Below are 57671 nucleotides of genomic sequence, written 5' to 3' on the forward strand. Positions count from 1 at the left end.
TTTGGGTTTGGTTTATTGCATATGCTTGCTGGTTTTTCAATCTATGCATTACTATCTTATTCTTTAGCAGGTTTGATTTTTGGTATAATCTATATCAAAACAAAAAAAATCGAAGTTACGATATTTGCTCATTTTTTAAATAACTTAGTTTCAATTATTGCTTTTTATATTGTAAACTAACAAAAAACGCTCCTAGGGGCGTTTTTATAATGTACTTATTTTGAGGTGTATGATGAATTATTTATTTATTTTAATCGGAGGGTTTTTTGGAGCCATTCTTCGTTACATAATAGGTCTTTTGGTCCATCCACTTTCAAATGGATTTCCAATTCAAACATTTTTAATTAATATCATTGGATGCTTTTTTTTAGGTTTCTTTTTACCGATGGCTAAAGTGAATTTAAAACCTGAATATACTTTACTAATCGGAACAGGATTTACTGGAGCATTCACTACATTCTCAACATTTTCACTTGAAAATGTTGCTTTAATAAACGAAAAAAAATTACTGATCAGTTTAATCTATCTAATCTCAAGTTTAGTAATAGGAATCAGTTTCTCATATCTTGGCTTTAAAGCAGCTAATAAATTCAATAAACTAAAAGGAGAAACCTCATCATGATTGTTATTGTTGGACTAGGTGGGGGAATCGGAGCCGTTTTTCGTTATGCCCTTGGAAACTATGTAAATAAAAGAGCTAAAACAAATTTTCCTTTTGGCACATTCGTTATCAACATACTCGGTTCGTTTATTTTAGGTTTAATAAACCATTTATATCTCGATAAATCGATTTCTACTACATTGTGGCTCTTTATTGGAGTTGGAATATTAGGTGGGTTTACAACCTTTTCAACATTTGGTTACGAAGCGATTCTATTATTACTTGCAAAAAAGTATAAAGCTGCATTATCTTATATCATTTTATCTACTATTATTAGTATTTGTGGTGCATATATCGGTTTTCATATTTTTAGATAAACGTAAACCTCTATTTGTTTTATGTATAAGACGATGAAGTGATTCTAAATTGAACCTATACCAAATACGGATCTACTTAATATTCCATTTGTTTTAAAGCACTTATAGATTAAAATTAAATCATACGAAATTTATTTAAAGCTAAAAAAATCAATTTTTTTGAGAGGTGACAAGATGAATTTAACTTATGAAGTGATTGACGAGGATCAAATTGGATTATGTAGAGATTTATGTAATGAGTTAATGATTTTTCAGAAAGCAAAAGCAAAGATTAAACCTGAGTTATTTAATAGTATGAATTTCGAAACACGTATGGTTCCTTCAGTAAAAAAAGCTATACATAATTATATTGTTATCGTGAAAGATGAAGATCAAATCGTTGGTTACGTTTATTCAAATATTTCTCCAAAAGAAGTTTACTCAAGTGAATTTGCAACTTTTTTTGACCTCTCAACGGTCCATAAAAAGAATGTCGGATGTCTATCTCAATTTTACATTAAGGAAGACTATAGAAAATATGGAGTAGGCTCTGTACTATTCAAAATGTCGATGAACTGGCTAAAGCAATTTGATGATGTAGAAGATTATTTTATTTATGTTTCTAATGGAAATGAAGAAGCTTTAGAATTTTATGAACGTAAGGGATTCTCTGTTAGTCATACAATATTAGATGGTTTTATAACCGTTTTAAGAAGTAACGATCAATTTCAAACAATTTAAGAAATGTATAAAATAAAGGGTTGTCTCAAAAATCTTTCGAGACAACCCTTCTATTTTAATTACGATTAAAATGCCCAGTTACCATTTCTCATAATTGGTTCAACTGTACCATCTTCTTTAATTCCATCGATATTTAATTCTGCTGATCCGATCATGAAATCAACGTGAGTTAAGCTTTGGTTGATTCCTAATTTCGCTTGCTCTTCTGTAGGTAATTTTTCTCCATCCTTCATATTATTTGGATATGCTTTCCCTAATGCTAAGTGGCAAGAAGCATTTTCATCATATAATGTGTTGAAGAAAATTAAACCTGTATTTGAAATTGGTGAATCATGTGGTACTAATGCTACTTCACCTAAACGGCGAGCACCTTCATCAGTATCTAATAAATGTTGTAAAGTATCGTAACCTTTTTCAGCTGTGAAATCGACAACTTTACCATCTTTAAATGTTAAAGAGAAATTCTCAATTAAATTACCACCGTAATTTAATGGTAAAGTCGCTTTAACAGTACCATTTACACCATGGCTATGTGGCATTGAGAAAACTTCTTCAGTTGGAATATTTGGATTAAACCATTTTCCATCTTCACTGTTCGCTCCGCCACCTTTCCATACATGATTATCGACTAAATCTAGTTTCAAATCAGTACCAGGTGCTGTGTAATGTAATGTTTTGTAGCGTTTGTCATTTAATTGAACAACTTTTTCTTGTAAGAAATCGTTATGTTTAACCCAAGCTTCAACTGGATTTTCATTATCTACTCGGCAAATTTTAAATACTGAGTCCCAAAGTAATTCCATCGCTTTATCAATTGGTTCATTCGGATAAACTTTTTCAGCCCATTCAACACATGGAATTGCTACGATTGACCAACGAATTCGATCAGCCATCATGTATTCACGATAATTATGTAGTGCTTGGCTAGCTGTTTTATTAAAAGTTGCAATACGCTTTGGATCGATCCCTTTTAATAATTCTGGGTTTGGTGAAATGACTGATAAAACAGCTCCTCCATTTTCAGCTAATTCCTCCAATTGTGTTACTTTCCAGCCTGGGAATTCTCCAAAAACTTCTTCAGGAGCAAGTTCATATTTAGTACGAGTAATTACATCATCGTTCCAATCGATGTTTACATTTTTCGCTCCAGCTTCGTAAGCAAATTTTACAACTTTACGAACGAACTCTACAGCTCCGATTGGTGCATTTATTTGTAATGTTTGTCCTGGTACGATATTAACACCGCTTTTTACCGCAAGTTCGGCATATTTTTCTAATGATTTTTCAAACTGAGACATTGATATCCCTCCATGTTTAACGATTTATAAACCTAACCTACTAAATTATAATACAAAGTTCAGAAAATTGGTACATAAAAGAGACTGACTATTCATTTTTATTTGAAATGTCAGAGAGGCTTTGGCAACCTTGCGAAGTACTTGATCACTTTTATGCCTCATTAACCAAAAAAAAGCACCTTCACAAAGTGCTTTTAGTGTGTAAATTAATCTGAAATTTTTATGAAACGATATATGTCTCATAACCATTGACATTTAAGAATTTTTCAGCTTTCTCTCTGTCATTTTCTGTTTGAAGGCTTATTCTTAGTACACCAGGTAACCCTTCACGTGATTCAATGATCCTTAGATTTGTTATGCTTACTTGGTGAATCGATAAGATTGTCGTGATGTTTGCAAGCTCACCGACTCGATCTAAAACGTCTACATACAAATCAAAATATCTCGGGATGGCGCCATTTGCTTTTGCTGGCATGTTATCTCTAAAATCTTTTGAATCCTTGAAGTAGTGATAGATCTCTTCTTTATCCTGGTTTTGAACAAGCTGATACATTTGTTTCATATCGTCAATCCAATTCGAAATTAACGAAAGTAATGTATCCTTATTTTGAATTACGATATCAGTCCACATTTTCGGACTGCTTGATGCAATCCTAGTAATATCTCTAAACCCACCGGCAGCTAGGGCTGTTACTAAAGGCTCATCCTCCGAGTAAGATTTAACTTGCTTTACAAGATTGGAAGCAATTAAATGTGGAAAATGACTTACAACTCCAGTAATATGATCATGTGTTTCTTCATCAATTACTACAAAATGTGAACCTGTTCCTTTAAGCCATTCTTTTAATTCATCAATTTGTTCATTTTGAGTATTTTCGCTTGGTGTCAAAATAAAATAGGCATTTTCAAATAAATGGCCTTTCGCACTCTCGATGCCGGTTTTATGAGAACCTGCCATTGGATGACCTCCGATAAAGCAATAGCCTTTATCTGTCAGCATCTTTGAATGCCTCATAATTTCACTTTTCGTACTACCTACATCAGTTAATATGACATCATTCTTTAGTTCATATTCACTTAACATATGTATATATTTTATTGACTCTTCTACGGGACATGAAAAAATGATTAGATGAGCCTTCTCGGCACAGTCTTTAAGCTGTACCGAGATTTCATCTAAAACTTGAATTCTTTTACCAATTTCAAGTTGTTTTTCGTTTATATCATATCCAATTATATTAACATCATGAACTTTTTTTATTGCCAAGGCAATTGAGCCTCCAATTAATCCTGTACCAATTAAAAGGACGTTCTTTTTCAAGGCATTCACCGCCTATCCTTCATTAAGTCATATTATTTATTATTGAAGTTTTGCACGGAAGTCTTTTAACTCAAACATGAATTCTTCAAATTGTGGGATATTCATTTGTTGAGCTGAATCTGATAAAGCGACTGCTGGGTCTGGGTGTACTTCAGCCATTATTGCATCTGCTCCAATTGCTAATGCTGCTTTTGCTGTCGGTAATAGTAAGTCCTTACGACCTGTTGAGTGTGTAACATCTACAACTACTGGTAAATGTGTTTCTTTCTTCAGAATCGGAACTGCTGAGATATCTAATGTATTTCTTGTAGCTTTTTCGTAAGTTCGAATCCCTCTTTCACAAAGGATAATTTGGTCGTTTCCTTGTGAAATAATGTATTCTGCTGCATTAATAAATTCTTCAATTGTTGCAGAAAGCCCACGTTTTAATAATACTGGTTTATTTACTTGACCTACTGTTTTCAGTAAATCAAAGTTTTGCATATTACGTGCACCAATTTGAATAACATCCACGTATTCTAGCGATCTTTCAACATCATTTGGATTTAGTATTTCACTTATTACTGCTAAATCAAATTCATTGGCAACTTCTCTTAAAATCTGTAGTCCTTCGTATCCAAGCCCTTGGAAATCGTATGGAGAAGTTCTAGGTTTAAATGCACCGCCTCGCATCATTGTTAAACCTTGTTGTTTCATAGCTTGTGCTACTGCACGTACTTGTTCGTAGCTCTCAACTGCACATGGTCCCATAATAAATGATTGAGAACCATCGCCAAGGACAATATCATTTTTCACTTTAACAATTGTATTGTCAGGCTTTTTCTTTCTTGATACTAAAAGGGCTTTTCTATGATCATCCTCTTGTAACTCTAAGCTTGCTTGGAAGATCGTTTTGAAAATATGTTGTAAAGTTGAAGTTTCAAAAGGACCCTCATTCACATTTGCGATCATATCTAACACTTCACGCTCACGAACTGGATCAAAACGCTTAATTCCGTGTTTAATTTTTTGTTGACCAATTTCTTGAACAACTTTTCCACGTTCGTTTAATAATTCAACGATTTTTAAATTAATCTCATCAACCTTATCACGTAATTGCGCTAACTCATTGTTTGTACTCATTTCTTTTTCCTCCTCAAAATTTAAAATTAATATTCCAATACCACTTCTCTGTTCAAAAAGTAAGTATGTAAAAAATGAAAACAAAAAGTCCCTACTGAATAAACAGTAGGGACGAATTAATTAATCGCGGTACCACCCTAGTTGTGAACAAAAAATCTGTTCACCACCTTCATTTTGTTAACGATCAAAATGACCGTTTCTATTTTCATTAACGTAAAAATAGAAATTGCTCCAAGAATGTAATTCAGCATACCTTATGTACTGACTCGCAGCCTTCGTCAGCTCTCTTAAACAGGGAAGTTATGCCTACTGTGCCCTTATCAACGCAATATATTAAATTGTCAAAACATTCATTAAAAAAGTTATTAATGAGGATTATAAAGCACGTTTAAATAGGCTGTCAATGCATTTTTTTCTAGAATATGTAAGGATTTTAAAAAAAGTACATCGTTATCGGAATGGTAGCGCTTACTATTTTCAACATTTTTTTTACACTGCTTACATTTTTTTTATGGTACAGACACACAGAATTTGTACATTACATAAATATATAAATAACAACTAACCTAACCTTCCTTAGGAGTGATTATATGCCTGGTTTATTTACCGCTTTAAGTCTTTTCTTAAAAGAAGTGTTTGTGTTTGTTTCCTATGTTAAAAATAATGCCTTCCCTCAACCTCTTTCACAAGCCGAAGAAGCGCTCTATTTAAATCGTATGGCAAATGGAGATGGAGAAGCGCGGAATTTATTAATTGAACATAATTTAAGGCTTGTTGCTCACATCGTCAAGAAATTTGAAAATACCGGGGAAGATGCTGAAGATTTAATTTCGATTGGTACAATAGGTTTAATAAAGGCAATTGAGAGCTTTGTTCAAGGTAAAGGAACAAAATTAGCCACATATGCTGCTAGATGTATTGAAAATGAAATACTTATGCATTTACGTGCTTTAAAGAAAACAAAAAAAGACGTCTCACTTCATGATCCGATAGGCCAAGATAAAGAAGGCAATGAAATTTCATTATTAGACATATTAAAAACTGAGACAGAGGATGTAGTTGATCAAATTCAACTGAATATGGAATTAGAAAAGATAAAGCAATATATTAAGATTTTAGATGACCGTGAAAAGGATGTAATTATTCAACGATTTGGTATTGATATGGATAAAGAACTAACTCAACGTGAAATCGCAAAGAAATTAGGAATCTCAAGAAGCTATGTTTCGAGAATTGAAAAACGTGCATTAATGAAAATGTATCACGAGTTTTTAAGAGCTGAAAAAGAAAAGAAAAAGGATAAAAAATAAACCACTAAAGATGAATTTGACCTCCAATTGTTAGCCAGTTCTAACAATTGGAGTGAATTCATTTTAGTGGTTTTATGCTTGCTCTTCTTTTTGCATTTTACGTTTAAAATAATTTGATGTTAGAAAGAAACCTAAAGCAAAAATCAGCATAATAAAAACAATACTTTCGACTATTAAGATTTTCTGTTGGGTTAATCCGTCCTTTGGAAGGAGAGTCCCGATATAGAAAAAAGTAGCCAATGCTGTTGTTATTGCTCCGTATGTTTTAAAATCGTTAACCTTCGCCTGTAGCTTTTTTAAATTCACGAATACTACACCTTCCCTTCTTGTTGACTTATTAACTTTAACATATTTTATACAAAAAAAGTGAAGGTAATTAAAGGCAGTATATGTAGAGTTTAGGAAGTAAAAAGCATGATAATCTTTTAAGTTTTACTATATTAGAAAATTAATTTTTATAAATAGAGTCCCATTTAATATTTCAACACAAAGAAAAAAGGGATGATTTAAAATCCCTTCATGTTGTTGAAAATTAATTTTTGATAAGTAAGTTGTGTCTCAGTGATTTCCATTACAGGGTGCTCGCTTTCCATGGGGCGAGATTCTTTAGCCTCCTCGGCGCCGCCTGTGGGATCTAAGCCTTCCCGCATCTCCCATAGGAGCCCGGCACCCTTTCGTTCCAATCATTTTCTTTATGATATAGAATAATCTTAAAAACAATAGAATAATCAATTGAACAAATGAATTACACTTTATTCATCAATATCAAAATAAAACTAATGATGATACTTACACATCTTTAAAATATTGATTGTCAAAAAGAAGATATTTTTATTTTTAGAAGTTAGTTAAAATATTAATATTTCAACCAGTTCGTATTTTTCAATATTGACTATATTATATTTCAACACTCTGAAAAAAAGAGATTATTTAAACCCCTTGAATGTTTTAACTTGTCTCAGTTATTTTAGACCATCCTTAATATACTCAATCGTCCGTTTTGTTTCTTGTTCTTCGTTCCATAGCGGTGTATTTTCTAGTACGATCGAAGAAATAACTAAACCAATTACTGTTGAGATAATTAATCTTAGTACTGTCGGTATTGGTAGTTGTTTTATTTGCCCTTTATCGATAAACGATTGTAATACAGTAGCTACTTTAGGGTACATTTTGTCTTTGAAGAGTCTTTTAAACTCTTCTTGCATATCGTCTTGGAATGGCATTTCTTGTATGATTATTTTTATTACCTCTTTATTTTTCTTTGCAAATTCCATCCGATTTTTAATAAGCGCGTTAAGAAAATCTTCAAATGTTTCGTACTCTAAATGAAATACTGCTTTAGAAAAACGATCCATTTCAAAAGGAGCAATTGTTTTGACTAATGTCGGTTTGATAATACTTTTTAATAAATCCTTTTTTGTTTTAAAGTAACGAAAAATAGTGCCTTCAGCAACTTTTGCTTTTTTTGCAATTTCATTGGTAGATGTACTAACGAAACCTTTTTCTGCAAAAATTTCAATTGCAGCTTCAAGAATTTTTATTTCTTTCTCATTCATTTCTTGTAATTTTTCTTCTGGTAAAAACTCTTCTAATTTAATTGGTAACACTCCTTAAATTGAACGCTGTTTCTTTAAAGCAACTATATTTAAAGAAATAAATACGATTGAAAATCCAAGTAGGATTAATAATTGATAGACAACATCAGAAAGCGATTGCCCTTTGATCATAATCCCTCTTAGAGCTTCTGCACCATATGTCAGTGGTAAAATCCCCCCGATCAATTTAAACCAGTTAGGTAAAAATGCCGTTGAGAAAATACCTGAAAAAAGTATTTGTGGAACAGCAATCACTGGAATAAATTGTACAACTTGAAATTCATTATTTGCATAAGCAGATAACAGCATGCCAAGTGTAAGAGCAGTAAGCGATAAAAGAATATTAACTACGCAGACTTCCCATGCACTTCCTACATTATACATATCTAATACACTGATTGAAAAGATTGTTATAATGATCGATTGGATTAAAGCAAAAAATCCAAAGCCTAAAATATATCCAACTACTATTTCCCATCTTTTGACTGGCGTGACAAGTAATCTTTCTAGTGTTGTTGTTAATCTTTCTCTTACAAATGAAATTCCTGATAAGATAAATACAAATAAGAACGAGAAAAATCCAATAAATATTGGTCCAATCGAATCAAATGATTCCATATTTTTACTACCATAAATTGGGTCCATTACAATTTTAAGTTTTGTAGGTGTATTCTCCTTAACTGCAAATTGAATTGCATCCATTACTGCAGTTGTTCTTGCTTTGTCTGTTCCTTCAAACTGTACTACTATTTCACCTGATTTAAATAAGACAGCACCATCGAGATCCATATTCTTCAATTTCTCTTTAATGTCTGCAGGATTTACATTTTTTACTTTCGCATAATCTTTCACAATTTGCTCAAATGCTGGAGGGGCATCTACTAGAGCTAAAGTTGGTTTCGTATCATCCTGTTTTAAAATATAAGAAAATAAGAACAATAACACGATTGGGGCAACAAAAATCATTGCAAGAGATCTTCTATCTTTTAAAAATTGTTTTATTATTCGTTTAGAAATCGCAAAGACTCTCATGAGCTCACCTCAGTATTAAAATATAGGTCTTCGATTTTGCCAGTTTTTGATTGTGAGATTAAATTTTCCGTAGTATCTAGCGCGATTAATTCTCCTTCTCTAATTAACCCGATCCGTTCACATTTTTCAGCTTCTTCCATGATGTGGGTCGTAATGATGATTGTAGTACCCTCTTTTTTCATTTCAAAAAATTGATTCCAAATTTGCTTCCTTAGTACTGGATCAATTCCTACTGTTGGTTCATCAAGGATTAGTAATGTAGGTTTATGAAGGATTGAAATTGCCAGAGAAAGACGTTTTTTCATTCCCCCAGAGTATTGATTAACTTGCTTATTTAATGAATCCTCTAACCCAACAATTTGTGCAACTTCTTGAATTCTCGATTTAAGTTCTTTACCTTTTAAATTATATAAGGCACCAAAGAAACTTAAATTATCTGCTCCCGTTAGATCGCTATATAAAGCGTCTGATTGTCCCATATAGCCTATTGACGGAAGAACTGTAAAATTAGGCATTTCATTATTGTAAACTAATACTTCACCTTTTGAACTTTTATCGATCCCAGCAATTAATTTTATTAAAGTTGTTTTACCAGAACCTGATGGGCCTAAAATCCCAAATATCTCACCTTTTTGAATATTCATCGAAATATTTTTTAGTACAGCTCTTTTTCCAAATAAACGGTCAACATTTTGAATTTGAACAACATTGCTCATCTTATTCCTCCGTTCAAGTCGATTCCTTTATTAACTTTAAAATGAGTGAGTACTCACTCCATATCTTTATCTTAATTCACTTTTTATTCTCAGTCAATAAAAAGTGAGTACTCACTCAATTGTATTTGGATAAAAAAAGAAAGATGCCTATTAGACATCTTTCCTTAAAAGATTTATAACGCTTTAATCATTTCCTCAACCATTAATGTTGAATTAACAGCTGCAGTATGAAGGAATTGATCAAATGAAATATTTGATTCTTTACCTGCGATATCTGACAATGCTCGTGTCACAACAAATGGTACTTTAAAAGCATAACAAACTTGAGCGATTGCAGCTGCTTCCATCTCTACAGCATACAGATCACCAAATTTATCTTTTACAAAATCAACTCTTACTGGATCGTTCATAAAAGAATCACCAGTTACGATTAATCCTTCAACAACTTGGATACCATTAATTTTTTCAGCGCATTTTTTAGCGATACCCTTTAATTTGTCATCAGAAGGGAATGCAGCTGGCATACCTGGAACTTGTCCATATTCATAATTGAATGCAGTAACGTCTACATCATGGTGACGCACTTCAGTTGAGATAACAACGTCACCAACATTTAAGTCAGTATGAAGCCCGCCTGCAGATCCTGTGTTAATAACCACATCTGGCTGATACTTTTCTAAAAGAATTGCTGTTGCCATCGCTGCATTAACTTTACCAATTCCAGACTTTAATAAAATTACTTCTTTTCCTTCGTATGTACCAATGTTATATTCTGAGCCTGCAACTTCTTCTTTTTTCAGGTTGTCTAATTTATCACGTAATACATGTACTTCTTCTTCCATTGCCCCAATAATTGCTATTTTCATACTTCAAATTCCCTACTTTCTCATTCAAACTTTAATCATTTTACCATATAGAGCCATAGCATTCATCTTTAAGATTACGTACAGTAAAAAAACATTTTCAATCTTAAATAAATGAGCGTTGATTTCCGCTAAGGAGCTTACTTGTTTCCACATTTTAATACTTTAGATCCTTTACTTCTTGTACCAAAATTGGGAGCCAGCCTTCTTTTACAACCCAGTGTAAGTATACAACATATTTATAGCTTAGGTCGTTTGTAGCAACATATACTTTTATACTTTGTTGATCGTATCCTTTTGAAAGATGCCAAACAGAAAAATCTTCTTTTGTTAAAGAAATCGCATTTGATACAGCTTCTTCCATTTCATAAAAGTCCTGTGACTGATAACTAAAATGAATTGTATGAGGCTCGGCTTGGCTTGTTTTGTTAGGTACCCATTCTTTAACAGTCGATTCGATAATATTTTCATCATTTATTGAGTCTTTAATGATTTCATTTACTTTTTCACGATAATTCGCTTGATAAGGATTCGGTATATCTGTCATTTGCTTTGGTTCTTGAGCAATTGGAGTAAACATAGCTTTTGCAGTATTAGGCTCTATTTTTTGTTGGTTGAGTATCGGTAAAGTTATTTTAATTCCTAAATAGAAGATTCCATAAAGAAGTGGAATAAGTAGTATTCGGTAAAAATAATTTCCTCTTCGTACTCGTCTTAATTTTTGGACCCTTTTGTTTGGTTCAATTGAAGTCATTAACAAAATCCCCCAAAAACAACTAATTTTTACCTATTTTAACATAGAGTTAATTAATTAAAAATAGCTATTTTGTGTGGCTTTTATCAAAGTTATCGATCGATTTTATTAAATTTGTAACAGTGTCAGAAGTAGATGTAACTTCGTTTGGAACATTTAAACTAACAACTGCAAATGCATACCTTGGCTTATCATATGGAAAATAACCTGCAAACCATTTGTTCTGTTCGACTATTTTACCATCTACTACTTTTGTTTCCGCAGTTCCACTTTTCCCTGCTAAAGTGTAAGGCAAACTAGCATATCGATTTCCCGTTCCTTTCGCGTCCGTAACGACACCTCGAAGTAACTCTCTTAATTGTTGCATTGAATCTGGAGCTAAATAATCATCAACTAATGTCTGTTCTTTAAATTTAAACATTTCTGTACCATTTTTATATAATACAGAATCGACTACTTTTACTTGTTTCGGGCTTCCCCCACGTGCGATCGTCGCCATCATATTTGCGACGGCTAAAGGCGATACTTTTACATCCTGTTGCCCAATGGAAGTATTTAAGAGCTTATCACTTAAATAGTTTCCTACAAAATATGTTGGTTTCCCTTCATTTTGAAATTGTCTAAAACTAGACTCATGATATACAGCCCCCGTCCAGCCTACTGGACCATCTAAACCTAGCTTTTTTGCATATGTCTGAAACATATCTTTATTTTTTATCGTTAATTGCTTGCCTAATTGTCCAAATGTGTAATTACAACTTTGATAGAAACTTTGTTGAAATGTTAAATTACCTTTTCGCTTTTTCTCTTCATCCTCGTATTTACCTACTAAATTATTATTGCAATTATACAATTGATTTTCTTTAACAATTCCTTGATCTATTGCTGCCGCCGCTACAACTGTTTTAAAGACTGAACCAGGAGTACTAGCTAAGAGTGCGTAATTAGTCGCTGTATTATCATTTTCAGAAAATAAATTTTGGAAATTCATTTTAGGTCTGCTTACCATTGCTAATAAATTGCTAGTTTTTACATCAATTAGCACTGCTGCACCTTTTTGAAGTTTAGCTTGGTCAACAGCTTGTTCTAAAATTTGTTGTAAATCTTTATCTAATGTAGTAGAAAGGGAAACTGGATAAAATGGATTACTAGGTTTCGCATATTTCACTTCATTTCCAAACATCGGTTTACCTAAATTATCTACGTGTAGCATTAAATTAGACGTGCCATCAGATTTTAAGAAATCTTCAAATTGAGCTTCTAATCCAATTACTCCAAATTCTTTAGGCTTATAATCTCGATCACTTTCATACTGTTTTTCATATTGTTCTTTATTTTCCCTAGCTATTCCAATTAAGTGTTCTGCCAATTGTTTATCATCTTGATCTTGAGATAGCATGGAAATTAATCCAGAAACATGTAAATTATTTATTTCATCAATTTTCTCCGATGTTAATGTTTTTGTTATTCCTTTTAATGTAAAAGGCTCTTTTTTACCAATAAACTGATTTTTTATATTTGCAACCGGGACGCCTGTAATCGACGATAGCTTTTCAATCGGCCAATCGATTGTTTTTAAAAATGGAAATAAAATAACTTTTGGAGTGTAAGCTGCACTTAATAATTTTCCATTTCGGTCAAGTATTTTTCCGCGTCCATTATCAATCCGAAACTGAAACGTTCTTTGAGCAACACTTCGTTCAATTAAATTTACCTTTTGTGGCCCAAAATTCTTTTGGTGTAGGACACTAATATCTAAACATCTGTATACAATTAAAGTAAATAGTAACGAAAATATCATTAAAATGGCTTTGATCCGTCTATGCATATAAAAAACACCTCATCTACAGTGTAGACGGGGTGTTCTTTTTTCAAACTATTAAATTGTTAAACAAATCAAATTATTTAACAGCAATAATTCTTACTTGCATATCTCCACCTGGCGTATTAACTGTTACTTCTTCGCCAACAGTTTTGCCTAATAGGCTTTTTGCGATTGGAGAATCATTTGAAATTTTACCTTCAAACGGGTCAGCCTCAGCACTACCTACAATTGTATAAGTTTCTTCGTCGCCAGCAGGTAATTCTAAGAAAGTTACAGATTTACCTAAAGTTACTGTATCTGATGCATCGTTATTTTCTGTAATAATTTCAGCATTACGGATCATATTTTCTAAAGTTGTAATACGACCTTCAACAAATGCTTGTTCGTCTTTTGCAGCATCGTATTCAGAGTTCTCTGATAGGTCCCCAAAGCTACGAGCAATTTTAATACGCTCTACTACTTCAGCACGCTTTACTGTTTTTAAATTTTCTAATTCTTGTTCTAATTTTTCTTTCCCAGCTAAAGTCATAGGGAATTTTTTTTCGTTAGCCATTTTGTACACTCCTTTTAGTATCCACCGTTTCTTTTTATGTAGAACTTCTAAATAATGTTTATACAATATAGTTGCACAAACAGTGTATGAGAATAAATAAAGAAACATTCAACTTATGAAAACGCATTCTTTTATATAGAAAGATGAAGAAGTGAATTCTTCTCCATCTTTCCAAAATTATTTTTAGGAATTATTCTCTTATATGAACGTATTATAATACACTTACTCTTTCAAGTATAGTCTGAATTTTTGTTGCCATTAAATCAATGGCCACAAAGTTCTGACCGCCTTCTGGTATGATAATATCTGCAAATTTCTTAGATGGTTCGCAGAATTGATTATGCATAGGGCGTACAACATTTACATATTGATCTACTACAGAATCGACTGTTCTTCCACGTTCTTTAATATCTCGTTGAATTCGGCGAAGAATTCGTAAGTCAGCATCCGTATCTACAAATATCTTTATATCCATTAAATCACGTAAACGCTCGTCTTCTAATACTAAAATACCTTCTAAAATAATAACTTCTTTTGGTTCTACAGGGATTGTTTCTGAAGATCTTGTATGAATTGTATAGTCATATACAGGTTTTTCAATTGCTTTGTATTGCAATAAATCTTTTATATGCTCAATAAACAAATCATTATCAAACGCTAATGGATGGTCATAATTTGTTTTCAATCTTTCTTCCATTGGTAAATGCGTTTGATCTCTATAATAAGAATCTTGCTGAATCATTAAAATTGAATGACCTTTAAATTGATCATAGATTGCTTTTGTTACAGAAGTTTTACCAGAGCCAGTCCCTCCAGCAATTCCAATTACAATGGGCTTTTTCCCCATACTTCAATCCCTCTTTCTTATCAAACTAACTTTTTTCTCATCATGTTGTAAGGATAAACTTTTTGATCCACTTTAATTTTTACAATTTCTAATGGATGTCTTGCAGCGTCTACTTCTGTTCCATCTTCATTAACAATTACACCAACTGTTTGTTTGAAGTTTTCAATTTCAGGTCCAAAGAATTCGATTTCGTCACCTGGTTTAAAGTAGTTACGTTGTTGGATCGTTGCAATACCAGTTTCATCATCATAGTCTAATACAAGACCTGCGAAATCATACGTTGTTTTTTTGCTATGATTTCCATACATTTGCTCTTTCATTCCTGGGAATCCTTCAAAAAACGAAGAAGCAGTGTCACGATTAGCACATTTATCAAGTTCTTCAACCCATTCTTCTTTAAATTCAAAGTTATCAGGGTCAGCACAATATGCATCAATTACTTTACGGTAAACAGATACAACTGTTGCAACGTAATGAATTGATTTCATACGTCCTTCAATTTTTAAACTATCAACACCCATTTCAATAAATTTAGGAATTGAACGTAATAAATTTAAATCTTTAGGGCTCATTGCAAATGGTGCATCTTCTTTTGCAAATAAAGCATTTTCTGCAGCATCTGGATTTTGTGATTCAGTTTGAACTAAATCATAATCCCAACGACATGATTGGCAGCAACCTCCACGGTTTGAATCACGTGCAGTCATGTGATTACTTAAAGTACAACGGCCAGAATAGGCAATACACATTGCGCCATGAATAAATGTTTCAATTTCAACGTCTACTTTTTCTTTGATTTCTTTTATTTCTTCATAGCTTGTCTCACGTGCTAATACTAATCGATGTAGTCCTTCTTCTTTCCAGTATTGAGCAGCACGATAATTTGATAAAGATTGTTGTGTACTTAAATGTACTTCTAATTTTGGTGCAGCTTCTTTACATGTTTCAATAATATATGGGTCAGCTACAATAATTCCTGTAACTCCTGCAGCTTCAATCCCTTGTAAATACTCAACTAATCCGTCCATGTTTTCGTTATGAGCAAATATATTTGTTGTTACATAAATCTTTGCATTAAATTTGTTTGCAAATTCTACTCCTTCAGCCATTTCTTCAATTGAGAAGTTATCTGCATTCGAACGTAGGCCAAACTCTCTACCACCAATAAATACAGCATCTGCGCCATATCTTACTGCAATTTTTAATTTTTCTAAATTACCAGCAGGTGCTAATAGCTCAGGTTTTTTTACGATTATACGTTTGCCATCAACTATTTTATCTAATTGTCCAATTGCCATTATGAATCCTCCTCTTTAATACAGGACTACAGTCCAAAGCTCTAAAATACCGTTTTTGGCAATAGAATCTATTGGCTATCCTGTTGTTATTCCATGTTCTAATCTTACTTCTATTAATACACCGTTTCTTTAAAGAAGAATCCTGTGTCCAGTGGTCTGTTTACTGGTTGGATTGCTTCGATTTTGTCGAAAAGTTCGTCTTTGATTTCTTCGTAAGCTTCACGGTCTTCTACACATAGGTCTATAGCTTGTCTATATAGTTTTGTAACTTCAATGATATACTCTGAAGATTTTAAGACACCATCAATTTTGAATGAATCAATACCTGCATCAACTAATTCTTCTAACTCGTTAACAATACAGATATCATTTGGACTCATAATATGCGTTCCGTTTTGATCTTCAAAAATTGGATATTTATTGTTACGCTCGTGGTCAACTAAGAACATATTTCTTTCATATTTCTTTTGTTGAACGATTTCTAAATTCTTTCCTTGGTATTCAAAATAGTTACCAACAAGAGAACGTTTTGATTGGAACATAGCAGTCATTCCATGTACTTGTACTTCGATTTCTACTTTAGCATTTTCTTTTATTTCAGCGACAGCTTCAAAGCTTAATTCTCTAGCTAATACCGCACGTTTAGATCCACGTTTACCCCAGTAATTACAAGTAAACCAGTTTGTAGCTGTTGTTTCAGTATTCCAATGTAATTGCATATTAGGTGCAATCTCACGCACTGACATAAGCACTGCAGGATCTCCAAATACAATTGCATCCACATTTGCATCTCTTAAAAAAGTAATATAATCTTCAATTTCATCAAGAATCTCATTATGGTAAACGCCATTCATCGCTACATATACTTTTACATTTTTTTTATGTGCAATTTCTACTGCTTCTTTTACAGCTTCACGATTAAATTCGCCCGCTAAACGTAATCCAAAACGTTGTTCACCTATAATAACTGCGTCTGCACCAGCATCAGCTAATTTATCTATATCATTTAGGTTAGTTGGCGTAACTAATAATTCAGGCTTATTCATTATTAACTCCCCTTTTTTTGCTAATAGCAACTCCATCACCAATTGGTATAATTGTTGAATCATACTTAGGGTGATTCATTAGCCATTCATTGTAATTTTGAATCTTTTTAATTAATGCTTTCTTTCGTCGATCATCAACTAGATCCGCACTTTCAGCAACTTGGCCTTTAAATAAAACATTATCAGAAATAATAACACCTCTGTCTGATAACAAAGGCTCATATAATTCAAAAAATCGTTTATACTGAGCTTTAGCTGCGTCGATAAAAATAACATCAAATTGTCTGTTTTCAGGCAACTTTTCTTTTAAAAGTAAAGCGTCACCTTCTAAAAGTAGAATTCGATCACTGTAATCACTTCGCCCAATAAACTCTTTTGCTTTGCGAATTCTCTCCGCATTTCGCTCCATTGTAACAATCTTCACATTTGGAAATTCTTTTGCCATCCGAATACTTGAATAGCCTATTGCACTACCAATTTCAAGAATGGAAGTCGGTTGGATTAAATAAAGTAAACCAAGCATAAATTCCATGCCTGCTTTATCCATTATCGGTACATGATGCTCAAGTGCATAAGTTTCCATTTCTTCTATAAAAGGTTCTCTATGTTTATAAAAATTCGACAAGTATTGACGAACTAAAACGTCATTCATTGCTAATAAAGCCTCCAATAGAAATACAACCTTGTCTAAAAACAAGGTGTAAGTAAAATTTCTTTGTATCTGAATTTATTTAGACCCGTAATATTCTAACATAAAAAAAAGACCCTTGGCTAGTACCAAGAATTGTTGCAACGCTTTCACTATTCTTTAATTTACAAAATTCCTCAGTAGACTATTTATACTACTGAGGAATTTAATATTTCGTATACAAGTATTTCCAACTTTTTATTTTATATGCTTTTCTTTTTCAGTATTGTGCTCTTTTAACGATTTTGTAAAGATTACTTTTCCTGTTTTATCAGCAAGGAAATATAAATAATCTGATTTGGCAGGCTCAAGAGCAGCTACTATACTATCAATGCCAGCACTTGCGATTGGACCGATTGGTAACCCTTTAATGTAATAAGTATTATAAGGAGATTTAACTTCTAAATCTTTATATAATACGCGTTTTTTATGTTTACCTAGTGCATACAAAACCGTTGGATCCGTTTGTAACGGCATTCCTATATCTAGACGATTGTAAAATACACTTGAAATTAACTTTCGATCTGTTGTACCTGTGGCTTCCTCCTCGATTAACGATGCCATTGTTAATGTCTGATGGGGAGTAAGCTTTTTGGTATCCATTTCTGTTTTAAATTGGTCTAATATTTTCGCTGTTTCAGTTAACATCGGTGTTATAATTTGTTCTAAGCTTGGGGTAAAATCCCCATACATATAAGTTGAAGGATATAAGTAGCCTTCTAATGGGTAGCGGATTCCAGGTTTAAAAATATCATTCGTTAGTAACTCAGGAAACTTTTTTTGTAGCCCCTGGATAAATACTTTATCATTCAACTGTTTTAGTACAGCTGCTTGATCTAATTTAAATTCTTTTGCAATAATCACTGCGATTTCTTTTAATTGTGAGCCTTCAGGAATCATTACATCCTTCACTGAAACCTGATATTTACCACCTACTTGTAAGTGGTTTACGATCGTTGCAACTCCTTGGTTTTCGTTAAATTGATAATTACCTGATTTCATACTTGTGTTATTATGCAGTTTCACATACATTTTAAAAATTGATGTATTTTTTATTAAGTTTTTCTCTTTTAAAATTGCTGCAATATTATCAACAGAGCTTCCTACAGGAATTGTTACTAATTTAATTTGTTTATTTGCTGAGTTAACAGGTTTTAACATATATTTATAAGTTGCAAACCCCGCTCCAATTACGACAATACAAGCAATAATTAAATATGTAAAAATAAGCATAACTTTGCTTTTTTTATTTGTATTCTTGTATCCATTTTTATCAAAATTGTTTATTGACAAACTTATCTGCCTCCTTTTCCACGTTATAGTATACTACAAAAATGTGCTAAATCGGCAATTTTCTACATAAAAAAATGCTAAACACTTTTATTAGTGCTTAGCATTTTTTTATACAGAGATCTTATTCTCCTTCTTCTTCGTCAAAGAACGTATTTAATACTTCTTCAACCATTTCCCACTCTTCGTCAGATTCGATTGGATATAACTCTCCATCTTCACCATCTTCTGCAGGAATGAAGCTAGATGCATGGTAGATTGGGTCTCCATCTTCATCAAACTCTTGTCCAACTGGACTATAAATTACGTATGATTTACCATAATCATCTGATTCAAAAGTCATGATAATATTGCAAAGAATCTCATTACCTTCCTCATCGATGATTGTAATTTGTCTGTCTTCACCGTGTTCCATTTATATCACCTCTATTATTTTAATCCTTTTATGTATTAGTATAAAAGAAAGTAGATGGAGAAGCCGCCAAAAAAAGTTAAACTGCAAATACTCTTGTTGTCGGCCATATCTCCATTCTTCTTTATCACTTTATACTATCTAAGTAGTTTTGTAAAATAACTACTGCTGCCATTTTATCGATTACTTGTTTTCTTTTCTTACGACTTACGTCAGCAGAGATTAGAAATCGTTCGGCAGCCATTGTTGAAAGTCTTTCATCCCATAGTATAACCGGAAGATTGAATTCTTCTTCAATCATTTTTCCAAAACGCTTGCAAGCTTCACCGCGTTCTCCAATACTTCCGTTCATATTTTTAGGAAGACCTACAACTATTCTTTCGATTTCGTAGCGATCGATGATTTCTTTTAGTCGGTCTAGTCCAAATTTCTGACGTTCTTCATCAATTTTGACTGTCTCAATACCTTGAGCTGTCCAACCAAGCGCATCACTTACAGCTACACCAATTGTTTTAGTACCTACATCTAGCCCAAGTGCTCTCATTAATTATTCTCCACGATGTTGTTGTAAGTAAGATTTAACTAATTCCTCAATGATTTCATCACGCTCTAATTTTTTCATCATACTTCTTGCGTCATTGTGACGAGGAATGTATGCAGGATCACCTGATAATAAGTATCCTACTATTTGATTGATTGGATTGTAGCCTTTTTCTTGTAACGCGTCATGAACCTTTAACAAAACTTCATTAACTCGTATATCTTGACCTTCATCTTGCAAACTAAACTTCATCGTTTTATCAAATGAATCCATACAAAGCACCCCACTTATCCGTATATTTTTAACTAATTACATTGTACCATTTTTATTACGCAGTTACGAATCAGCTAAAAATTTTTATATCTGTTATTGTACACGATTTTTGTATTATTTTGAAATCGTGTTCATCCATTTTTCAACAAAAGCAACAGCTTCGTCTAATTTCGAAGGATCCTTACCGCCAGCTTGAGCCATATCAGGACGGCCTCCGCCTCCTCCGCCACAAATTGAAGCAGCTTCTTTTATTAGATTTCCTGCATGATATCCTTGAGCTACTAAATCTTTTGTAACACCAGCAATTAAGTTTACTTTACCTTCATTAGCAGAACCAAGTAATACAACAACAGAACCAATTTTATTTTTAAGGTCATCAACCATTGTGCGAAGACTATTCATATCTGCTCCATTTACTCTAGCAGCAACGAACTTTACTCCATTTACTTCTTTCACGTTATTACTAATATTTCCTGCTTCAATATTGCTTAATTTTGAAGAAAGTGATTCATTCTCTTTTTGTACTTGTTTTAATTCTGATTGTAAAGTTTCAATACGAGCAACTACGTCTTTCGTATTTGATTTTAATAGGCTAGCTGCGTCTTTTAGTTGACCAATTTGTTCTTGCATATATTCATAAGCTGATTTGCCAGTTACTGCTTCAATACGACGTGTACCAGCTCCAATTCCTGACTCAGAAATTATTTTAAATGTACCGATCGATGCTGTGTTATCAACATGGCATCCACCACATAGTTCAAGACTATAATCTCCAACTTGTACTACTCGTACTACATCACCATATTTTTCACCGAATAATGCCATTGCTCCCATTGCTTTTGCTTCAGCAATTGCTTTTTCAGAAATTTGAACTGGAATGCTTTCCCAAACTTTTTCATTCACTATCTTTTCAATTGTTTCAAGTTCTTCAGACGTTACTTGACCGAAATGTGAGAAGTCAAAACGTAAGCGTTCTTGGTTTACTAATGAACCAGCTTGATTTACATGAGTTCCAAGTACATCTTTTAATGCTTGGTGTAATAAATGAGTAGCTGTATGGTTCTTTACAATACTTGAACGGTTAGCTTTATTAATTGTTGATGTAACTTTAGCACCAACTGATAAAGCACCTTCAACAACTTTCACTCGATGTAAATTTTGACCATTTGGTGCTTTTTGAACATCAAGCACTTCTACCTTTAAACCAGGAGCCGTTAACGTTCCACGGTCTGCAATTTGACCTCCACTTTCAGCATAGAAAGGAGTTACATCAAGAATTAAATGAGCTACTTCGCCATTTGCTACATCTTCAACTTTTTCTCCGTCTTGTACTAAAACAAGAACTGTAGATTCAACCGAACCTTCGCTATAACCTACAAAAACTGAAGTTTCCTTGATTTCACGAAGTGCTTCACTTTGTACTTGCATTGAATCAACATCTTGTCTTGCAGAACGAGCACGTTCACGTTGTTTTTCCATTTCTACTTCGAAACCTTCATGATCAACTGTTAATCCTTCTTCTTCTGCATATTCTTCCGTTAATTCAATTGGGAAACCATATGTGTCATAAAGACGGAAAACATCTTCACCTTTAATTACTGTACTTCCTTTAGCTTTTGCATCCTTCATTACATTTGTAAGAAGTGATAATCCTTCATGTAATGTTTCATGGAAACGCTCTTCTTCATTTTTAATTACTTTTTGAAGGAAAGGTACTTTTTCTTTCACATTTGGATAGTAGCTTTCCATGATTTCTGCAACCACTGGAACAAGTTCAAACATAAATGGACGTTCAATACCTAATTTTTTTGCAAATCGAACAGCACGACGGATTAAGCGACGTAATACATATCCACGACCTTCATTTGAAGGAAGAGCGCCATCTGCAACAGCAAAAGATACTGTACGGATATGGTCAGCAATTACTTTAAAAGCAGTATCTTGATCTAAATTTCCATTTCGATATTTTTGACCAGAAATTGTTTCAACAACATTGATAATTGGCATGAATAAATCAGTGTCAAAGTTTGTGTCTACTTCTTGTAGTACACTTGCCATACGCTCTAAGCCCATTCCAGTATCAATATTTTTGCTTGGTAACTCAGGGTATTCTTTACGGTCTAAACCTTCTTTTGAATTAAATTGAGAGAATACAATATTCCAAATTTCTAAATATCGATCATTTTCTAAATCCTCTTTTAATAATTTAATTCCAATGTTTTCTGGATCATATTTTGTTCCACGATCATAGAAAATCTCTGTACATGGTCCACATGGTCCTTCACCAATTTCCCAGAAGTTACCTTCTAATAAGATAATATGCTCAGGATCTAATCCTAATTTAATCCATAAATCATACGTTTCTTTATCCTCTGGATAGACTGTAACGTATAATTTGTCTTTATCAAATCCAAACCATTCAGATGAAGTTAAAAGTTCCCAACCCCATGTTACAGCTTCTTCACGGAAATAATCTCCGATTGAGAAATTACCTAACATTTCAAAAAATGTATGGTGACGAGCTGTTTTCCCAACATTCTCAATATCATTTGTTCGAATTGATTTTTGTGAATTTGTTATTCTTGGATTCTCTGGAATAACTCGACCATCAAAATATTTTTTTAATGTCGCTACACCACTATTAATCCATAATAAAGTTGGATCATCTACTGGTACTAAAGATGCACTTGGCTCAATAGAGTGACCTTTTTCTTTAAAGAAGTCTAAGTACATTTGACGAATTTGAGCAGCAGTTAACTTTTTCATTATATTAACCTCCATTTAGTAAATTTATAATGTTATAAAAACAAAAAAATCCCGTCCCTAAAACAGGGACGAGATGTACTCGCGATACCACCCTGATTATGAATAGAAAGCTAGTTGCTTAGGCAAAATGCCTCGAAGTCTATTCATCACCTCAAAGAGACCGTAACGTGATCTGACGCGTCAGTGATTAGCTGCATTCAGGAGTAGCTTTTCTGTCACCCTTCATTAAAGTTTCTTTCAGCCTAGGAAACTTCTCTCTTTCGCATAAGCTTTAAATGGTTTAGTGACATACTTGTTCCTTCAAAATTTTGCAAATATAAATTGTATGAAAAAATAGTATCATTGTCAAAAATGAAAGTCAAGTTGAGAGACGTTCTTTTCTATTACTGTAATAACGAATAACTGAAATGATGACAACCAATAATGGAACTGCAATTAACAAACCAAAAAAACCAGCTATTTCACCTGCAACTAATAGAAAAAACATAATTATAACTGGATGAGTATGAATTGATTTACCAATAATGAGCGGAGAAAGGACGTTACCTTCAATCAATTGTAATACAATTAATGTAATACCTACTCTAATTAATAAACTTGTCCCTTCCGAAGCGGCAAGAAATAAAGTTGGTACTGCTCCAATAATCGGTCCGAAGTATGGAATGATATCTGTTATACCTATGATTACTCCTAATACTAGTGCGTACTTCATTCGAATAATCCATAAAAATATTGTTGCTAAAACAAACAGTAAAAAACAAACTAATATTTGACCACGAATATATTTTCCAAAAGTATTATTAAGCTCTTTTGCTAAACCTTTCGCTTCATATCGCCACTTGTAAGGGATAATTTTCCAAAACATATTCGATAAAACCTTATAGTCTTTTAAAAAGTAAAAAACGATAAATGGAATGATAAAGAGTGAAATGATATTATTTACTAATTCTTTCATCCATACACCAGATTTATTCAATAATGATAATCCCGATTTTTCAGCACCATTTATCATTAAATCAACACGATTATGAAGAAAAATTGGCATCCTCGAAGTCTTTCGTTCGATTTTTGATAAAAGATTATCATATAATGCCATTACTTTAGGAAAAGCTTTTAAAATATCTTGCCACTGTTGTTTAAAAATAGGGAGTAATAAATAAAGCCCTAGTACACACCCTCCAAAAAATATTAAATAAATCAATAATATCGCAATTGCTCGTTTTACCCCTTTATTATGAATATATTCAATTGCTGGATGTAACAAATAAGCAATTATTAACCCGATCAAAAAGGGAACCATCGATTTTAAAACACCAATTACAATATGTAAATAAACCGGTTTTAAATAATAAAAAACGATTCCAACCAATCCAATTAACAAAATTAAACATAATCGATAGATCCACTTTAACTTTAACCCGTCCATAAAAAAACCTCCATACTGTTAATTAGTATGGAGAATTTCCATTAACTTATGTGACTCGTTAAAAAATTTACGAAATCTTTTCTCTTCACAACATTCAATACACATTTAGTTTTAGCCTCTTTTTCAACAATCGATAATTCTTTTGGAAAATCCTTTTCTACACCAATTGTCATATAAGCTAATTTCTCCTGTGCACGCCTTGATCTTGTATTTGACTCTTTGGCACCAGCAAAAACATAGTCCATTTTCAACTCGTTAAAAGCAATTTTTAAGATTTCAATTTTTGAAGCTTCATTATACCCTTGCCCCCAAAATGGAACTCCGATCCAAGTGCCGATATGACAAATTCCATCGCCTCGGTCAATATGCTTTAAACTAGTTATACCGACAACTTCATCTTGTTCATTCAAAATGATCCGATTTATTACTTTACCTTCTAATTCCTGCTGGACAATATAACGAATAAAACCAATTGTATCATCAATATGATCTACCTTTATTCCTAAAACATCTTTCACACCTGGATCTGATGATAGCTTAAAAACTGCTTTTGCATACTTTACATCATTCTTAACAAGCTTAACTCCTACTCCCATATTTACCATCTCTTTTCCATCTTTTTTTAAATGATATAAGAAGGTGTTCATTTTCTCAATGAAAATTTTTTCAGCAAATGTTTCTACATTCCTGTGGGTTTGATTACATAAGAAAAGCACATGCCCAAAAGACATGTGCTTAAAAAAATTAAAGCATTTTTTTCAATGACTTTCTCATACGTTTCATGTTCTTTTGAGTAAGCCATTTGTTATCGTACATTAATTTCATCGCAAGTGCACCTGCACCTAAACCTAAACCTAATAAAGAGCTTTTTCTAGCCATCAATTACCCACTCCTACATACTAAGTTTTCGATCCTGTTCATCAAATAAATCATCTAACGAACTTAACGTACCATCTTCTTCAACTTGGTGGGTATAAATCATCCCTTTATTAATTGTTAGTTCAATATAACATCCCCAACAATAATATTGATTTACACCTATTTTCCCTAAGTCTTTACTATGACAATTTGGACAAATCACAACGCTCGCTCCCTTAGCCTAAAAAGGCAATGTTTCTAAGCATTGTGACCAAATTTTCATAAAAATATACGTTAGTACAGGAATCGTCTTGCACTATATATTCTTAGTCAATTACATGAAATCATAAGGTGAAAGATTTGGTAATTCATCTGAAAGCTGAAATGGTAAATCCTCATTTAGCTGTACTTCACCATTTTCAATTCCTTTTAGTTTCATGCATAATGTAGTTTGTCTTTGCCCATCATCTGTTCTTCCAATGCCTTGAATAAATGCATCTTGTTCACCGCACATGATTAAGAATTTTTTACTTCTTGTCACTGCAGTGTAAATTAAATTTCTTCGAAGCATTCGATAATAACTTTTGACAATTGGAAGCACAATAATATCAAATTCACTTCCTTGCGACTTATGAATTGAACAACAGTAAGCAAGTGTTAATTGAGAAAAATCTGGTCTAGTATAGGTCACTTCATTTCCATCAAATGAAACGATTATTAGATCTTGTTGTTCAACATTTTCTTTGGCGAAAAAAATGTTTACAATTTCGCCCATATCTCCATTAAAGACATTATTTTCAGGTACGTTTACGAGTTGGAGAACTTTATCACCTGTACGGAATGTTGTATCACCGAAACTCATTTCTCGTTGCTTCTCTTTTTTAGGGTTAAACACCTCTTGTAGCCCTTCATTTAAAGCATCAATTCCAGCTGGACCACGATACATCGGCGCTAATACTTGGATATCTCTTACAGGAAAACCTTTTTTGTGGGCGTTTTCACACACTTTTTTGACGACTTCGACAACTTGTTGACTTGAACAACCAATAAATGAACGATCTTTTCTTTGTTCAAATAAATCCTCGGAAATTGTTCCATCTTTTATATAATGTGCAAGCGTAATAATCGACGAATCTTCTGATTGACGATAAATGTCTTTTAATCTTACTGTTGGAACAGTACCAGAGTTTAATAAGTCTTTTAAGACTTGACCTGGACCAACAGAAGGTAATTGATCCTCATCCCCAACAAAAATGACTTGGCAGCCTTCTGGAATGCTTTTGAGTAATTGATTCCCTAACCAAACATCGACCATTGAAAACTCATCAATGATCAGTAACTTTCCATTTAAGGGATTTTCCTCATGATGGCTAAACTCACCTTCCCTTGTCCAACCGAGTAATCGATGGATTGTTACTGCCGGTAATCCAGTTGCTTCACTCATTCGTTTTGCCGCTCTACCTGTAGGTGCAGCAAGCAAATATGGAAATGGATCATCTTTTGGGTAAGAATGTTGATCTAAAGATAAATCATGGATGGTTGAAAATAGATTAACGATCCCTTTAATAACTGTTGTTTTACCTGTCCCTGGTCCACCCGTTAGAACCATCATTGCTGACTCCATAGCCTTTTTGATCGCCTGAGCTTGTGAAGGTGCATATTTTACATTCATTTTTGATTCAAGATCTTCTAGCTCTTTTGCAAATCTAGTTTCAGTCATTTCTCCTAAATCTGGAGCACTGTTTAATAATTTTTGGATCGCATTTACAATGCCTTTCTCAGCGTAATAAAGAGCAGCTAAATAGATTCTCTCATCTTCCATTACTAGCTTCCCGTCTGCTACTAATCGGTTCATTTCCCGAGAAATGTCGACTGCTTCGACAAGTTCTTTATCTTGTTTCATTAATAATTGTCTAGTTTCATCAATAAACTGATCCTGTGTAATATAAACATGTCCTTCTTGCATCGATAAATGCTCTAAAATATAAATACAACCGGCACGTATTCGATCTGGATGATTTCCTGTAATTCCGATTGCACGACCAATTTCATCAGCTCTTCCAAACCCAATCCCATCCACATCTTCAATTAACTTAAATGGATTTGTTCTGATCACATCTAGAGTTGATTCATTATACGTTTTATAAATCTTAATCGATAAACCCGTTCCAATACCGTAGCTACTTAAAAAGCTGATTACTTTTTCAAGACCTTGATGTGAAAGAATTGTTTCATAAATTTCTTTAGCCTTGGATTTTGCTAACCCGGGGACACCTTCTAAGCTATCTGCATTATCTAAAATTTTATTAATTGCCCCTTCACCTAAATGATCAACTATTTTTTCGGCTGTTTTCTTTCCAATTCCTTTAAACAAATCTGAGGATAAATATTGAATAACACCTTTTTTAGTAGATGGAAGTTCTTTTTCAAATGATGAAATTTGAAATTGTTTCCCATACCTCGGATGGTCTTTTACAATCCCCTTAAATGTATAGGTTTCATCTTCATTCATTCTCGGAATATTCCCAGTAATGGTCATTTCCTGTTCACAATTTGATAAATTGGTATCAACTACTTTTACCTTTGCAACAGTATAAAAATTTTCTACATTATAAAAGATGATTGTTGTGATATGCCCTTTAATATATGGTGTCTCATCAACAAACAATTCCATTTCACTTTGGGTTTGCATTACTCCACCTCCCCGAACTTACTTAAAAACTAGTTTCATTCCTCTTCTTTATTTTCAATCACTTTTAGAGCATGCATCGCAAGCATATGATCATCTTGACTTTCAATCGCTTTATTAAAATGATCTTTTGCAGTCGTAACTTGATCATTAAACATCGCAATAATGCCTAAATTATAGTGGGCATCAGCATGATATTCATCTAATTGTAAAACCTTTTCTAAATTCATTTTCGCTTCATCTAACATTTCTAATTTAGCTAAAGTAAGGCCATATTGGAATAATGCGTCTACATCTTGATCATCTAGCTCAATCGCTCGTTGAAAAAATGGAAGTGCAAATCGATCTTCTCCATTATTAACACAGCATAAACCTATCATAAAATGGACATCACTATCATTCATCCCAAGTTTCACACAATGTTGAAAATGTTTTTTAGCTAATTCAAACTTTCCATCTTCAAAATACACTGTCCCTACTGCATAATGTGCTGCTGCCAATTCCGGATCAATTTCTAAAGCCTTTTCAAAAAAACGACAAGCCCTTTCTACATCTCCCATCGAAAGTAAAAGTTGACCAAAATTAACATATGCTAATGAATTAGTAGGATTTTCTTCAATTTCTTTCGTTAAATAATTAGCTGCATCCTCTAAGTTTCCCTCTTGCAGTGCTGCTACTCCACGTTCAAAATTATTCATACATGACACCTCTATGTAGTTTCTTTCAATTATTTTTGGATAGACTTCAACAGTTTAGTATATCTATTTTACACTAACACACCATAGTTTACATTTCAAAGGAACGTTTCTTCAAAATTCAACGTTAAATCAGTATTTTCATTCAAAAAAAATAACCCCAACCATTTCGATTGGGGTAAATAGATTTATCTTAAATAGGTTAATTCCTTACCATCGATAAATGCACGATCAATTGTACCTCCACCTAGGCAGTCTGTTCCGTCATAAAATACAACGGCTTGTCCTGGAGTGATTGCACGAATTTTTTCGTGGCAAAGTATTCTTACTGAGTTATCATCTAAAATATGAACTGTTACCTCGTTATCTTCAGAACGATAACGGAATTTAGCAGTACATGTAAATGAGCCTTCTTTCGGTTTATCTGATGTCCAACTAATATCAGAAGCAAGTACTTCATTACTATAAAGTAAGTCATTGTGGAATCCTTGTTCAACTAATAAAACATTATTTTTTAAGTCTTTACCTACAACAAACCAAGGATCTCCATTTCCACCGATTCCAAGTCCATGACGTTGTCCAATTGTATAATACATTAGTCCATCATGTTTACCTTTCACTTCCCCGTTCATTGTTCTCATTTCACCAGGTTGTGCAGGTAAATAATTACTTAGAAATTCTTTAAAGTTACGTTCACCTATGAAGCAAATTCCAGTACTGTCCTTTTTCTTTGCTGTTGCTAAATCTGCCTCTTCAGCAATTTTACGGATTTCAGGCTTTAAATAGCCTCCAAGTGGGAACATAACTTTCGATAGTTGTTCTTGGCCAAGTTGATTTAAGAAATAAGTTTGGTCCTTGTTGCTATCGATTCCTCGTAACATTTTATATTCTCCGTCACGAAACTCAACACCGGCATAATGACCTGTTGCTACATAATCTGCTCCAAGTTCCATTGCATGTTCAAGAAATGCTTTAAACTTAATTTCTTTGTTACACATTACGTCTGGATTTGGCGTTCTACCTTTTTTATATTCATCTAAGAAATAAGTAAACACTTTATCCCAATATTGCTTTTCAAAATTCACTGCATAATACGGAATTCCTATTTGATTACAAACTGCAATTACATCTTCATAATCTTCAGTTGCTGTACATACACCAAATTCATCTGTGTCATCCCAGTTTTTCATAAAAATACCGATGACATCATATCCTTGTTGTTTCAATAAATATGCTGTTACAGATGAATCTACACCACCTGACATTCCTACTACTACGCGAGTGTCTTTTGGATCTTTTTTATTCATAAATAATATCCCCTCGCATTTTTAAATTTATATTTTAACTAATCGTTTTACAATTGAAGAAACACGCTCTCCAAGTATCCGGATTTGTTCGTCTGTATTTCCATAACCAAAACTGAATCGAATCGAAGAACGTATTTTAGGTGAATCGATTCCAAACATCTCAACTAAAACATGTGATGGATCTATGCTACCAGCTGTACAAGCAGACCCGCTTGATGCTGCTATGCCTGATAAATCAAGGTTTACCAAAAATGATTCAATTGAAATATCTTCAAATGATAAGTTTAACACATGTGGTGCAAAAAACGACTCATTTCCATTTTTTTCAAAACGAATTCCGTTTTCCTTTAGTACACTAAGTAAGATGTCACGGAAGCGCAAATAGTTTTTTACACGATCATCTCTTTCGATGTGAATGACTTCTACTGCTTTAGCTAATCCAACAATACCAGGAACATTTTCTGTCCCTGCACGACGTTTACGCTCTTGTTGTCCACCATATTGTAATTGTTTAAAAATCGCATTTTCACTTACATAAAGAAAACCTACACCTTTAGGTCCATTAATTTTATGTGAGGAAATGGATAAAAAGTCTACACCAAGTTCTTCAACATTAATTGGAATTAAACCGTAAGCTTGTACAGCATCTGTATGGAAATGAGCTTTATGGTTACTAAGAAGTTCACCTATTTCTTTAATTGGTTGAACTGTTCCGATTTCATTATTAACCATCATAATGGATACTAAAATCGTATCATCACGTAGTGCAGCTTTTACATCATCTACATTCACACGACCTGTATGATCAACAGGTAAATACGTAACCTCAAAGCCTTCCTTTTCAAGAGCCTGACATGTATGTAATATAGCATGATGCTCGATGCTAGAGGTAATAATGTGCTTACCATATTTTTGATTTGCATAAGCAGCGCCTAAAACAGCAAGATTATCACTTTCTGTTCCACCGCTTGTAAAAATAATTTCATTAACTTTTGATCCTATACTATTAGCACAAATCATGCGTGCAGTATCAATCTTTTGACGAGCTTGTCGACCAAATGAATGAATACTAGATGGATTTCCAAAAGTCTCTTGCATTTCGACAACCATCTTTTCAATTACTTCTGGATGCATTGGAGAAGTTGCAGCATGATCTACATAAATACGTTCCATTTTTATTAAATCCTTTCCTTATGAAGCGTTCAACTATCTTTGAACGCGCTAAAATTAAATATAAAACATATATCCATTTAAATCATCAGATTCTAATTTTGCTAAATCCTCAAGACTCGTATGGTCTAACACTTCATTAATCGCTTTTTGAACACGAGTCCATAACTCTCTTTGTGCAGGATTTTCATCTTCAAGATTTTCGATTGGAGATAATGATCCTTCAAGTGCAGTTATCACTTCCCCTGCAGAAATTTCATTTGGTTCCTTTGTTAAAATATACCCACCATATGCTCCGCGAATACTCTTAACTAATCCCGCATTACGTAATAATGAAATAATTTGTTCTAAATAATGCTCAGAAAGATTTTGTGCTTTCGCAATGCTCTTTAGAGAAATTGGTTTATCACAATATCTTTTTGCTAATTCAATCATAACTGTCAGTCCGTATCTTCCCTTTGTTGAAATCTTCATTAATTCACTCCGTTCAATAAACTGTATCTCTTATTTTAATCAGATTTATCCTATTTTTAAACTGTAGTAATACAATTATTGTACACTATTTAGCGTATAAATTCACATGTCAGGAAAAAAATGCACTAAACCAATTGGAAAAGTGCAATATCTATCTATAGTCGCTCCGTTTCTCAATTTCTCTATTTATCTAGTAGTTTAATAATCCCCACAAAAAAAAACACCCCTAATGTATTATAGTTAAACTATACAACATGATTGGTGTTTTCAATTTTAGTCTGTTTCATTTTTTGGGGTTTGCCTAACTTTTTAATTTACCAGCTCGCACGAATTGAGCAGCTGCTGCCTTTTCATCGAAATCTTCAACATTTTTTCTAGATTCTCTTATGTTATTTAAAAAGCTTACAATTTGGAATTCGATACTTTTTATTTCGTATTCAGTATCGGCATTTAACAAATCCTCTAATAAATCTAAATAAATGGCTTTCTCTTCAGGTGTTAGCGCTAGCCTCATTACATGCCTCCTTCAACTTTTGCTAAGTAAATTATTAAAAATACTACACAATTTGCTTAGAAATATTATGCAGTGAACTTACCCTTTCTCGTTCAGTGTTAAGTGCCCTACTTAAAAGAAAGCTTTGAGATGAGAGACCAGCTAATATACAGTATCCGATTACCATACGCATATCTTTTAACATGTTTTCTGGTATAAATAAAGAAACAAATAATGTTGCAGCTGTTGATCCAAATAAAATATCTGCAAGAAAACCTAAATAAAAGCCTTTCTTTCGTCTCACGGGGAGCATAATCGTACCTTTGTTAAACAGGATGTGAAAAATAAATCCGGTCACTCCACCAATGACAACTGCCAGGACATAGAGTTTAACCATGTTCATCCTCCATTCTTATTTTTAGGTACAAAAAAAATTCCTACTTTCTTTTCGAGAATAACTTAATCGAAATGATCGCAAGGATTGGACAAGTTCTATATAAAAATATGAACAGCTTGTTCTTATTATTATAATAAATTTTCAAAACATTTTGTAAAATTTATCCAATTATGACAAAAAATAAGTTAAAAGACCTGAATTTCTAAGTCATCGGATACACTACAAGACTATTTAACTATTTCCCATTACCCTTAATATGATATATTGGAATTAAAAAGAAGCTAGAGGAGGTTTTAAGTTGGCTGTACAAAGAAAATTCAAGAAAATAGTAAATCAATTACGCCATCAAGATCTTTATCAGCGTGCAAAAGGCATTGACCAACTTAGAAAGTCTCTTCGATCAGGTGCTTCTATTGAATCATTAATATATTTATTAGAAGAAGCGGGAACCAATTTCCCGAAATCAATAGAAGATTGGGATGATGGAAGCTATCACTTAGTTGGATTTTGTTCAGAGTTCGAATGCGAAGAATTAATAGCTCCAATCGAAAAGAATTTTGAAGCATATAGTGAACGAGCAAAACTTCAAGCGCTCTATTTATTAATAAGTCTGAAATCAGAGTTAGCAAGAGATGCTTATATACGAATCATTGAAAAAAATAGTAATCAATACTCGCTTGATATCGATGTTCAATTCATTTTCGAAGAGACAAATTGGGCTCCGGTACTCGTAAAAAAACTATTACATTTAATCGAAAATGAAGAAACTGCAATGTCTATTTTCCATCTGATTCTACTCTGTAAGAGGAATTCAATTCCGCTACCTTTTTCACCCGCTGAGAACGATTATATTACCGAACAAATAAAAGTTTTATATAAACTTAAACTGGATTCATATTTACATTATGATCAAGACTACAACTTAAAATATGTATACCAAGCTTGGAAGGAATCTTACCTCACCGTTCGAACAGAGATGGGTATTTTTCTTCAGTTGATGCAATATTATTATGATGATTGTATTCATGAAAATTTAAAAGAAGCACTTGAGTATAATGATCCTTACTTAAAAGTGGATGCTGTTATATCATTGATGGAACATGGCGTACAAATCGAAAAAGATATCCTTGATTATTGTGCTCATAATATTGAATCTGCTGTATGGTTTTATACGAAATTAAATGAATTTTCAAAGAAAGATATCTATACATTTACAGAAGAGCATCAACATAGTTTCGTGAAAAACAGACTATTTCTTTATTTAATTACTCATGAGGACTTTGGTGTGATTCCCGACGAGATCGAAATTATAAAGCGATATGATACTTCAAACTATTATGAACAAGAAGTAACTTATTATTTAACTAAATTTCGTAGTCAACAAGAAAATTGGGAAGAAAATGACTGGATGGCTGCTTATGTAGGAGCCTATATTACAGAACAAATTCCTAGTCCGCTTTTTTTTGATGAAACAATTACAGCATTTACAAAATGGGATCAATACACTGAGGATGAACATAAAACGCAGCTTGAATTATTGAATAAAGAAGAAAATGATAAATTAGGTCAAGAAGTCATTTTAGAATCAAAACCTAGCTGGCAGTTCGGGACTTATTTTCTAGGTTTTCTATCAGCTGTTCGAACTGGTACTGCTTTTGGCAATCACGATCCTATTTATTTTATCTTACTAGCATTACTATGGACTATTTTCTTATATAAAGTATATGCAACAATTCAATTACGAAAGAAGTCTAAAGTAATATTAACAAGTAGACAGTTAACCTTAAAGAAAGGTAATGAATTGAAGTCAATTGAGCTTCATAAGATTAATCGGATGACGATTGAACTTCGAAAATGGGGTAAAAACGACGGTAAGAAAGCAGCATATCAACGAAAAGTGAATTATATTGTTTTTTATGATAAAGATGACAAAGAGATTTTATCTATCCCTTCAACTTTTATTAAACCTGATTTACTTTTCCTCGAGATAAAATTATTAACTAGTCATTTAGTTGATTCTCCAACTATTGGCGTATTTGAAAATGATGTTAGTGCGTAAAAGCAAAGTCGAGACTCGAATCTCGACTTTTTTTATTCATGTTCCGTTCATATTAGGGTGTTATCCTATTACTAAAGATTATTATATTCTATATATTTTTACAGAGGACAGGATTCTTTATGTTTTCTAAGGAAGGTAGATTAAGCTACCTCCTCATTTATAAATTTACCTAATTACGATTTTTCTTAAACTGCTGTAGTTTTTCAAAAATGGCTCCGTAACGTTTTTCATTACCTGCTTCTTTTGGTTTGTAGTAAACTTGATTTACTAGTCGATCAGGAAGATATTGTTGATTTACCCAGCCGCCAAAATTCCCTAAAGGATGATCGTGGGGATAAATATAACCAATCCCATGCCCCATATCCTTTGCACCTGTATAATGACTATCTTTCAAATGCGCTGGAATATCGTCATGTAGCCCACTTCTGACATCATTTAAAGCTCGATCAATTGATGTAACACTAGAATTTGATTTGGATGACAAACATAGTTCAATTACCACGTTTGAAAGAATAATTCTTGCTTCAGGAAATCCAACTTGCTTTGCGGCTTCACAAGCCAGGACAACCTTCCAAGGTTCGCCAGCTAATCCGATATCCTCGTAAGCAATCACTAATAATCTTCGAATAATGCTCGTTAAATCGCCCGCTTCAATGAGCCTCGCCAAATAGTAAAGTGCTGCATTTACATCACTGCCTCGAATACTCTTTTGGAAACCAGACAATGTGTCGTAATGAAAATCTCCATTTTTATCATGATTAAAACCTTTCGAACGAAGAAATTCATCAATCACTTCATCTTGTACGATAATTGTTCCATCAGATTCCTTCGGTGACCCGTAGACAATTGACTCTAATATATTTAATGATGATCTTGCGTCACCATTTACGCCGTGAGCAATCTTTAATATTTGTTCCTCTGATATTTGCACTTGTAAATTTCCTAGTCCTCTTTCTTCGTCTCTTAAAGCTTTATCTAATAATTTATAAATATGTTTTGGTAAAAGCGGTTCTAATTTTAAAATATGGTTACAGCGTGAGCGTATTGCGCTGTTAACATCGTGATATGGATTCTCAGTAGTTGCTCCAATTAATGTGATAAATCCGCTTTCTACATATGATAATAAATAATCCTGTTGTAGCTTAGACCAACGATGTATTTCATCTGCAAAAAGAATGATCTCACCGAACATTTTCGCTTCATGAACAATATCATCAAGTTCTTTTTTACCAGAAGTAGTCGCATTTACAGTTACAAAACGTTTATCGACAGTACCTGCAATTGCATGGGCAAACGAAGTCTTACCAATTCCAGGTTCTCCGTGTATTAACATTGAAGGAACTCGTCCGCTATGTATTAATCGATATAACGCTGATTCTTTTCCGATAATTTTTTCCTGACCAATTAACTCATCAATCGTCCTTGGTCTCATACGATATGCTAGAGGTTCATGACTCATTTTTCTCCCTCCTTTATAACTCTTTTTACTATTGTAATTGAATTGGAAACATTTTTCATCTGCACCATGCAAATAATTAATTTTACTAACAATTTATTTGGTGAAGATAATAATAGATGAAATAAAGAAGGTGAAAAAATGAATGCTCAGAAAACAAAATGGTCACTTGAAGATGAAAACATATTAATTGAGCTAGTTGAAAAATATGAAAGTAAAGGTAAATCGAAACAAGAAGCATTCGAAATGGTTGCTAATATTATTAATCGGACAAAGGCAGCATGTGCTTCTAGATACCGAAAACTATCAAAAGATCAAGTTAGAGAAATAAATAATCCTAAAGAAGGTACTAAATTAAATAAACCTGTAAATCCTCCTTTATTAAATTTAGAAATGATTATCGAATTCTTATTGAATTTTGAACAAAATCAACAAGTTTCAAAGGAGAATATACTGTTAAAAGAAAGAGTAGAAAAATTAAAAAATGAAAATGAACATTTAACTAAAAAAATGGTTAATCTAAAAACATTAATCCAAAAGAAACAAAATATATTAATCAATCTAGCAGAATAAATTTGGACAAAATAATGTAAAACATTCACAGTATATTATGAATTGCTATATTGTATAATGTAGTAACAAATGGCATGTATTAGTAAGGAGTATATTTTGATGAATTGGAAAAAAGGCGGTTTATGGATTATCATATTTTTTATTATTAAAGGTACACTATCTACGCTTTTAATTATTACTGGTGCAAAATACTTTAACTTATCATATCTTCAAATTTTACTTCTTGTAGTCGGACTATTAATTATTTCTCTAATTGGACGTCAATTTGTGAGAAGACGTAAAAATAGCGCGAAAAATGAGAAGGATTTAACTATGTAACCCTCTAGGGTAATGTGTCCGAACTAAAAACCCCCAATAAATTTTGGGGGTCATTTTTACTTACTAGGCTTACGTTTATTCATTTCAATCGATTCCTCATCATTCACAACACCATCATTGCCAACCCTACCATTTTTCTCAACAACATTATTTTTCTTTTGATACTTGACATTAATCCGATTAGATAAATTGTCTACATGTTGCTGTTGTGGATCTTTTTCCACGTCACTTGTACTATTACAAGCAGTTAATAATGTTAAAGATAACGCGAAAGTGCAAAATACTTTCAAGGCTCTATTCAACATCAAACACCTCCTATTGAAGGTAGTTTTTGCATTAATAAATAAAAAACTGTAGGAAATTACTTCCTACAGTCAGTGTGTGGTTATTCTTTACCTACACGCTTAATTTCAATATCCTTTATTAATTCACGTACTGCATGACTAGCTGCGATTAAGCCAGCAACTGATGGTACAAAGGCATTTGAAGATGGTGGCATTTTTGCTTTACGTATTTTTGTATTTTCATCTGGTACGATTTCTTTACGTACATCTTCACGAATAACAATAGGACTTTCGTCTGAATAGACAACTGTTACTCCTTTTTGAATGCCTTCTTTACGAAGTTTAGTTCGAATAACCTTTGCAATTGGATCATGAGTTGTTTTTGATATATCAGCAATTTTAAATCGAGTTGGATCCATTTTATTCGCAGCACCCATACTTGAAATCAGTGGAATTCCACGACGACGACATTCTTTAATTAAGTGAATTTTATATGTAATTGTATCAGACGCATCAATTACAAAATCTAATGGAACTTCGAAAAACTTTTCAAATGTTTCTTCTGTATAAAACATTCTATGTGTAATTACTTCGCACTCAGGATTAATCTCAAGAATACGTTGTTTCATCATTTCTACTTTAGGCTCTCCAACTGTTGATAATAAAGCATGAATTTGTCTATTCACATTTGTAATATCAATAACATCTTTATCAACTAGAATTAAACGGCCGACTCCTGAACGTGCTAAAGCTTCTGCAGCAAATGAGCCAACGCCTCCAATACCTAAAATAGCTACCGTACTGTTTTGTAATCGCTCTAAACCTGCTTTACCAAAAGCAAGCTCATTACGAGAAAATTGGTGTAACATTTATTCAACTCCCACTATCTTAATCAGATTACAATGATTTAAATATACATGATACAAGCTATTGACATCAAGCTTGATTTAAAGAATATCAAAATTTTTCTTAATCTCCCAACAAGAAAAAGGAAAGGAGTAAGAAAATGAATTCCTTCACCCTTCCTTTTTATTTTACTCTTCTACAGTTGTTTTTAACGCTAATTCTTCTAATTGTCCAGAAGAAACTGGGCTTGGTGCATTTGTTAATAAACAACTTGCTGAAGCTGTTTTAGGGAATGCTATTGTGTCTCGTAAATTTGAGCGACCTGCAAGTAACATAACAATACGGTCTAAACCTAACGCAATTCCTCCGTGTGGTGGAGTTCCGTATTCAAATGCTTCCATTAAGAAACCAAATTGTTCTTGTGCTTCTTCTTCAGAAAATCCTAAGCATTTGAACATTTTTTCTTGTACGTCTCTTTCGTAAATTCGAACTGATCCTCCACCAAGTTCGTAACCATTTAATACTAGGTCATACGCTTGAGCTTTTACGCTACCTGGATCTGTGTCCAATTTATCAATATCTTCACGAACAGGTGAAGTGAATGGATGATGAGCAGCAAAATAACGATTTAACTCTGCATCATATTCAAGTAATGGCCAGTCAGTAACCCATAAGAAATTGAATTTAGATTGATCAATTAAATCTAAGTCTTTACCTAGTTTTAATCGAAGTGCACCTAAGCTATTTGCAACTACAGAAGCATCCGAAGCTACGAATAAAATTAAGTCTCCTGCTTCAGCTTCTACAGCTAATTTTAATGTAGCAAACTCTTCTTCACTAAAGAATTTAGCGATTGGACCTTTGAAACCATCTTCTTCAAGTTTTAACCAAGCAAGACCTTTTGCTCCATAACGACCGGCATATTCTTGAAGACCATCGATGTCTTTTCGAGAATAATTTGCTGCTTGACCTTTTACATTTAAACATTTTACTTGCCCACCGTTTTCAACAGCTGAAGTAAATACTTTAAATCCACTTTCTTTAGCGAACGATGAAACATCAATTAACTCTAATCCAAAACGAGTATCAGGCTTATCAGAACCGTAACGATTCATCGCTTCCTCATAGCTCATACGTGGAAGTGGCGTTACTAGTTCAACACCTTTTGTTTCTTTCATCATTTTAACCATCATTCTTTCAGACATTTCCATTATTTCCTCTTGAGAAAGGAAGCTAGTTTCAATGTCTATTTGAGTAAATTCTGGTTGACGATCAGCACGTAAATCTTCATCACGGAAGCATCGCGCAATTTGGAAATAGCGTTCAAATCCTGAAACCATTAATAATTGTTTAAAAATTTGCGGTGATTGTGGTAATGCATAAAACTCACCAGGATGTACACGACTAGGTACTAAATAGTCACGAGCTCCTTCTGGTGTACTCTTCGTTAAAATTGGCGTTTCAACTTCTAAGAAGTCTTCACCATCTAAGAAATCACGAATTGATTTTGTAATTTTTGAACGTAATTTAAATGTGTCATACATAACAGGACGACGTAAATCTAAATAACGATATTTTAAACGAAGGTCTTCTGCTACTTCCGTTTTATTTTCGATTGCAAATGGAGGATTCTTAGCTTTATTAATAATCTCAAGCTTTTCAACAGAAACTTCGATTGCTCCCGTTTCAAGATTTGTATTCGCTGTACCTTCACCACGAGATACGACTTTCCCGTGAACGTGAAGAATGAATTCATTACGTACAGTTTCAGCTAGCGCTAAAGCTTCACCTGAAGTTTCAGGATTAAAAACGATTTGTACAAGTCCAGAACGGTCACGTAAATCAATAAAGATTAATCCACCTAAATCACGTCTTTTTTGTACCCATCCTTTAAGAGTTACACTTTGACCAATATGTGATTCTCTTAATTCACCACATAAATGCGTTCGTTGTTCCATTTTCAATTCCCCCATTTGATTATTTAGAGCTTACGTATTTTACAAAGATGTCTAATGCAACTTCTTCTTGTGCACCAGTCTCCTGGTCTTTTAAATTAATGACTCCTCGAGATAATTCTTCCTCACCTAGAATCGCTACATATTTTGCTTTATAACGTTCCGCTGCTTTGAATTGAGCTTTTATTTTACGATCTTGGTAATCTTTTTCACAAACAAGACCAGCTTTACGCAATTGATATAAAATTGCAGTTGCTTCTTTTTTCACTTCTTCTCCAATTCCGATAATGAATACATCCATTTCTTGTTGAATTGGTAGTTCAATTCCTTCTGTTTCAAGCGCTAAAATTAAACGCTCTATACTTAACGCGAAACCAATACCAGGCGTATTCGGACCTCCGATTTCTTCAACTAATCCGTTATAGCGACCGCCACCACTTAAAGTTGAAATTGTACCGAATCCTTTTCCTTCTAACATAATTTCAAATACAGTGTGATTATAATAATCTAAACCACGTACTAAATTTGCATCAATTTCAAACGGAATTTTCATAGTTGTTAAGTAAGATTGAACAGCCTCGAAATAGTTCTTAGATTCTTCGTTTAAATATTCTAAAATCGAAGGTGCTGTCTTCATCGAAGGGTGATCATGATCTTTTTTACAATCTAATACACGTAATGGATTCGTTTCTAAACGATTTTTACAATCATTACACAACTCATGTGCTACCGGTTTAAAATGATTAACAAGTGCTTCACGGTGCGCTTTACGGCTATCTAAGTCACCCAAACTATTAAGAACTAACTTAACATTTTTCAAACCAAGACCACGATATAAATCCATAGATAGCGCTAATACTTCTGCATCGATAGAAGGATCATTACTACCTAAAGCTTCGATACCAAACTGTACGAACTGACGATAGCGACCCGCCTGTGGACGTTCATAACGGAACATAGGACCGATATAGTACAACTTAGTAGGTTGATTACTATTTCCAAACATTTTATTTTCAACATAAGATCGAGCGATTGACGCTGTACCTTCTGGACGTAATGTTAATTGACGATCTCCGCGATCTGTAAATGTGTACATTTCTTTTTGAACAATATCTGTTGTATCTCCAACACCACGTTGGAATAACTCGGTATGTTCAAAGATTGGTGTACGAATTTCGTTATAGTTATATCGTTTACATAAGTCTCTAGCAAACTTTTCAATATACTGCCATTTTTCAATTGTACCTGGTAAAAGATCCTGAGTACCTCTTGGGATATTAATCGACATTGTAAATCCTCCTAAATAAACCTTTATAAATACAAAAAACCCTCGTTCCTACTGAAATAAAAACAGTAGGGACGAGAGTTATAAGCCCGTGGTGCCACCCTAATTGAAGAACAAAAAACTGTTCTCCCACTTTCATCGTTAACGCCGATTACGTTTATCCTTACTAGAAATCGTTCAGAATAAAGCCTCGGGAGTGTCTTTCAAATAGTCTACTTGTGGAAATGCTCTCAGCCACGGCACTTCCTCTCTCTCCAAGAGATCCTATCCTACTTTTCTCCGTCTATGGAATGTTCGTATGTATCAATATGTTATTTAATATCTTACGTTCGGATCCAACAAATGTCAAGAACAGTTAAAAATTTTTTACGAACGCTCCAACTGTCTTTTCAAATCACGCACTTCTCTTAATGTTAAACCAAACTCACTTGCCATCTCTAAAGAATTGGATTCTTGTCCTCTATTTTGAAATTCATGAAAATCCATATTCAAGACACCTTTTCTACCTGACCCTAGACTATTACGATTATTTATTCTCATGCTGCAGTCTCCTTCCAAGTATGTTGTTATATAGGATGTCCAATTAATTAGTCGATTAAACAATTAATATTTGTGGTGAAGGATTTATTTGATTTGATATTTTTTGTTCTGTAATTATCTAAATCAAAGTTCTTCTCAATAAAAAAACCATGGTGCACCCCATGGCTAAAAAAATACTCTTAGTGTAGATTGTATGCTTTCAACTGATCCGTCAATGAAATACATAAGTCCGTAATAAACTAGGATAATTAAAATAACAAATAAAAGTGCTTTAAAGAAGCTTTTGAGGATCGTAAACAAAATTACTCCAGCGATAAGGATTAACACGATTGTAATTATGTCCATATAGTACCTCCTCTAAAATTCTTTTAAGAACTGGTGTACTTCAGTATATTCGCTTTAATAAGTTATTATTTTAATAATTAATTTGTCCAAAAAAAATGCCTCCTTTTTGGCAAAGGAGGTAGGCTATCTTATTTACTTTCAATCATAATGGTAATTGGTCCCCAGTTTGTAAATGTTACATCCATATCTGCACCAAAAATACCCGTTTGTACTTCATATCCTTGTTCGCGTAAATATGAATTAAAATATTCGTATAATTCATTTGCGATTTCTGGCTTGGCTGCATCTGTGAAACTAGGACGTCTACCTTTTCTCGTATCACCATATAAAGTGAATTGAGAAACGGATAGAATCTGGCCACCAACATCATTTAATGATAAATTCATTTTTCCTAGTTCGTCTTCAAAAATTCTTAGGTTAACTGCTTTGTCAGCACAATATTTTACATCTTCAATTGTATCTTCATGCGTTATTCCGACTAGCAATAATAACCCTTTAGGTATTTGACCAACTATTTGTCCGTCGACTACCACTTTTGCTTCTTTTGTGCGTTGTAATAATACTTTCATAAGTGGCACCTCCTATTTAGTGGAAAATACGTCTCACAGAGTAAATGTCTGGAATTTGTTTAACTTTATCCACTACTTTTTGCAGGTGGTTTATATTACGAATAGACAAACTCATTGTAATAGTTGCCATTTTATTTCGATCATTTTTTCCTGTTACTGAAGAGATATTCGTTTTAGTTTCATTTACTACTGAAAGAACTTCATTTAAAAGACCACGACGATCGTATCCGAAAATTTCTATATCAACATTATAATCGCGTTCGAACGTAGGACTTTCCTCCCAGTCAACTTCAATAAAGCGATCTTCTTCACTATCATTTAGCATGTTTACGCAATCGCTTCTATGAACTGAGATTCCTCTGCCTTTTGTGATATAGCCAACAATATCATCACCAGGTACAGGATTACAGCATTTTGATAAACGGATCAGTAAATTATCTACGCCTTTTACAGAAATACCAGCATCTTTTCGACGTGATGGCGCCTTTTTAAGGTCCGAAGAAAGTTCTTTTAATCGGTCTTCTAGCTCAATTTCCGTACGTTTACGGAATTTATCTGTTAAACGATGAGCAATCTGTGTTGCTGTAATTCCATTGTATCCAACGGCTGCATACATATCTTCTGCATTAGAGAAATTAAATTTCTCTGCGACGCGTTTTAAATTTTCAGACGTTAACACTTCTTTTAAATCACATTCTAGCGCTTTAATTTCTTTTTCAACTAATTCTTTGCCCTTTTCAACATTCTCTTCTCTTCTTTGCTTTTTAAAATATTGACGGATTTTATTTTTAGCATGTGAAGACTGAGCGACCTTTAACCAGTCTTGGCTAGGTCCATAAGAATGTTTTGATGTCATAATCTCAACGATATCACCAGTTTTAAGTTTATAATCAAGTGGCACCATTTTCCCATTTACTTTTGAACCAATTGTTTTATTACCGATTTCAGAGTGAATTCGGTAAGCAAAATCAATCGGTACAGATCCTAGTGGTAATTCAAACACATCACCTTTTGGAGTAAATACAAACACCATATCAGAGAATAAGTCCATTTTTACTGATTCCATAAACTCTTCTGCATTTGTAGAATTATCTTGCCATTCAATAATTTCACGGAACCAACTTAATTTATTTTCTAACGTTTTTTGTGAAGTAGGATTTACATTATCTTCTTTGTATGCCCAGTGTGCTGCAACACCATACTCAGCAATTTGGTGCATTTCGTGTGTTCGAATTTGCACTTCTAGCGGTTCACCTTTTGGACCGATTACAGTTGTATGAAGAGATTGATATAGATTTGCCTTAGGCATGGCAATATAATCTTTAAAACGACCTGGCATTGGTTTCCAGCATGTATGAATAACGCCTAAAACAGCGTAGCAATCTTTAATACTATTAACAATTACACGTACAGCTAATAAGTCATAGATCTCGTTAAATTGCTTATTTTGCTTAGCCATTTTATGATAAATGCTATAAATATGCTTAGGACGTCCAGAAATTTCTGTTTTAATTTCTACATCTTCAAGTTGAGTCGAGATTTCGTTTATAACCTCTTCTAAATATTGCTCGCGCTCTGCTCTTTTTCGCTTCATTAAGTTAACTATTCGATAGTATTGCTGTGGATTTAAATAGCGTAACGCTGTGTCTTCTAGCTCCCACTTAACTTTACTAATCCCTAGTCGATGAGCAAGAGGTGCAAATATTTCTAATGTTTCATTCGCAATTCGCATACGTTTTTCTTGAGGTAAATGTTTTAACGTTCTCATATTGTGAAGGCGATCGGCTAATTTAATTAATATTACTCTCAAGTCCTGTGCCATCGCTACAAACATTTTGCGATGATTTTCAGCTTGCTGTTCTTCCTTCGATTTAAACTTAATTTTACCTAATTTTGTTACACCATCTACAAGCATAGATACTTCTTTGCCAAAATGGTTTTCTAAGTCCTCTTTAGATACTTCAGTATCCTCTACTACATCATGAAGAAACCCAGCACTAATGGTTGTAGCATCCATCTCTAAGCCAACAAGGATACCTGCTACTTGAACCGGGTGTATAATATATGGTTCACCTGACTTACGAAATTGCTCACTATGTGCATCACGAGCATATTCATAAGCACGTTTAATAAACGCCACATCATCTTCTTTTAAATAATGGGTCGCTTGCTCTAAAACCTGTTCTGCTGTCAAAACTTGCTCAGTAGCCATCTAATCACCTTAAATCATTATTTCTTCTATTATCATGAAAATTTCGTTTTTTGTAAAGCAGGAGTCGTCAAATTTCATTTTTTTTTGCAGATCTTTGATAGAAAAAGAGCACTCTGATTAATCAGAGTACCCTGTTTGGATAACATTATAATATGTTAAAAATTAATATGTCATTAGTGTAAATATATCATAACCTTCTAATTTTTTACGACCTTCTAAGTAAGAAAGCTCAATTAAGAAAGCAATCCCTACTACAATTCCACCTAATTCTTCAACTAGTTTGATTGTAGCTTCAATCGTACCACCAGTAGCTAATAAATCATCAGTGATCAGTACACGTTGACCTGGTTTAATAGCATCTTTATGCATTGTTAACGTATTTGTACCATATTCTAAATCGTAGTTGTAGCTAATAACTTCACGAGGTAATTTACCTGGTTTACGAACAGGTGCAAAACCTATTTCTAAAGCGTAAGAAATTGGACAACCAACGATAAATCCACGTGCTTCTGGTCCAACTACTAAATCAACATTTTTTTCTTTCGCATAAGCTACGATTTGATCAGTTGCTTCTTTATAAGCTTTTCCATCATTCATTAATGATGAAATATCTTTAAACTGAACGCCTTCTTTAGGCCAGTCCGGTACAATCGTTATATAATCTTTTAAATTCATTAAATAAGTGCCTCCCCATTTTCGGAAAAATGACTTTTCATATTTTGAAAAAATGTAGTTAATTCATCACATTTTGAGTACAGAAATAAACGTTCTAGTTCAATACTAGCTAATTTTCTTGCATACGTATTAGATAAAGAGAGATCTTTCTTCTCAGTTTGTGGCAACAAACGAATTTTTCCATCCTCTATTGTAACAAATTCTAAATCAAAAAACACCTTTGTCATAAAATCGACTTGTTCTTTTTTCCATCCCATCTTACGACATAATGCCACTTCATACATGTTCATGTCAAATGGATTAGTATTCGCTAGGATTGAATAGAATTTTTTAAAACTTTCTCTACTTGGAATTGGTGAGAAGAAATGTAATTCTTCTTGATTGAAAATTAAGTAGATGCGTTCAGATAAACCATGACGAAAAACTTCTTTCAAATCATTTTTAGAATTAGGTAAATCAAGTAGGATCACATAATTATTTTGTATATTAATATCTAAGTTTAGTACATCTTCATATGAAACAAACTTAGAAATAGGATATTTAGATTTTAAATTTTCATACTCATTTGATGATTGATGTAAAAATATGAATTTTTCTTCGGTACGAGGTAAAGTTAATCGATGTGGTTCTTGACCTCTTAAGTCAAACAACTGCCAATGATTTACTTTTATATCATGAATCATCAACTGTGGCTTACGTTTACCATTCCATTCGTTAATAGAAGCCATTCCTAAACAAGATACTTTTGATCCACTTGCAATTTCATTAGCAACATGTCCAAATCCAAACCCTACAGCATCAAGGAATGTATTTTCATCTTTTAGTTGTACTTTCAGATGTGCTCCTTCATTACCGATTTGTTTAATATTTAGAGCATCAACCTCGTTTATTTCTATAACGGGTTTTGGATTATGCATCCCAAAAGGTGCTAGCATATTTAATTCATTAATAAATGAGATTGAAACTTCACTAGCCTGACATGTTATATCGACTTCTTTTAATGGAATAAAATCTTCATCTTTCATAATTAGATCTGCATATTCGTTTAAACGATGTCTTAATATCTCGACATCCTCAATAGCCAATGTCATACCAGCAGCAAGTGTATGACCTCCAAAATGAGGTAAAATATCTTTACATTTTGTTAAGTTTTCAAATAAAGAAAAACCTTCAATACTCCTTGCTGAACCTTTTGCTATTCCTTTTTCACGATCGATACTTAAAACAATTACTGGTTTATAAAAACGATCCACTAATTTCGATGCAACGATTCCAACTACGCCAGCATTCCAGCCTTCTTTTGCGACTATAATCACTTTATTTGAACAAGAAGTATCAAGTTCGTTCACTTGCCTTATTGCCTCTTCTGTCATACGTGAAACTAATTCTTGTCTTTCCTTATTTAAGACTTCAATTTGCTCAGCTCTTTTTTTAGCAAGTGCTCGATCATTTTCTAAAATTAATTCTACTGCAGGCTTAGCATCACCAAGTCTACCAACTGCGTTAATTCTAGGACCAATTGCAAATCCAATTGTTTCTTCCGTAATGGAATCTGTCGTTGTTCCACTAATTTCTAAAAGGGCTTTTAATCCTTCACGCTGAGTTTGCTTTAGTTGCCTTACACCTTTTTTTACAATTAAACGATTTTCATCCACTAAAGGTACTAAATCAGCAACAGTTCCAATAGAAACTAGCTCCAAATATTCCTCGGGCTCCCTACCTAATAATGCAGAAGCGAATTTAAATACAACTCCTACACCTGCTAATTCTTTAAATGGATAGCTAGGGCTTAACTTTGGATGAATAATAGCTATAGCGTTTGGTAATTCTTCTGGTGGTTCATGATGATCCGTAATAATTACATCTATGCCTAGTTCATTTGCAAATTTTACTTCTTCTGCTGCAGAAATACCTGTATCCACAGTAATGATCAAAGAATAACCTTGTTCATTAGCCCAACTAAATGCATTTTTATTTGGACCATACCCTTCAGTAAAACGATTTGGTATATAAAAATCTACTTTTGCTTCTAATTCCATTAATGTTAAATACAATACTGAAGTACTGCTAACTCCATCTGCATCATAATCGCCAAAAATTAATATTTTTTCATTTTCTTCAATCGCTTGAAATACTCTGTCAATTGCAATATCCATACCCTCTAATAAAAACGGGTCATGAAAGTTCATTTGATCTTCATATAAAAACTTACTTGCTTCATCTACTGTCTTAAATCCACGAGTAACAAGTAGTTTTGCTAATAGAGGGGAAATCTGTAATTCTTTACTTAATATTTGCTCTTCTTGGTGATTCGATAATTTCGGTTTCCAACGTGCTTTTGACTTTAACAATACTCTCACCCCTAACTGTACTATTATACTAAAGTAAACTTATTGGATGAAAGAGTTATTTTTATCATTATATGGATTAATATGGACAAAAACATTTTCCACATCTTTTTGTTCCATCAACTTTGCTTTAACATTTTTTCCAATCTTATGTCCTTCTTCTACCGTTATATATGGGTCTACGGAGACTTTTATATCAATTATGACGTAATAGCCGTGTTCCCTTGCATAGAGAGAATTTATTTCTTTAACTCCTACTACATTCTTAACGATTTCTTTATATGGTTTAATATCTTCTTCATGAAGGACATGATCCATTGTCGTATGTATTGATTCCGCTCCAATATCCCACGCCATTTTTAAAATCATAATTGCTACAATAAGACCAGCAGCAGGATCTGCATATAAAAGTATTGGCATATTAAATTTAGTACCTAAAATTGCAATTCCAATACCAACCATAGCTGCAGCAGATGAGTATACATCAGAGCGATGTTCATATGCATTAGCGATAATTGCGTCACTATTTAACCTTTTCCCTAAAGCATATTTATAACGAAACATCCATTCTTTTAAAAATATAGAGATAAAAGCTGCAAATAAAGCAATTAACTCTGGTGGATGGACGGGCTTAAAAAATGCTGTTATAGAGGATTTAGTTATTTCAATTCCAACGATAAATAAAAGTACTGCAACAATAATTGCAGCAATTGATTCAGCTTTACCATGGCCATAAGGGTGATCCTCATCAGGCGGCATCTTCGCAGCTCTTAAACCAAATAAAACCGCAATTGAACCAATCACATCTGATGCAGAATGTACTGCATCTGCCATTAACGCTTTACTATTTCCAATATATCCAATAATCGCTTTCACAATTGCCAGAAGTAAATTTCCATATATCCCGATATAAGCCCCCTTCTTGGCTTCCTTATAACGCTCTTCTTGTTCCATATACTTTACCTACTTCCCTTTTTCTAACTCAAAAAAATACACTTTACATTTTTAACACATTATATTAGTATCTTCAATTCTTAATGAATTTAATACAAAAAAAGAGTATAAGCAAAAGCCTATACTCTTTTAACATTATTTAGCTTCTTCAACATCGATTACTTGGTTTTTATCAAGTTGACGACCTTTAATAAATAACCAAATTTGTGAAGCGATAAAGATTGACGAATATGTTCCAACAACTAAACCTACTAATAATGCGATTGAGAAGTTTAAAATTGCATGACTTCCGAATAAAAGCAATGCAAGTACTGCTAATAATACAGTTAGTACTGTTTTAACAGATCGACCTAAAGTTTGGCGAATTGAATCATTTACAACTTCATTCAATTCTTCTCTAGTGCGAATTTTCTTCTTAAGCTTCATATTTTCGCGAACTCGGTCAAATGTAACAATCGAGTCATTAATAGAATAACCGACAATCGTAAGAACCGCCGCGATGAATGTTATATCTACTTCTAATCTAAATATACTAAATACTACAACAATGAAGAATGCATCATGTAGTAGGGCAATTACTGAAGCAATTGCATAAGAGAATTGGAAACGTATTGATACGTAAAGAATAATACCTGCTGATGCGATGATCAGTGCTTTAATGGCATTACCTGCTAATTCTCTACCAACAATAGGATCAACCGTACTTACGTTTGGTTCTACCCCAAATTTAGTTGTAAAATCTTTTTTCAAATCATTAATCTGATCTTTTGTTAATACACCTTTAAATACGATTGAACCTGTTTTTGCATCATTTGTCGAAACAGTAATACTTTCAGGCTTCAAGTTCATTTTTGAGATTTCATCATTAACAACTTGTTTTGTAACAGCTGATTTTGATTCAAATGTTACACGTGTACCACTTGCAAAATCAATTCCTAAATTTAATCGGAAAATAGAAAGTAGAATACCCCCTATAATTACTATAACGATTGAAAAATAAACAAATTTTCGGCCAATGCTTACAAAATTGACTTTATCATATTTTGTAGGTGGATGAGCTAGATTATGATTTAAACCAAGGATTTCACTTTGTTTTACACCAAACCATGTTTTCTTATTATTTAAGTAACGACTTTGAACTAATAAAGAAAGTAATAATCGAGTACCGAACACGGCAGTTAAAAAGCTTACTAAAATACTAACAATTAAACTTGTTGCAAATCCTTTTACAGAGCTTGTACCGAATGAGAATAATACCGCAGCAGCAAGTAAAGTTGTAATATTCGCATCAAAAATCGTTCCAAATGAACGCTGATTACCTGCACGATACGCAGATGCAACTGATTTTCCTAGTTTAAGCTCGTCTTTCAATCTCTCAAAAGTGATAATATTGTTATCAACCGCAATACCAACACCAAGTATTAACGCCGCAATACCAGGAAGTGTTAATACTGCATTCATGCCGTCAAATACAAGTAATGTTACGTATGTATAAGCTATTAACATAATGCTTGCGATTAAACCTGGTAAGCGATAGAAATAGAGCATAAATAAGAAAATAACTGATACGCCAATAATTCCAGCAAAAATTGTTTCATTCAGAGCATCTGTACCAAATTTAGCACCGATTGATGTTGAATACATCTCTTCAAGTTGAACTGGAAGAGCCCCAGCATTTAATAAGTCTGAAAGTTCTTTTGCACTTTCAACTGTAAATGTAGAACCAACAATAGAAAGTGAATCATCGGTAAATACTTGATTTACACTTGCTGCAGATAAGAATTTAGGCTTTGCTTTTGCCGATTCCTTTTTAAAAGAGTCTTCTCCTTCTTTGAAATCTAACCAAATAACCATCATATTATTTGGAGCACCCATATTTAACACTTTAGTTGTTACATCTTTAACCTTAGAAGCATCCTTGAATGTAATTGATACACTAGGCTTACCCATTTGGTCAAATGTTTGCTTTGAAGCGCCTTCTTTCAAATCCGCTCCAGTCATTAGAACCTTATCATTTACGTCACGAATTGTTAAGTTCGCTTCCGTAGAAAGAATATCACGTGCCTTAGCTTGATCCTTTATACCAGCTAATTGTACACGAATACGATCTTTCCCTTCGATTTGAATATTTGGTTCACTTACTCCTAATACGTTTACACGTTTTTCAAGAGCTTTTGCTGTACTTACTAAAACATTTTTGTTTATTACGTCGCCTTTCTTAATCGGCTTAACTTTATAAAGTACCTCAAACCCACCCTGAAGATCCAGACCAAGCTTAATCTTATTCGCGGTACCAAAGATAGTTGTGCCAATTACTGCTGCTAATACAGCAATAATTAAGAAGAAGGCAACAATTCTGTTACGCTTCACCATGTTGTGAATTTCCTCCTCTAACTAGTTCAAGTTCTAGTACGAAAATGGTATATTGTCATTCTTATATTATACAAATGCAATTTTTTTATTGTCAATTAATGGTTAAACTGACTCCCCAAACTGCCAAGTAGGTGATTTAAATGCTTCGATTCGAATATAATTCATATAATCGTTTACAGTTAATGAGAGTATGTCTTCTACCAGTTGAAAAAGCTTTGGTTCGTCCTCTTTCTTTCGCCATGATGTTCTTTCGAGGCATTCCCATAAGTCATCCTCACTGACAGTATCGAATCCAAGCATTCTAAATTCATCCAGTTTACTTTCAATAACTACTTGTAGCATAGGTTTAAATTCCGCAGCTTGTTGATGAAAAGTCGACATACTCTTCCCCCCTAATTTTCTGTATTTTTAGAAAAATGATTTTAGACCTTCACATTTCAATTACTAGATGTTGAACTAACTTGTCATGCTTGCCTACATTTCTAGCATATATATAATTGTAAATCATTCTAGGCTGTTTGAGAAGGTGGTAAAAGTAATGACAAAGCAAACGTTTTTAAGAGGAACGTTTTTTTTACTTATTGCAGGGCTCATCACAAGAATATTAGGATTTTTTAATCGAATTGTAGTGGCAAGAATAATGGGAGAAGAAGGCGTAGGGTTATTTATGATGGCAGTCCCGACACTTTTTTTGGTCATGACGCTTACACAGCTCGGCCTACCGATTGCCATTTCAAAATTAATTGCAGAAGCAGTTGCCCAAAATAGACAAGATCGGATTAAAAAGATTTTAGCGATTTCTATGTCAATCACTGGCGTATTAAGTATTATATTTACAACAGCAATGATCTTTTTATCCCCTTTTATTGCTAAAAACTTATTAACGGATGATAGGACTATGTACCCTTTAATTGCCATCGCTCCTGTTGTTCCAATTATCGCAATCTCATCTGTTTTACGCGGATATTTTCAAGGCGTTCAGAATATGCGTCCATCTTCATTTTCCCAAGTTATTGAACAAGTTGTACGAATCGTACTAGTTGCAGTTTGTACTAAAACTTTTTTACCATATGGAGTTGAATTTGCCGCTAGTGGCGCCATTATTTCTTCTGTATTAGGTGAATTAGCCTCTTTAATTTATATGCTGTATGTTTTTAAGAAAGAAAAAAACGCAAAGTTCATTTCTGGTTTTAAGAACAATATTAAAGATGGTAGAAAAACGCTTAGCGACCTATTAAGTATTGCACTACCAACAACTGGAAGTCGATTAATTGGTTCAATATCAATGTTTTTAGAACCAATCGTTGTCTCACAAAGTTTAGCGATTGCAGGGGTTACCGCAGCTGTTGCAACTAAACAATATGGCTTACTTGCAGGATATGCTTTACCTCTATTACTTTTACCAGCGTTTATTACTTATGCACTATCTACTTCACTTGTGCCAGCGATTAGTGAAGCTATGGCCAAAAAAGATCGTGTAACGGTTGAAAGAAGATTACAGCAAGCATTACGCTACTCAATGATTGCTGGTGGTTGGTCTGTTGTCATTTTATACGTCTTTGCTTCCCCAATTTTAACATTAATGTATAAAAGTGACCAAGCTACGAATTTTATATACCTTTTAGCACCTTGCTTTATTTTTTACTATTTCCAAGGACCACTACAGGCTGTCTTGCAGGCACTTAATCTTGCAAATTCAGCCATGATCAATAGCTTTGTTGGTTCAGTCATTAAAATCGCTAGTATATTATTACTAGCTACAAGTCCAAAGTTTGGTATTAACGGTGTTGCCTTAGCCATGAATATTAGTATCGTAACAATAACAGTTCTTCATTATTTCACTGTTTTAAAGGCTATCAATTTTTCAATTTACGTTAAGGATTACATTTATTGTCTAATCATTTTAGGTATTTGTGTTTACGTCGGGAAGTTCATTAAAGAATACGTAGTTTTTTCTTCTTCATTATTAGTACAAACCTTAGCAAGTATTTCTGTTGTTACATTAATGTATATCTTATTAACTTTATTATGTAACCTAGTTAAAAAGGATGAGATCATCCGAATCCCATTTTTTAAAAAGTTAATGACAAGATAAGTGACCAAGGGAATAGACAATAACAGAACCACAAAGTACTTAATACTTTTGTGGTTTTACGTTGTTGAAAAAAGAATTTGTCAATTAAATTGTTGTATGATCATTGATAGATAAGATGTGTCCCGTTGATTTCATATAACCTTTAGATACTGCATCATTCGTCTTTCTTATCAAAGAAAATTTCTTCGCCTCGTAAGCTACAATAAGATACTTGATTAAAGTCATCATAGCCATGTTTTTTTAGCTGTTCTAATAACCATTTTTTATCTTTATTATACTCTTTTAAATTATCTTCTTGAACGGTACCATCTAATATTAACGGAAATGTGAGTGAACTATAGTTAAGATCACCGTTTATTTCTTTTTTAAATATTGATAATTTGCCTGTAGGCTCTAGTAATGCATAATCGACATCTCTTACATCTCCAATATCTTTCTCCCTTAGTTGTAGTAAGAGGTCATCAAATGTGTACCTCTGTTTTTTCATCTCTTTCTCAAGTATTTTACCTTTGCTAATAATCAATACTGGATGTCCATCTAATACTTTTCTGAACACAACACTTTTTAACGAGATTAAAGAAAAAATTATTTGGATAGCCACAATTAAAAACATTGGATAAATAACTTTTATAATTGGTTCATTGTGGGTTTCAATTCCGATAGCTGCTATTTCAGTTAACAATATATAAACAACTAAATCTAATAAGCTTAACTCTCCAATTTCTCTTTTTCCCATTAATCGAAAGAATAACGCAATAATTAAATAGATTGAAATGGTACGAATCGTCATTGAACCTAATTCCATTTTACTTACCCTCACATCCAAAAACTTGTTAATTTTAAAAAAATGTTCCTTAGCGCTTAACACTTGAAAATATGAGTACGAATACTACAATTTTCCACTAAGAAAATAATATAGTAGAAATTTGTTCATAATTTTACTATTTGTAATTGCCCTATAAGTATTCTAAAAATCCATCTCATGAATATGCTTGTATTAAAAGAGTGTACAAGGGGGAATATGAATGAAAAAAACAGCTGTAGCTGTCTCTTTTGGCTTTTTAACTATTCTACTTTTAGTATTGTCAATTAGTTTAATTTTATCATTACTACTTAAACTAACTTCACTTACAGAAGCAAGTGTCACAACAACAACTCTGATCCTATCATTTATCGTTATGTTAATTGGTGGTTTTGTTACAGGAGCGAAAGGGAAAGAAAAAGGTTGGATTCTTGGCTTATTAACGAGTGGAGTATATTCTATTTTTGTATTTTTTGTACAGTTTCTTGGCTATGATCGAACTTTTTCACAGGAACAACTTATGTATCATGGTATTTTCTTAGGGGTTTGTATGTTAGGGTCTATTTTTGGAGTGAATGCTGCAAGTAATAAATCTTATAATAAATAATCAGTCTGATCATTCATTATTTGTCTAAACACTTCGGACATTAATTCCTTACAAAATAAACAAAACGCTAGTTTCCAAACGGAACTAGCGTTTCTTACGACACAATTAATTAAAATTAAGCTTGTGTTCTTGTTTCACGAATAGCGTTTCTTTCAAATACCATACGTGATCCATCAGCAGTTTTTAATGTAATTGTATTATTTTCTTCGTTAACAGCATCAACTAAACCGTGTAATCCACCGATTGTTACAACCATATCGCCTTTGCTAATTCCAGCTTGCATAAGAGCTGTTTGCTTTTGACGTTTTTGTTGTGGACGGATTAGTAAGAAGTAGAAAACTATAAACATTAATATTAGAGGTAAAATCCCCATTAAACCATTGCCCATCTAAATCTTCCTTTCTCTATGTAAATTTTAGAAGTTCCTAGCGTTCGGCTTATTAAAACCGTATTGTTCAAAAAACTCTTCTCGGAAATCACCTAAACGGTCTTCGCGGATTGCTTGGCGAACTTGTTCCATTAATTGTAACAGAAAATGTAAGTTATGGTAAGTAGTCAATCGCATTCCAAACGTTTCTTCGCATCGGATTAAATGACGGATATATGCTCTTGTATAGTTTTTACATGCATAACAATCACAATTAGGATCTAATGGAGTATAATCCTCTGCATATTTTGCATTCTTAATAACTAATCGACCTTCACTAGTCATACATGTACCATTTCGAGCGATACGCGTTGGAAGTACACAGTCAAACATATCTACTCCTCGTATTGCGCCATCAATTAATGAGTCAGGAGAACCTACACCCATTAAGTATCTTGGTTTATCCGTTGGTAGTAAAGGAGTCGTAAATTCTAAAACACGATTCATTACATCCTTTGGTTCACCAACTGATAATCCACCAATTGCATAACCTGGGAAATCTAAAGAAACTAAATCTCTTGCAGATTGTTTACGAAGTTCTTCGTATTCTCCACCTTGTACAATACCAAATAATCCTTGATCCTCTGGTCTTTCGTGAGCATTTAAACAACGCTCTGCCCATCTGCTAGTTCTTTCAACTGAACGTTTCATATAATCATACTCAGCAGGATATGGTGGACACTCATCAAATGCCATCATAATATCAGAACCTAATGCATTTTGAATTTCCATCGCCTTTTCAGGTGAAAGGAATAATTTATCGCCATTTAAGTGATTTCTGAAATGTACGCCTTCTTCTTCTATTTTTCGGAATTGACTTAAGCTAAATACTTGGAATCCACCTGAATCAGTTAAAATTGCACGATCCCAGTTCATAAATTTATGTAAGCCACCTGCTTTTTTAATAATCTCATGACCAGGTCTTAACCATAAATGATAAGTATTACTTAAAATAATACCAGATCCCATTGCTTTTAAATCTTCAGGAGCCATTGTTTTAACAGTGGCTAATGTTCCAACAGGCATAAATGCTGGAGTTTCAAATGAACCATGTGGAGTATGGACAATTCCTAATCTCGCACCTGTTTGCTTACAAGTTTTAATATGTTCATAACGAATTGCTGTCATTTTTCGATTCCTTTCAATTCTTAAAGTATTAACATTGCATCGCCAAAGCTAAAAAAGCGATATTTTTGATCTACTGCTTCTTTATAAGCAGATAAAACTGGTTCTCTTCCAGCTAATGCACTAATCAGCATAATTAAAGTTGATTTTGGTAAATGGAAGTTCGTAATCATCCCGTCTATTCCCATAAATCTATATCCTGGGAAAATGAAGATAGACGTCCAACCACTAGCCCCTACAAACTTACCGTTATTAGCTGTAGCAATCGTTTCAACTGTACGAGTAGAAGTTGTTCCAACAGTAATGATTCTACCACCGTTTGCTTTTGTTTCATTTAACAGTTTAGCCGTTTCATCAGACATATAGTAGTATTCCGAGTGCATATCGTGTTCTTCAATCGATTCTACACTTACTGGTCTGAATGTACCTAACCCTACATGCAATGTAATAAATGCTAACTTTACACCTTTTTCTTGAACTTTCGCTAAGAGTTCCTTTGTAAAATGCAAACCTGCTGTAGGCGCTGCCGCTGAACCAATTTCTTTAGCGAACACAGTCTGGTAACGATCTCTATCTTCTAATTTTTCTTTAATATATGGAGGAAGTGGCATTTCACCTAGTTGGTCTAAGATTTCATAAAAAATTCCATCATATTGGAATTTTAATTTTCTTCCACCTTGATCACTAGTTCCTACACATTCCGCCTTTAATCTGCCATCTCCAAATGAAATAATTGTACCTTCTTTTACTCTTTTAGCAGGCTTAACTAATGTTTCCCATACATCCTGCTCTTCTTGTTGCAGTAATAATACTTCTATTTGGGCACCTGTATCTTCTTTCACACCAAATAGTCGAGCAGGCATGACTTTTGTCTCGTTTAAAACTAAACAATCGCCTTCTTGTAAGTAATCTAACACATCTGGAAACTGTTTATGCTCAACATTTCCAGACTCTTTATGTAATACCATTAGTCTCGATGCTTCTCTGTCCAACAAAGGAGTTTGAGCAATCAATTCTTCAGGTAAATCAAAATCAAATAAATTTACATCCATTTCTATACACCTCA

Annotated in this window: 59 protein-coding genes and 2 other annotated features (1 of these 61 running past the window's edge); of the genes, 10 read left to right on the forward strand and 49 right to left on the reverse strand. The window is 33.3% G+C overall.

Going from position 1 to position 57671, the window contains the following annotated elements; all coding sequences use genetic code 11:
- The 4 genes from ACSBO6_RS15780 to ACSBO6_RS15795 form a co-directional block, all read left to right on the forward strand.
- Positions 1-180 carry the 3' end of a CPBP family intramembrane glutamic endopeptidase gene (locus ACSBO6_RS15780; RefSeq protein WP_098846372.1) on the forward strand. 582 nt of this gene lie to the left of the window's left edge, so only the last 180 of its 762 coding nucleotides appear in the window; its start codon lies beyond the left edge, outside the window; its stop codon occupies positions 178-180.
- A gap of 52 nt (positions 181-232) precedes the next feature.
- Entirely contained in the window at positions 233-622 is a 390-nt protein-coding gene (gene crcB / locus ACSBO6_RS15785) for a fluoride efflux transporter CrcB (RefSeq protein WP_098846373.1), read from the forward strand.
- Positions 619-978: a fluoride efflux transporter CrcB gene (gene crcB, locus ACSBO6_RS15790; protein ID WP_286138329.1), complete on the forward strand. Its 360-nt coding sequence runs from the start codon at positions 619-621 to the stop codon at positions 976-978. Before crcB (ACSBO6_RS15785) ends, crcB (ACSBO6_RS15790) begins: the two co-directional genes overlap by 4 nt.
- A gap of 174 nt (positions 979-1152) precedes the next feature.
- Positions 1153-1698 carry a GNAT family N-acetyltransferase gene (locus tag ACSBO6_RS15795; protein ID WP_098846374.1) on the forward strand — a complete coding sequence of 182 codons (546 nt, stop codon included), beginning with the start codon at positions 1153-1155 and terminating at the stop codon, positions 1696-1698.
- A gap of 65 nt (positions 1699-1763) precedes the next feature.
- Here ACSBO6_RS15795 and ACSBO6_RS15800 read toward each other — a convergent pair whose 3' ends face one another.
- The 3 genes from ACSBO6_RS15800 to ACSBO6_RS15810 form a co-directional block, all read right to left on the reverse strand.
- Positions 1764-2996, reverse strand: a complete 1233-nt coding sequence (locus tag ACSBO6_RS15800; RefSeq protein ID WP_098846375.1) for an aminopeptidase — start codon at positions 2994-2996, stop codon at positions 1764-1766.
- Between the two features lie 220 nt (positions 2997-3216).
- Positions 3217-4317 carry a prephenate dehydrogenase gene (locus tag ACSBO6_RS15805; RefSeq protein ID WP_098846376.1) on the reverse strand — a complete coding sequence of 367 codons (1101 nt, stop codon included), beginning with the start codon at positions 4315-4317 and terminating at the stop codon, positions 3217-3219.
- A 39-nt stretch (positions 4318-4356) separates the two neighbouring features.
- Positions 4357-5439 (reverse strand): bifunctional 3-deoxy-7-phosphoheptulonate synthase/chorismate mutase, encoded by a 1083-nt coding sequence (locus ACSBO6_RS15810; RefSeq protein WP_098846429.1) that lies wholly within the window; start codon positions 5437-5439, stop codon positions 4357-4359.
- Between the two features lie 104 nt (positions 5440-5543).
- Positions 5544-5772, reverse strand: a binding site (T-box leader).
- Positions 5773-6029: 257 nt separating this feature from the next.
- Here ACSBO6_RS15810 and sigK point away from each other — a divergent pair.
- Complete coding sequence (gene sigK, locus ACSBO6_RS15815; RefSeq protein ID WP_098810294.1) at positions 6030-6749, forward strand: RNA polymerase sporulation sigma factor SigK; 720 nt, start codon at positions 6030-6032, stop codon at positions 6747-6749.
- Positions 6750-6821: 72 nt separating this feature from the next.
- Here sigK and ACSBO6_RS15820 read toward each other — a convergent pair whose 3' ends face one another.
- The 28 genes from ACSBO6_RS15820 to ACSBO6_RS15955 all read right to left on the reverse strand — a co-directional run bounded on the left by ACSBO6_RS15820 (position 6822) and on the right by ACSBO6_RS15955 (position 32757).
- Positions 6822-7055, reverse strand: coding sequence for a YrhC family protein (locus ACSBO6_RS15820; protein ID WP_180232937.1), 234 nt, complete (start codon positions 7053-7055; stop codon positions 6822-6824).
- 656 nt (positions 7056-7711) lie between these two features.
- The gene (locus ACSBO6_RS15825; RefSeq protein ID WP_498843663.1) at positions 7712-8356 is read right to left on the reverse strand and encodes a TetR/AcrR family transcriptional regulator; all 645 of its coding nucleotides are present in this window, start codon (positions 8354-8356) and stop codon (positions 7712-7714) included.
- 3 nt (positions 8357-8359) lie between these two features.
- On the reverse strand, positions 8360-9376 hold the full coding sequence (locus ACSBO6_RS15830; RefSeq protein ID WP_498843664.1) for an ABC transporter permease: 1017 nt from the start codon (positions 9374-9376) through the stop codon (positions 8360-8362).
- Entirely contained in the window at positions 9373-10092 is a 720-nt protein-coding gene (locus ACSBO6_RS15835; protein WP_098846381.1) for an ABC transporter ATP-binding protein, read from the reverse strand. Before ACSBO6_RS15835 ends, ACSBO6_RS15830 begins: the two co-directional genes overlap by 4 nt.
- Positions 10093-10265: 173 nt before the next feature.
- The gene (gene mtnN / locus ACSBO6_RS15840) at positions 10266-10958 is read right to left on the reverse strand and encodes a 5'-methylthioadenosine/S-adenosylhomocysteine nucleosidase (protein ID WP_098846382.1); all 693 of its coding nucleotides are present in this window, start codon (positions 10956-10958) and stop codon (positions 10266-10268) included.
- A gap of 154 nt (positions 10959-11112) precedes the next feature.
- On the reverse strand, positions 11113-11709 hold the full coding sequence (locus ACSBO6_RS15845) for a YrrS family protein (protein ID WP_498843665.1): 597 nt from the start codon (positions 11707-11709) through the stop codon (positions 11113-11115).
- A gap of 67 nt (positions 11710-11776) precedes the next feature.
- On the reverse strand, positions 11777-13537 hold the full coding sequence (locus ACSBO6_RS15850; protein WP_498843666.1) for a peptidoglycan D,D-transpeptidase FtsI family protein: 1761 nt from the start codon (positions 13535-13537) through the stop codon (positions 11777-11779).
- A gap of 73 nt (positions 13538-13610) precedes the next feature.
- Positions 13611-14087: a transcription elongation factor GreA gene (gene greA / locus ACSBO6_RS15855; RefSeq protein ID WP_098846385.1), complete on the reverse strand. Its 477-nt coding sequence runs from the start codon at positions 14085-14087 to the stop codon at positions 13611-13613.
- A gap of 211 nt (positions 14088-14298) precedes the next feature.
- Positions 14299-14934 (reverse strand): uridine kinase, encoded by a 636-nt coding sequence (udk, locus tag ACSBO6_RS15860; RefSeq protein WP_098810303.1) that lies wholly within the window; start codon positions 14932-14934, stop codon positions 14299-14301.
- Positions 14935-14954: 20 nt separating this feature from the next.
- The gene (locus ACSBO6_RS15865; RefSeq protein WP_098846386.1) at positions 14955-16232 is read right to left on the reverse strand and encodes a peptidase U32 family protein; all 1278 of its coding nucleotides are present in this window, start codon (positions 16230-16232) and stop codon (positions 14955-14957) included.
- 113 nt (positions 16233-16345) lie between these two features.
- Positions 16346-17278: a peptidase U32 family protein gene (locus ACSBO6_RS15870; RefSeq protein ID WP_098846387.1), complete on the reverse strand. Its 933-nt coding sequence runs from the start codon at positions 17276-17278 to the stop codon at positions 16346-16348.
- A complete protein-coding gene (locus tag ACSBO6_RS15875; RefSeq protein ID WP_098846388.1) occupies positions 17271-17930 on the reverse strand; it encodes an O-methyltransferase in 660 nt (219 codons plus the stop codon). Before ACSBO6_RS15875 ends, ACSBO6_RS15870 begins: the two co-directional genes overlap by 8 nt.
- A 234-nt stretch (positions 17931-18164) precedes the next feature.
- On the reverse strand, positions 18165-19259 hold the full coding sequence (gene mltG, locus ACSBO6_RS15880; RefSeq protein WP_498843667.1) for an endolytic transglycosylase MltG: 1095 nt from the start codon (positions 19257-19259) through the stop codon (positions 18165-18167).
- A gap of 121 nt (positions 19260-19380) precedes the next feature.
- Positions 19381-19671 (reverse strand): DUF1292 domain-containing protein, encoded by a 291-nt coding sequence (locus ACSBO6_RS15885; RefSeq protein WP_056472710.1) that lies wholly within the window; start codon positions 19669-19671, stop codon positions 19381-19383.
- Positions 19672-19795: 124 nt separating this feature from the next.
- On the reverse strand, positions 19796-20212 hold the full coding sequence (ruvX, locus tag ACSBO6_RS15890; protein WP_098846389.1) for a Holliday junction resolvase RuvX: 417 nt from the start codon (positions 20210-20212) through the stop codon (positions 19796-19798).
- Between the two features lie 3 nt (positions 20213-20215).
- Positions 20216-20482 (reverse strand): IreB family regulatory phosphoprotein, encoded by a 267-nt coding sequence (locus ACSBO6_RS15895; RefSeq protein ID WP_056472706.1) that lies wholly within the window; start codon positions 20480-20482, stop codon positions 20216-20218.
- Positions 20483-20596: 114 nt separating this feature from the next.
- Positions 20597-23248 carry an alanine--tRNA ligase gene (gene alaS, locus ACSBO6_RS15900; protein ID WP_098846390.1) on the reverse strand — a complete coding sequence of 884 codons (2652 nt, stop codon included), beginning with the start codon at positions 23246-23248 and terminating at the stop codon, positions 20597-20599.
- A gap of 358 nt (positions 23249-23606) precedes the next feature.
- Entirely contained in the window at positions 23607-24674 is a 1068-nt protein-coding gene (locus ACSBO6_RS15905; RefSeq protein ID WP_098846391.1) for an AI-2E family transporter, read from the reverse strand.
- 41 nt (positions 24675-24715) lie between these two features.
- Positions 24716-25279, reverse strand: coding sequence for a GNAT family N-acetyltransferase (locus tag ACSBO6_RS15910; protein ID WP_498843668.1), 564 nt, complete (start codon positions 25277-25279; stop codon positions 24716-24718).
- A 139-nt stretch (positions 25280-25418) separates the two neighbouring features.
- Positions 25419-25553, reverse strand: a complete 135-nt coding sequence (locus ACSBO6_RS15915) for a DUF3918 family protein (protein WP_088013672.1) — start codon at positions 25551-25553, stop codon at positions 25419-25421.
- A gap of 13 nt (positions 25554-25566) precedes the next feature.
- Positions 25567-25755: a YrzR-like zinc ribbon domain gene (locus ACSBO6_RS15920; RefSeq protein ID WP_098846392.1), complete on the reverse strand. Its 189-nt coding sequence runs from the start codon at positions 25753-25755 to the stop codon at positions 25567-25569.
- Positions 25756-25866: 111 nt separating this feature from the next.
- Entirely contained in the window at positions 25867-28224 is a 2358-nt protein-coding gene (gene recD2, locus ACSBO6_RS15925; RefSeq protein ID WP_098846393.1) for an SF1B family DNA helicase RecD2, read from the reverse strand.
- A gap of 35 nt (positions 28225-28259) precedes the next feature.
- Positions 28260-28919: a tetratricopeptide repeat protein gene (locus ACSBO6_RS15930; RefSeq protein ID WP_098846394.1), complete on the reverse strand. Its 660-nt coding sequence runs from the start codon at positions 28917-28919 to the stop codon at positions 28260-28262.
- Positions 28920-29104: 185 nt separating this feature from the next.
- Positions 29105-30223, reverse strand: coding sequence for a tRNA 2-thiouridine(34) synthase MnmA (gene mnmA / locus ACSBO6_RS15935; protein ID WP_098846395.1), 1119 nt, complete (start codon positions 30221-30223; stop codon positions 29105-29107).
- 27 nt (positions 30224-30250) lie between these two features.
- Positions 30251-31396: a cysteine desulfurase family protein gene (locus ACSBO6_RS15940; RefSeq protein ID WP_098846396.1), complete on the reverse strand. Its 1146-nt coding sequence runs from the start codon at positions 31394-31396 to the stop codon at positions 30251-30253.
- Positions 31397-31450: 54 nt separating this feature from the next.
- Positions 31451-31867, reverse strand: a complete 417-nt coding sequence (gene cymR, locus ACSBO6_RS15945) for a cysteine metabolism transcriptional regulator CymR (RefSeq protein ID WP_056472685.1) — start codon at positions 31865-31867, stop codon at positions 31451-31453.
- A gap of 301 nt (positions 31868-32168) precedes the next feature.
- Positions 32169-32381: a hypothetical protein gene (locus ACSBO6_RS15950; protein WP_098846397.1), complete on the reverse strand. Its 213-nt coding sequence runs from the start codon at positions 32379-32381 to the stop codon at positions 32169-32171.
- A gap of 43 nt (positions 32382-32424) precedes the next feature.
- Positions 32425-32757 carry a DUF4257 domain-containing protein gene (locus ACSBO6_RS15955; protein WP_180232938.1) on the reverse strand — a complete coding sequence of 111 codons (333 nt, stop codon included), beginning with the start codon at positions 32755-32757 and terminating at the stop codon, positions 32425-32427.
- Positions 32758-33055: 298 nt separating this feature from the next.
- Here ACSBO6_RS15955 and ACSBO6_RS15960 point away from each other — a divergent pair, with 298 nt between their 5' ends.
- Positions 33056-34816: a hypothetical protein gene (locus ACSBO6_RS15960; protein ID WP_498843669.1), complete on the forward strand. Its 1761-nt coding sequence runs from the start codon at positions 33056-33058 to the stop codon at positions 34814-34816.
- Positions 34817-34985: 169 nt separating this feature from the next.
- Here the strand turns inward: ACSBO6_RS15960 and ACSBO6_RS15965 are convergent, their stop codons facing one another.
- Complete coding sequence (locus ACSBO6_RS15965) at positions 34986-36275, reverse strand: replication-associated recombination protein A (protein ID WP_098846400.1); 1290 nt, start codon at positions 36273-36275, stop codon at positions 34986-34988.
- 138 nt (positions 36276-36413) lie between these two features.
- Here ACSBO6_RS15965 and ACSBO6_RS15970 point away from each other — a divergent pair, with 138 nt between their 5' ends.
- A complete protein-coding gene (locus tag ACSBO6_RS15970; protein ID WP_098846401.1) occupies positions 36414-36845 on the forward strand; it encodes an SANT/Myb-like DNA-binding domain-containing protein in 432 nt (143 codons plus the stop codon).
- A gap of 99 nt (positions 36846-36944) precedes the next feature.
- Complete coding sequence (locus tag ACSBO6_RS15975) at positions 36945-37163, forward strand: hypothetical protein (protein ID WP_498843670.1); 219 nt, start codon at positions 36945-36947, stop codon at positions 37161-37163.
- A 56-nt stretch (positions 37164-37219) separates the two neighbouring features.
- Here the strand turns inward: ACSBO6_RS15975 and ACSBO6_RS15980 are convergent, their stop codons facing one another.
- From ACSBO6_RS15980 to ACSBO6_RS16040, 13 genes are all read right to left on the reverse strand, one after another.
- Positions 37220-37468 (reverse strand): hypothetical protein, encoded by a 249-nt coding sequence (locus ACSBO6_RS15980; RefSeq protein WP_098846403.1) that lies wholly within the window; start codon positions 37466-37468, stop codon positions 37220-37222.
- 80 nt (positions 37469-37548) lie between these two features.
- Positions 37549-38316 carry a tRNA threonylcarbamoyladenosine dehydratase gene (locus ACSBO6_RS15985; protein ID WP_098846404.1) on the reverse strand — a complete coding sequence of 256 codons (768 nt, stop codon included), beginning with the start codon at positions 38314-38316 and terminating at the stop codon, positions 37549-37551.
- 165 nt (positions 38317-38481) lie between these two features.
- Positions 38482-40251: an aspartate--tRNA ligase gene (aspS, locus tag ACSBO6_RS15990; protein WP_098846405.1), complete on the reverse strand. Its 1770-nt coding sequence runs from the start codon at positions 40249-40251 to the stop codon at positions 38482-38484.
- Positions 40252-40270: 19 nt separating this feature from the next.
- Positions 40271-41536, reverse strand: a complete 1266-nt coding sequence (gene hisS / locus ACSBO6_RS15995) for a histidine--tRNA ligase (protein WP_098846406.1) — start codon at positions 41534-41536, stop codon at positions 40271-40273.
- A gap of 64 nt (positions 41537-41600) precedes the next feature.
- Positions 41601-41828 (reverse strand) — a binding site (T-box leader).
- A gap of 71 nt (positions 41829-41899) precedes the next feature.
- Positions 41900-42073: a hypothetical protein gene (locus tag ACSBO6_RS16000; RefSeq protein WP_088013656.1), complete on the reverse strand. Its 174-nt coding sequence runs from the start codon at positions 42071-42073 to the stop codon at positions 41900-41902.
- Between the two features lie 165 nt (positions 42074-42238).
- Positions 42239-42418 (reverse strand): hypothetical protein, encoded by a 180-nt coding sequence (locus ACSBO6_RS16005; RefSeq protein WP_098846407.1) that lies wholly within the window; start codon positions 42416-42418, stop codon positions 42239-42241.
- A gap of 128 nt (positions 42419-42546) precedes the next feature.
- Positions 42547-42987, reverse strand: coding sequence for a D-aminoacyl-tRNA deacylase (gene dtd / locus ACSBO6_RS16010; protein WP_098846408.1), 441 nt, complete (start codon positions 42985-42987; stop codon positions 42547-42549).
- A 16-nt stretch (positions 42988-43003) separates the two neighbouring features.
- A complete protein-coding gene (locus tag ACSBO6_RS16015) occupies positions 43004-45199 on the reverse strand; it encodes a RelA/SpoT family protein (RefSeq protein WP_098846409.1) in 2196 nt (731 codons plus the stop codon).
- Positions 45200-45361: 162 nt separating this feature from the next.
- A complete protein-coding gene (locus ACSBO6_RS16020) occupies positions 45362-45874 on the reverse strand; it encodes an adenine phosphoribosyltransferase (RefSeq protein ID WP_098846410.1) in 513 nt (170 codons plus the stop codon).
- Positions 45874-48225 (reverse strand): single-stranded-DNA-specific exonuclease RecJ, encoded by a 2352-nt coding sequence (recJ, locus tag ACSBO6_RS16025; protein ID WP_098846411.1) that lies wholly within the window; start codon positions 48223-48225, stop codon positions 45874-45876. The genes ACSBO6_RS16020 and recJ overlap by 1 nt, the downstream gene beginning before the upstream one ends.
- Before the next feature lie 39 nt (positions 48226-48264).
- A complete protein-coding gene (locus ACSBO6_RS16030) occupies positions 48265-49176 on the reverse strand; it encodes a cation diffusion facilitator family transporter (protein WP_098846412.1) in 912 nt (303 codons plus the stop codon).
- 135 nt (positions 49177-49311) lie between these two features.
- Complete coding sequence (gene secDF / locus ACSBO6_RS16035; RefSeq protein ID WP_098846413.1) at positions 49312-51549, reverse strand: protein translocase subunit SecDF; 2238 nt, start codon at positions 51547-51549, stop codon at positions 49312-49314.
- A gap of 102 nt (positions 51550-51651) precedes the next feature.
- Entirely contained in the window at positions 51652-51930 is a 279-nt protein-coding gene (locus ACSBO6_RS16040; RefSeq protein ID WP_098846414.1) for a post-transcriptional regulator, read from the reverse strand.
- Between the two features lie 157 nt (positions 51931-52087).
- Here ACSBO6_RS16040 and spoVB point away from each other — a divergent pair, with 157 nt between their 5' ends.
- Complete coding sequence (gene spoVB, locus ACSBO6_RS16045; protein WP_498843671.1) at positions 52088-53644, forward strand: stage V sporulation protein B; 1557 nt, start codon at positions 52088-52090, stop codon at positions 53642-53644.
- Positions 53645-53798: 154 nt separating this feature from the next.
- Here spoVB and ACSBO6_RS16050 read toward each other — a convergent pair whose 3' ends face one another.
- Positions 53799-54449, reverse strand: a complete 651-nt coding sequence (locus ACSBO6_RS16050; protein WP_098846416.1) for a DUF421 domain-containing protein — start codon at positions 54447-54449, stop codon at positions 53799-53801.
- Positions 54450-54669: 220 nt separating this feature from the next.
- Between ACSBO6_RS16050 and ACSBO6_RS16055 the strand changes: the two genes are divergently transcribed.
- Positions 54670-55053 carry a TIGR04086 family membrane protein gene (locus ACSBO6_RS16055; protein ID WP_098846417.1) on the forward strand — a complete coding sequence of 128 codons (384 nt, stop codon included), beginning with the start codon at positions 54670-54672 and terminating at the stop codon, positions 55051-55053.
- Positions 55054-55168: 115 nt separating this feature from the next.
- Here ACSBO6_RS16055 and yajC read toward each other — a convergent pair whose 3' ends face one another.
- The 3 genes from yajC to queA are packed head-to-tail and all read right to left on the reverse strand — an operon-like array spanning position 55169 to position 57657.
- Positions 55169-55441 carry a preprotein translocase subunit YajC gene (gene yajC, locus ACSBO6_RS16060; RefSeq protein ID WP_286138332.1) on the reverse strand — a complete coding sequence of 91 codons (273 nt, stop codon included), beginning with the start codon at positions 55439-55441 and terminating at the stop codon, positions 55169-55171.
- A gap of 27 nt (positions 55442-55468) precedes the next feature.
- Positions 55469-56608: a tRNA guanosine(34) transglycosylase Tgt gene (gene tgt, locus ACSBO6_RS16065; protein ID WP_498843672.1), complete on the reverse strand. Its 1140-nt coding sequence runs from the start codon at positions 56606-56608 to the stop codon at positions 55469-55471.
- Positions 56609-56628: 20 nt separating this feature from the next.
- Complete coding sequence (queA, locus tag ACSBO6_RS16070; protein WP_498843673.1) at positions 56629-57657, reverse strand: tRNA preQ1(34) S-adenosylmethionine ribosyltransferase-isomerase QueA; 1029 nt, start codon at positions 57655-57657, stop codon at positions 56629-56631.
- Positions 57658-57671 lie beyond the last annotated feature (14 nt).

Origin of the sequence: Bacillus sp. AL-1R (assembly GCF_052180195.1) — a bacterium.
Taxonomy (GTDB): Bacteria; Bacillota; Bacilli; order Bacillales; family Bacillaceae_G; genus Gottfriedia.

Coding starts and splice junctions, on each gene's coding strand:
- ACSBO6_RS15865 (WP_098846386.1), bottom strand. CDS start 16,232: ATGGCAATTGGACAATTAGATAAAATAGTTGATGGCAAACGTATAATC.
- ACSBO6_RS15800 (WP_098846375.1), bottom strand. CDS start 2,996: ATGTCTCAGTTTGAAAAATCATTAGAAAAATATGCCGAACTTGCGGTA.
- greA (WP_098846385.1), bottom strand. CDS start 14,087: ATGGCTAACGAAAAAAAATTCCCTATGACTTTAGCTGGGAAAGAAAAA.
- ACSBO6_RS15845 (WP_498843665.1), bottom strand. CDS start 11,709: ATGACTTCAATTGAACCAAACAAAAGGGTCCAAAAATTAAGACGAGTA.
- dtd (WP_098846408.1), bottom strand. CDS start 42,987: ATGAAAGTATTATTACAACGCACAAAAGAAGCAAAAGTGGTAGTCGAC.
- ACSBO6_RS15870 (WP_098846387.1), bottom strand. CDS start 17,278: ATGAATAAGCCTGAATTATTAGTTACGCCAACTAACCTAAATGATATA.
- hisS (WP_098846406.1), bottom strand. CDS start 41,536: ATGTCGATTAATATCCCAAGAGGTACTCAGGATCTTTTACCAGGTACA.
- yajC (WP_286138332.1), bottom strand. CDS start 55,441: ATGGGCAATGGTTTAATGGGGATTTTACCTCTAATATTAATGTTTATA.
- ACSBO6_RS15830 (WP_498843664.1), bottom strand. CDS start 9,376: ATGAGAGTCTTTGCGATTTCTAAACGAATAATAAAACAATTTTTAAAA.
- ACSBO6_RS16030 (WP_098846412.1), bottom strand. CDS start 49,176: ATGGAACAAGAAGAGCGTTATAAGGAAGCCAAGAAGGGGGCTTATATC.
- ACSBO6_RS15950 (WP_098846397.1), bottom strand. CDS start 32,381: ATGAGGCTAGCGCTAACACCTGAAGAGAAAGCCATTTATTTAGATTTA.
- secDF (WP_098846413.1), bottom strand. CDS start 51,549: ATGGTGAAGCGTAACAGAATTGTTGCCTTCTTCTTAATTATTGCTGTA.
- ACSBO6_RS16000 (WP_088013656.1), bottom strand. CDS start 42,073: ATGAGAATAAATAATCGTAATAGTCTAGGGTCAGGTAGAAAAGGTGTC.
- ACSBO6_RS15795 (WP_098846374.1), top strand. CDS start 1,153: ATGAATTTAACTTATGAAGTGATTGACGAGGATCAAATTGGATTATGT.
- crcB (WP_286138329.1), top strand. CDS start 619: ATGATTGTTATTGTTGGACTAGGTGGGGGAATCGGAGCCGTTTTTCGT.
- ACSBO6_RS16055 (WP_098846417.1), top strand. CDS start 54,670: ATGAAAAAAACAGCTGTAGCTGTCTCTTTTGGCTTTTTAACTATTCTA.
- aspS (WP_098846405.1), bottom strand. CDS start 40,251: ATGGAACAACGAACGCATTTATGTGGTGAATTAAGAGAATCACATATT.
- mnmA (WP_098846395.1), bottom strand. CDS start 30,223: ATGAATAAAAAAGATCCAAAAGACACTCGCGTAGTAGTAGGAATGTCA.
- ACSBO6_RS15965 (WP_098846400.1), bottom strand. CDS start 36,275: ATGAGTCATGAACCTCTAGCATATCGTATGAGACCAAGGACGATTGAT.
- cymR (WP_056472685.1), bottom strand. CDS start 31,867: ATGAAGATTTCAACAAAGGGAAGATACGGACTGACAGTTATGATTGAA.
- ACSBO6_RS16015 (WP_098846409.1), bottom strand. CDS start 45,199: ATGGCTACTGAGCAAGTTTTGACAGCAGAACAGGTTTTAGAGCAAGCG.
- queA (WP_498843673.1), bottom strand. CDS start 57,657: ATGGATGTAAATTTATTTGATTTTGATTTACCTGAAGAATTGATTGCT.
- ACSBO6_RS16050 (WP_098846416.1), bottom strand. CDS start 54,449: ATGGAATTAGGTTCAATGACGATTCGTACCATTTCAATCTATTTAATT.
- sigK (WP_098810294.1), top strand. CDS start 6,030: ATGCCTGGTTTATTTACCGCTTTAAGTCTTTTCTTAAAAGAAGTGTTT.
- ACSBO6_RS15975 (WP_498843670.1), top strand. CDS start 36,945: ATGAATTGGAAAAAAGGCGGTTTATGGATTATCATATTTTTTATTATT.
- ruvX (WP_098846389.1), bottom strand. CDS start 20,212: ATGAGAGCACTTGGGCTAGATGTAGGTACTAAAACAATTGGTGTAGCT.
- ACSBO6_RS16005 (WP_098846407.1), bottom strand. CDS start 42,418: ATGGACATAATTACAATCGTGTTAATCCTTATCGCTGGAGTAATTTTG.
- ACSBO6_RS15835 (WP_098846381.1), bottom strand. CDS start 10,092: ATGAGCAATGTTGTTCAAATTCAAAATGTTGACCGTTTATTTGGAAAA.
- ACSBO6_RS16040 (WP_098846414.1), bottom strand. CDS start 51,930: ATGTCGACTTTTCATCAACAAGCTGCGGAATTTAAACCTATGCTACAA.
- ACSBO6_RS15810 (WP_098846429.1), bottom strand. CDS start 5,439: ATGAGTACAAACAATGAGTTAGCGCAATTACGTGATAAGGTTGATGAG.
- ACSBO6_RS16020 (WP_098846410.1), bottom strand. CDS start 45,874: ATGAATTTAAAAGATTATATAACGATTGTACCGGACTGGCCTAAAGAA.
- tgt (WP_498843672.1), bottom strand. CDS start 56,608: ATGACAGCAATTCGTTATGAACATATTAAAACTTGTAAGCAAACAGGT.
- ACSBO6_RS15985 (WP_098846404.1), bottom strand. CDS start 38,316: ATGTTACACCAATTTTCTCGTAATGAGCTTGCTTTTGGTAAAGCAGGT.
- ACSBO6_RS15850 (WP_498843666.1), bottom strand. CDS start 13,537: ATGCATAGACGGATCAAAGCCATTTTAATGATATTTTCGTTACTATTT.
- ACSBO6_RS15915 (WP_088013672.1), bottom strand. CDS start 25,553: ATGGCTAGAAAAAGCTCTTTATTAGGTTTAGGTTTAGGTGCAGGTGCA.
- ACSBO6_RS15940 (WP_098846396.1), bottom strand. CDS start 31,396: ATGGAACGTATTTATGTAGATCATGCTGCAACTTCTCCAATGCATCCA.
- ACSBO6_RS15905 (WP_098846391.1), bottom strand. CDS start 24,674: ATGGACGGGTTAAAGTTAAAGTGGATCTATCGATTATGTTTAATTTTG.
- mtnN (WP_098846382.1), bottom strand. CDS start 10,958: ATGAAAATAGCAATTATTGGGGCAATGGAAGAAGAAGTACATGTATTA.
- ACSBO6_RS15980 (WP_098846403.1), bottom strand. CDS start 37,468: ATGTTGAATAGAGCCTTGAAAGTATTTTGCACTTTCGCGTTATCTTTA.
- ACSBO6_RS15930 (WP_098846394.1), bottom strand. CDS start 28,919: ATGAATAATTTTGAACGTGGAGTAGCAGCACTGCAAGAGGGAAACTTA.
- crcB (WP_098846373.1), top strand. CDS start 233: ATGAATTATTTATTTATTTTAATCGGAGGGTTTTTTGGAGCCATTCTT.
- spoVB (WP_498843671.1), top strand. CDS start 52,088: ATGACAAAGCAAACGTTTTTAAGAGGAACGTTTTTTTTACTTATTGCA.
- ACSBO6_RS15910 (WP_498843668.1), bottom strand. CDS start 25,279: ATGGTAAATATGGGAGTAGGAGTTAAGCTTGTTAAGAATGATGTAAAG.
- ACSBO6_RS15955 (WP_180232938.1), bottom strand. CDS start 32,757: ATGGTTAAACTCTATGTCCTGGCAGTTGTCATTGGTGGAGTGACCGGA.
- ACSBO6_RS15895 (WP_056472706.1), bottom strand. CDS start 20,482: ATGGATTCATTTGATAAAACGATGAAGTTTAGTTTGCAAGATGAAGGT.
- ACSBO6_RS15885 (WP_056472710.1), bottom strand. CDS start 19,671: ATGGAACACGGTGAAGACAGACAAATTACAATCATCGATGAGGAAGGT.
- udk (WP_098810303.1), bottom strand. CDS start 14,934: ATGGGGAAAAAGCCCATTGTAATTGGAATTGCTGGAGGGACTGGCTCT.
- alaS (WP_098846390.1), bottom strand. CDS start 23,248: ATGAAAAAGTTAACTGCTGCTCAAATTCGTCAAATGTACTTAGACTTC.
- ACSBO6_RS15970 (WP_098846401.1), top strand. CDS start 36,414: ATGAATGCTCAGAAAACAAAATGGTCACTTGAAGATGAAAACATATTA.
- ACSBO6_RS15875 (WP_098846388.1), bottom strand. CDS start 17,930: ATGAATGACGTTTTAGTTCGTCAATACTTGTCGAATTTTTATAAACAT.
- recD2 (WP_098846393.1), bottom strand. CDS start 28,224: ATGCAAACCCAAAGTGAAATGGAATTGTTTGTTGATGAGACACCATAT.